Source organism: Martinezella tropici, from assembly GCF_008370325.1.
Classification (GTDB): Bacteria; Pseudomonadota; Alphaproteobacteria; order Rhizobiales; family Rhizobiaceae; genus Rhizobium; species Rhizobium tropici_B.
In genome coordinates this window covers 679412-737082 of the sequence record NZ_VNIP01000006.1, presented here as the reverse complement: position 1 = coordinate 737082, position 57671 = coordinate 679412, and the positions used below count along the sequence as shown (strand labels likewise).

55 protein-coding genes (1 of these 55 cut by a window edge) are annotated in these 57671 nt (G+C 59.6%); 32 read left to right on the top strand and 23 right to left on the bottom strand.

Annotated features, from left to right (window positions below):
- Positions 1–1440: the 5' portion of a DNA helicase RecQ gene (recQ, locus tag FP026_RS11955; protein ID WP_149634824.1), read on the bottom strand. 441 nt of this gene lie to the left of the window's left edge; only the first 1440 of its 1881 coding nucleotides appear in the window; it begins with the start codon at positions 1438–1440; its stop codon lies beyond the left edge, outside the window.
- Positions 1441–1447: 7 nt separating this feature from the next.
- The gene (gene dnaG, locus FP026_RS11950; protein WP_149634823.1) at positions 1448–3436 is read right to left on the bottom strand and encodes a DNA primase; all 1989 of its coding nucleotides are present in this window, start codon (positions 3434–3436) and stop codon (positions 1448–1450) included.
- Positions 3437–4005: 569 nt separating this feature from the next.
- Here dnaG and FP026_RS11945 point away from each other — a divergent pair.
- Entirely contained in the window at positions 4006–4239 is a 234-nt protein-coding gene (locus FP026_RS11945; RefSeq protein ID WP_149634822.1) for a hypothetical protein, read from the top strand.
- Between the two features lie 488 nt (positions 4240–4727).
- Positions 4728–5498, top strand: coding sequence for a hypothetical protein (locus tag FP026_RS11940; protein WP_246665313.1), 771 nt, complete (start codon positions 4728–4730; stop codon positions 5496–5498).
- Here the strand turns inward: FP026_RS11940 and FP026_RS11935 are convergent.
- Complete coding sequence (locus FP026_RS11935; protein ID WP_149634820.1) at positions 5473–5925, bottom strand: GatB/YqeY domain-containing protein; 453 nt, start codon at positions 5923–5925, stop codon at positions 5473–5475. The two genes, FP026_RS11940 and FP026_RS11935, sit on opposite strands and share 26 nt — an antisense overlap.
- A 298-nt stretch (positions 5926–6223) precedes the next feature.
- Here FP026_RS11935 and carA point away from each other — a divergent pair, with 298 nt between their 5' ends.
- Positions 6224–7432: a glutamine-hydrolyzing carbamoyl-phosphate synthase small subunit gene (gene carA, locus FP026_RS11930; protein WP_149634973.1), complete on the top strand. Its 1209-nt coding sequence runs from the start codon at positions 6224–6226 to the stop codon at positions 7430–7432.
- A gap of 219 nt (positions 7433–7651) precedes the next feature.
- On the opposite strand, the gene FP026_RS11925 is transcribed toward carA, so the two are convergent.
- From FP026_RS11925 to FP026_RS11910, 4 genes are all read right to left on the bottom strand, one after another.
- Positions 7652–8224 carry an EVE domain-containing protein gene (locus FP026_RS11925; RefSeq protein WP_149634819.1) on the bottom strand — a complete coding sequence of 191 codons (573 nt, stop codon included), beginning with the start codon at positions 8222–8224 and terminating at the stop codon, positions 7652–7654.
- Positions 8225–8310: 86 nt separating this feature from the next.
- On the bottom strand, positions 8311–9708 hold the full coding sequence (locus FP026_RS11920; RefSeq protein WP_149634818.1) for an MATE family efflux transporter: 1398 nt from the start codon (positions 9706–9708) through the stop codon (positions 8311–8313).
- A 148-nt stretch (positions 9709–9856) separates the two neighbouring features.
- Positions 9857–11113 (bottom strand): TCR/Tet family MFS transporter, encoded by a 1257-nt coding sequence (locus FP026_RS11915; protein ID WP_149634817.1) that lies wholly within the window; start codon positions 11111–11113, stop codon positions 9857–9859.
- 159 nt (positions 11114–11272) lie between these two features.
- Positions 11273–12184, bottom strand: coding sequence for a LysR family transcriptional regulator (locus FP026_RS11910; protein ID WP_149634816.1), 912 nt, complete (start codon positions 12182–12184; stop codon positions 11273–11275).
- Positions 12185–12304: 120 nt separating this feature from the next.
- Between FP026_RS11910 and FP026_RS11905 the strand changes: the two genes are divergently transcribed.
- Positions 12305–13297: an aldo/keto reductase gene (locus FP026_RS11905; protein ID WP_149634815.1), complete on the top strand. Its 993-nt coding sequence runs from the start codon at positions 12305–12307 to the stop codon at positions 13295–13297.
- Positions 13298–13348: 51 nt separating this feature from the next.
- On the opposite strand, the gene ypfJ is transcribed toward FP026_RS11905, so the two are convergent.
- Positions 13349–14266 carry a KPN_02809 family neutral zinc metallopeptidase gene (ypfJ, locus tag FP026_RS11900; protein ID WP_149634814.1) on the bottom strand — a complete coding sequence of 306 codons (918 nt, stop codon included), beginning with the start codon at positions 14264–14266 and terminating at the stop codon, positions 13349–13351.
- A gap of 93 nt (positions 14267–14359) precedes the next feature.
- Complete coding sequence (locus FP026_RS11895; protein WP_149634813.1) at positions 14360–14851, bottom strand: DUF2306 domain-containing protein; 492 nt, start codon at positions 14849–14851, stop codon at positions 14360–14362.
- 86 nt (positions 14852–14937) lie between these two features.
- Between FP026_RS11895 and FP026_RS11890 the strand changes: the two genes are divergently transcribed.
- The 4 genes from FP026_RS11890 to FP026_RS11875 all read left to right on the top strand — a co-directional run bounded on the left by FP026_RS11890 (position 14938) and on the right by FP026_RS11875 (position 21224).
- A complete protein-coding gene (locus FP026_RS11890; RefSeq protein ID WP_149634812.1) occupies positions 14938–15750 on the top strand; it encodes a LytTR family DNA-binding domain-containing protein in 813 nt (270 codons plus the stop codon).
- A 171-nt stretch (positions 15751–15921) separates the two neighbouring features.
- Positions 15922–19407: a carbamoyl-phosphate synthase large subunit gene (gene carB, locus FP026_RS11885; protein WP_149634811.1), complete on the top strand. Its 3486-nt coding sequence runs from the start codon at positions 15922–15924 to the stop codon at positions 19405–19407.
- Positions 19408–19661: 254 nt separating this feature from the next.
- Complete coding sequence (gene greA / locus FP026_RS11880) at positions 19662–20138, top strand: transcription elongation factor GreA (RefSeq protein ID WP_112344089.1); 477 nt, start codon at positions 19662–19664, stop codon at positions 20136–20138.
- Positions 20139–20144: 6 nt separating this feature from the next.
- The gene (locus FP026_RS11875) at positions 20145–21224 is read left to right on the top strand and encodes a glycosyltransferase family 4 protein (protein WP_149634810.1); all 1080 of its coding nucleotides are present in this window, start codon (positions 20145–20147) and stop codon (positions 21222–21224) included.
- An 8-nt stretch (positions 21225–21232) separates the two neighbouring features.
- On the opposite strand, the gene FP026_RS11870 is transcribed toward FP026_RS11875, so the two are convergent.
- From FP026_RS11870 to FP026_RS11860, 3 genes are all read right to left on the bottom strand, one after another.
- On the bottom strand, positions 21233–22147 hold the full coding sequence (locus FP026_RS11870) for a glycosyltransferase family 92 protein (RefSeq protein WP_149634972.1): 915 nt from the start codon (positions 22145–22147) through the stop codon (positions 21233–21235).
- Between the two features lie 62 nt (positions 22148–22209).
- The gene (locus FP026_RS11865; protein WP_149634809.1) at positions 22210–23118 is read right to left on the bottom strand and encodes a glycosyl transferase; all 909 of its coding nucleotides are present in this window, start codon (positions 23116–23118) and stop codon (positions 22210–22212) included.
- 4 nt (positions 23119–23122) lie between these two features.
- On the bottom strand, positions 23123–23590 hold the full coding sequence (locus FP026_RS11860) for an Lrp/AsnC family transcriptional regulator (protein WP_149634808.1): 468 nt from the start codon (positions 23588–23590) through the stop codon (positions 23123–23125).
- A gap of 240 nt (positions 23591–23830) precedes the next feature.
- Between FP026_RS11860 and trxB the strand changes: the two genes are divergently transcribed.
- The 5 genes from trxB to FP026_RS11835 all read left to right on the top strand — a co-directional run bounded on the left by trxB (position 23831) and on the right by FP026_RS11835 (position 28900).
- Positions 23831–24805 carry a thioredoxin-disulfide reductase gene (gene trxB / locus FP026_RS11855; protein WP_149634807.1) on the top strand — a complete coding sequence of 325 codons (975 nt, stop codon included), beginning with the start codon at positions 23831–23833 and terminating at the stop codon, positions 24803–24805.
- 23 nt (positions 24806–24828) lie between these two features.
- Positions 24829–25725 (top strand): LysR family transcriptional regulator VtlR, encoded by an 897-nt coding sequence (locus tag FP026_RS11850; RefSeq protein WP_120664536.1) that lies wholly within the window; start codon positions 24829–24831, stop codon positions 25723–25725.
- Positions 25726–26288: 563 nt separating this feature from the next.
- Entirely contained in the window at positions 26289–26582 is a 294-nt protein-coding gene (locus FP026_RS11845) for an ArsR/SmtB family transcription factor (RefSeq protein WP_149634806.1), read from the top strand.
- Positions 26583–26584: 2 nt separating this feature from the next.
- Entirely contained in the window at positions 26585–27751 is a 1167-nt protein-coding gene (locus FP026_RS11840) for an MFS transporter (protein WP_149634805.1), read from the top strand.
- Positions 27752–27787: 36 nt separating this feature from the next.
- Positions 27788–28900 carry an alkene reductase gene (locus tag FP026_RS11835; RefSeq protein ID WP_149634804.1) on the top strand — a complete coding sequence of 371 codons (1113 nt, stop codon included), beginning with the start codon at positions 27788–27790 and terminating at the stop codon, positions 28898–28900.
- Between the two features lie 90 nt (positions 28901–28990).
- Here the strand turns inward: FP026_RS11835 and FP026_RS11830 are convergent, their stop codons facing one another.
- Entirely contained in the window at positions 28991–29968 is a 978-nt protein-coding gene (locus tag FP026_RS11830) for an SDR family oxidoreductase (protein ID WP_149634803.1), read from the bottom strand.
- 92 nt (positions 29969–30060) lie between these two features.
- Here FP026_RS11830 and FP026_RS11825 point away from each other — a divergent pair, with 92 nt between their 5' ends.
- Both FP026_RS11825 and FP026_RS11820 read left to right on the top strand, forming a co-directional pair.
- The gene (locus tag FP026_RS11825; protein WP_149634802.1) at positions 30061–30975 is read left to right on the top strand and encodes a LysR family transcriptional regulator; all 915 of its coding nucleotides are present in this window, start codon (positions 30061–30063) and stop codon (positions 30973–30975) included.
- A complete protein-coding gene (locus FP026_RS11820) occupies positions 30972–31493 on the top strand; it encodes a GrpB family protein (RefSeq protein WP_432444108.1) in 522 nt (173 codons plus the stop codon). Before FP026_RS11825 ends, FP026_RS11820 begins: the two co-directional genes overlap by 4 nt.
- 87 nt (positions 31494–31580) lie before the next feature.
- Here the strand turns inward: FP026_RS11820 and FP026_RS11815 are convergent, their stop codons facing one another.
- Complete coding sequence (locus FP026_RS11815) at positions 31581–31862, bottom strand: DUF2188 domain-containing protein (protein ID WP_149634801.1); 282 nt, start codon at positions 31860–31862, stop codon at positions 31581–31583.
- Positions 31863–32103: 241 nt separating this feature from the next.
- On the opposite strand from FP026_RS11815, the gene FP026_RS11810 reads away from it, so the two are divergent.
- Entirely contained in the window at positions 32104–33201 is a 1098-nt protein-coding gene (locus tag FP026_RS11810) for a calcium:proton antiporter (RefSeq protein ID WP_149634800.1), read from the top strand.
- Positions 33202–33342: 141 nt separating this feature from the next.
- Here FP026_RS11810 and FP026_RS11805 read toward each other — a convergent pair whose 3' ends face one another.
- Positions 33343–34545 carry a pyridoxal phosphate-dependent aminotransferase gene (locus FP026_RS11805; protein WP_149634799.1) on the bottom strand — a complete coding sequence of 401 codons (1203 nt, stop codon included), beginning with the start codon at positions 34543–34545 and terminating at the stop codon, positions 33343–33345.
- Between the two features lie 547 nt (positions 34546–35092).
- On the opposite strand from FP026_RS11805, the gene FP026_RS11800 reads away from it, so the two are divergent.
- The 4 genes from FP026_RS11800 (at position 35093) to FP026_RS11785 (ending at position 38506) form a co-directional block, all read left to right on the top strand.
- Positions 35093–36223, top strand: a complete 1131-nt coding sequence (locus FP026_RS11800; protein ID WP_246665312.1) for a PQQ-dependent sugar dehydrogenase — start codon at positions 35093–35095, stop codon at positions 36221–36223.
- A 98-nt stretch (positions 36224–36321) separates the two neighbouring features.
- Positions 36322–37212, top strand: a complete 891-nt coding sequence (locus tag FP026_RS11795; protein ID WP_149634797.1) for a DMT family transporter — start codon at positions 36322–36324, stop codon at positions 37210–37212.
- Positions 37213–37709: 497 nt separating this feature from the next.
- A complete protein-coding gene (locus FP026_RS11790; RefSeq protein WP_004116423.1) occupies positions 37710–37925 on the top strand; it encodes a cold-shock protein in 216 nt (71 codons plus the stop codon).
- A 146-nt stretch (positions 37926–38071) separates the two neighbouring features.
- Entirely contained in the window at positions 38072–38506 is a 435-nt protein-coding gene (locus tag FP026_RS11785) for a BA14K family protein (protein ID WP_149634796.1), read from the top strand.
- 51 nt (positions 38507–38557) lie between these two features.
- On the opposite strand, the gene FP026_RS11780 is transcribed toward FP026_RS11785, so the two are convergent.
- Entirely contained in the window at positions 38558–39202 is a 645-nt protein-coding gene (locus FP026_RS11780) for an MBL fold metallo-hydrolase (RefSeq protein WP_149634795.1), read from the bottom strand.
- 248 nt (positions 39203–39450) lie between these two features.
- Between FP026_RS11780 and FP026_RS11775 the strand changes: the two genes are divergently transcribed.
- From FP026_RS11775 to FP026_RS11750, 6 genes are all read left to right on the top strand, one after another.
- Positions 39451–40083, top strand: coding sequence for a DUF1236 domain-containing protein (locus FP026_RS11775; protein WP_149634794.1), 633 nt, complete (start codon positions 39451–39453; stop codon positions 40081–40083).
- A 249-nt stretch (positions 40084–40332) separates the two neighbouring features.
- Entirely contained in the window at positions 40333–40596 is a 264-nt protein-coding gene (locus FP026_RS11770) for a hypothetical protein (protein WP_149634793.1), read from the top strand.
- Between the two features lie 475 nt (positions 40597–41071).
- Positions 41072–41542 carry a MarR family winged helix-turn-helix transcriptional regulator gene (locus FP026_RS11765; protein WP_188112565.1) on the top strand — a complete coding sequence of 157 codons (471 nt, stop codon included), beginning with the start codon at positions 41072–41074 and terminating at the stop codon, positions 41540–41542.
- Positions 41543–41620: 78 nt separating this feature from the next.
- On the top strand, positions 41621–42322 hold the full coding sequence (locus FP026_RS11760) for a response regulator (RefSeq protein ID WP_149634791.1): 702 nt from the start codon (positions 41621–41623) through the stop codon (positions 42320–42322).
- A 22-nt stretch (positions 42323–42344) separates the two neighbouring features.
- A complete protein-coding gene (locus FP026_RS11755; RefSeq protein WP_149634790.1) occupies positions 42345–43727 on the top strand; it encodes an ATP-binding protein in 1383 nt (460 codons plus the stop codon).
- Between the two features lie 12 nt (positions 43728–43739).
- On the top strand, positions 43740–44321 hold the full coding sequence (locus tag FP026_RS11750) for a DUF1349 domain-containing protein (protein WP_149634789.1): 582 nt from the start codon (positions 43740–43742) through the stop codon (positions 44319–44321).
- A gap of 36 nt (positions 44322–44357) precedes the next feature.
- On the opposite strand, the gene FP026_RS11745 is transcribed toward FP026_RS11750, so the two are convergent.
- The 4 genes from FP026_RS11745 to FP026_RS11730 all read right to left on the bottom strand — a co-directional run bounded on the left by FP026_RS11745 (position 44358) and on the right by FP026_RS11730 (position 46788).
- Positions 44358–44699, bottom strand: a complete 342-nt coding sequence (locus tag FP026_RS11745; protein WP_149634788.1) for a tRNA-binding protein — start codon at positions 44697–44699, stop codon at positions 44358–44360.
- Between the two features lie 96 nt (positions 44700–44795).
- Positions 44796–45635 (bottom strand): pyrroline-5-carboxylate reductase, encoded by an 840-nt coding sequence (gene proC, locus FP026_RS11740; RefSeq protein ID WP_149634787.1) that lies wholly within the window; start codon positions 45633–45635, stop codon positions 44796–44798.
- Between the two features lies 1 nt (position 45636).
- On the bottom strand, positions 45637–46137 hold the full coding sequence (locus FP026_RS11735) for a YbjN domain-containing protein (protein WP_112340712.1): 501 nt from the start codon (positions 46135–46137) through the stop codon (positions 45637–45639).
- Positions 46138–46527: 390 nt separating this feature from the next.
- Complete coding sequence (locus FP026_RS11730) at positions 46528–46788, bottom strand: accessory factor UbiK family protein (protein WP_112340711.1); 261 nt, start codon at positions 46786–46788, stop codon at positions 46528–46530.
- Positions 46789–47051: 263 nt separating this feature from the next.
- On the opposite strand from FP026_RS11730, the gene lgt reads away from it, so the two are divergent.
- The 6 genes from lgt (at position 47052) to FP026_RS11700 (ending at position 53156) form a co-directional block, all read left to right on the top strand.
- A complete protein-coding gene (gene lgt, locus FP026_RS11725) occupies positions 47052–47939 on the top strand; it encodes a prolipoprotein diacylglyceryl transferase (RefSeq protein WP_188112564.1) in 888 nt (295 codons plus the stop codon).
- A 76-nt stretch (positions 47940–48015) separates the two neighbouring features.
- Positions 48016–49113, top strand: a complete 1098-nt coding sequence (locus FP026_RS11720; protein WP_149634786.1) for a class I SAM-dependent methyltransferase — start codon at positions 48016–48018, stop codon at positions 49111–49113.
- A gap of 90 nt (positions 49114–49203) precedes the next feature.
- Positions 49204–50031 carry a peptidoglycan editing factor PgeF gene (pgeF, locus tag FP026_RS11715; RefSeq protein WP_149634785.1) on the top strand — a complete coding sequence of 276 codons (828 nt, stop codon included), beginning with the start codon at positions 49204–49206 and terminating at the stop codon, positions 50029–50031.
- A 1-nt stretch (position 50032) separates the two neighbouring features.
- Positions 50033–51184, top strand: a complete 1152-nt coding sequence (locus tag FP026_RS11710; protein WP_149634784.1) for a M24 family metallopeptidase — start codon at positions 50033–50035, stop codon at positions 51182–51184.
- Positions 51185–51239: 55 nt separating this feature from the next.
- The gene (locus FP026_RS11705; protein ID WP_149634783.1) at positions 51240–52118 is read left to right on the top strand and encodes a hypothetical protein; all 879 of its coding nucleotides are present in this window, start codon (positions 51240–51242) and stop codon (positions 52116–52118) included.
- A gap of 105 nt (positions 52119–52223) precedes the next feature.
- Complete coding sequence (locus tag FP026_RS11700; RefSeq protein WP_149634782.1) at positions 52224–53156, top strand: ribose-phosphate pyrophosphokinase; 933 nt, start codon at positions 52224–52226, stop codon at positions 53154–53156.
- A 117-nt stretch (positions 53157–53273) separates the two neighbouring features.
- Here FP026_RS11700 and FP026_RS11695 read toward each other — a convergent pair whose 3' ends face one another.
- The 3 genes from FP026_RS11695 to FP026_RS11685 all read right to left on the bottom strand — a co-directional run bounded on the left by FP026_RS11695 (position 53274) and on the right by FP026_RS11685 (position 57548).
- Positions 53274–54509 carry an MFS transporter gene (locus FP026_RS11695; protein ID WP_149634781.1) on the bottom strand — a complete coding sequence of 412 codons (1236 nt, stop codon included), beginning with the start codon at positions 54507–54509 and terminating at the stop codon, positions 53274–53276.
- A 25-nt stretch (positions 54510–54534) separates the two neighbouring features.
- Positions 54535–55995, bottom strand: coding sequence for a DUF945 domain-containing protein (locus FP026_RS11690; protein ID WP_149634780.1), 1461 nt, complete (start codon positions 55993–55995; stop codon positions 54535–54537).
- A gap of 110 nt (positions 55996–56105) precedes the next feature.
- Positions 56106–57548, bottom strand: a complete 1443-nt coding sequence (locus FP026_RS11685) for a hypothetical protein (protein WP_149634779.1) — start codon at positions 57546–57548, stop codon at positions 56106–56108.
- Positions 57549–57671 lie beyond the last annotated feature (123 nt).

Sequence of the window (57671 nt, the reverse complement as noted above, 5' to 3'; positions counted from 1 at the left end):
GGGAATATCCTTTCCAGCGCCGAAAACGGGCATATCGACATGGCCGAAACGTTCGGTCTTCTCATTGACCGTACCCATCAGCACGTCGATGACATGGCCGGTGCCGAAGCGTTCGCCGGTACGATAGACCGCCGCCAGCGCCTTGATCGCCGTCTCTGTGCCGTCCCAGGTTTCCACCGGCTTGAGGCAGGTATCGCAATTGTCGCAACCTCCGCCATGGGCCTCCCCGAAATGCGCGAGGATGGACTGCCGCCGGCATCCTGCCGTTTCGCAAATGGCAAGAAGCGCATTGAGCTTTGCCCGCTCGACACGCTTGATCTCCTCGGATGCGGCGCCCTCGTCGATCATTCGCCGCCGCTGGATGACATCGGCCATGCCATAGGCCATCCAGACATTCGAGGGCAGGCCATCGCGCCCGGCGCGGCCTGTCTCCTGATAGTACGCCTCGACCGAACCCGGCAGATCGAGATGGGCGACATAGCGCACATTCGGTTTGTCGATGCCCATGCCGAAGGCGACAGTCGCCACCAGGCACAGGTCTTCCTCTTTCAGAAATGCATCCTGGTTGGCGTCGCGAAGCGCTCGGTCCATGCCGGCGTGATAGGGAAGCGCGCGAACGCCCTGCCCGTTCAGCCACGCGGCCGTATCCTCGACCTTGGCGCGCGAGAGGCAATAGACAATGCCGCTGTCGCCGCGATGGCCATCGAGGAAGCGAAGCAATTGCTGGCGTGGCTGATCGCGCTCGACAATCTCGTAGGCAATGTTCGGACGATCGAAGCTGGTGGTGAAGACCTTGGCATCGTCGAGAGCCAGCCGCTCGATAATGTCGTCGCGTGTATGCGGATCGGCCGTTGCCGTCAGCGCGATGCGCGGCACGCCGGGAAAGAGTTCGGCAAGCCTGCCGAGATCACGATATTCCGGCCTGAAATCATGCCCCCATTGCGAGACGCAATGCGCCTCGTCGATCGCAAAAAGCGCGATCCTGGCTTTGCCGAGCATCTGGCAGAAACCTTCCGTCGCGATGCGTTCCGGCGTCACGTAAAGCAGATCGAGCTTGCCCGCGGAAATGGCCCTATAGACTTCGCTCGCCTCCTCGCGCGACAGGGAGGAATTCAAGGCGGCAGCGCGGATGCCGAGCTGCTTCATCGCCTCCACCTGATCCCGCATCAGAGCGATCAAAGGTGAAACGACGATGCCGACACCATCGCGGCAAAGCGCGGGGATCTGGAAACACAGCGATTTACCGGCTCCGGTTGGAAACAGCACGACCGCATCGCCACCGGACACGACATGTTCGACGACCTGCTGCTGCTTGCCGCGAAAGGCGGAATAACCGTAGACGTGCTTCAGGACATCGAGCGGCGCGGGCGCATCGATGCGATCGCCGAACAATACGTCGTCTGCGGAAAATCGCGGCTCTTGTCTTTCAGGCTGTGGCATCTATTCCCTATTTTCCGGCTGCACCTTTGACGCGGCCGGAAAGCACGCCGAAGCCATCGATGATCGCCTCCTGATTTTCCAACCTTATCGCTTCGAGCTGAACTTCCTGCAAGGCGCGCATCAGCTGCTCGATCAGCTCGCCGTCGCCGTCTTCCGTTGCCTCGGCAATCGCGCCCTGCAATTCGATCTTGTGCCAGCGGAGCGCCTTGGAACGCTTGTGAAGCGCAAGCGCCTGGCGGTAGCCTTCGCGCGCGTCTTCCATGGCGGCCTCCTCGGTCGCCGTCCACAGTCGGGCATTGCGGACCTGCTGGTCGAGGCCCTTTAGCAAGGTGCCGAAGCCTTGCTCCTCCAATTGCTCGATCAATCGCTCGCGGACGAACTGCGGCCCGACCATGGCCGCAGCGATCCCGAGAACCGCCGACCACAGGCGCTGCAATTCGCGGCTCTCGTAATCGATCGCGGCAATCTCGTCATACTCGTCCTGCAACAGCGGCGGATGATTGACGATGGTCAAGGCGAGCACGCTTTCGCGAAGACTCGGAATGTCCTGATGTCCCTTGATCATGGCCGAGCGAGCCAGACGATCGGATGCAGTCGTCGGCATTGAGGGAGCGCCGCGCGCCTGCCCGCCGCGACCGCCGAAGGAGCGGCCGTTGCCATCGCGCGAGAAGCTGCGCGCCTGCTGGCCACTGTTCCGTTGGAATTGCGGCTGAAACAACCCATTCAGCCGCTCACGCATGTTCTGCTGATAGTGACGGCGGACATCCTCGTCCGTGATGACGGAGACGATGCGCCGCAGCCGCGCTTCCAGCTCCGCCCGCGCTTCCGGCGTTTCGAACGTGCCGCTGCCGGCTTCCCTCGACCATATCAGATCGGCCAGTGGCTTTGCCTGCGCCAGTACCTTGTCGAAGGGCGCCCGCCCGTCATGTCGGACGAGATCGTCGGGATCCTTGCCATCGGGCAGCAGCGCAAAGCGCACGGTGCGGTTTGGCTTGATATGCGGCAGCGCCAGATCGGCGGCGCGATTGGCGGCGCGAATGCCGGCGCCATCGCCATCGAAGCAAAGGACCGGCTCCGGCGTCATCTTCCAGAGAAGATCGAGCTGGCTTTCCGTCAAGGCTGTTCCCAGTGGCGCAACCGCATTCTCGACGCCGGCCTGATGCAGCGCGATGACATCCATATAGCCTTCGACGGCAATGATGGTGCCGGCGCCATCGGCACCCTGTGCCGCACGGCGGGCGCGCGTGAAATTGTAGAGTACATTGCCCTTGTGAAAGAGCTCGGTCTCGTTGGAGTTCAAGTATTTTGCCGGCGCGTCGGGCGACATGGCGCGGCCGCCAAAGGCAATCACCTTTTCTCTGGAAGAGAGAATCGGAAACATGATGCGGTCGCGAAAACGATCATACGAGACCGGCACGTTCTCGTGCACGACAAGGCCGCAGGCCTCCATTTGTTCCTTCAGCACGCCCTTGCCGGCGAGATGTTCTTTCAGCGCGTTGCGGCTATCGGGCGAATATCCGAGGCGGAAGGTCTCAATGGTCCGGCCACTGAGGCCGCGATCGCGCAGATAGGCCCGCGCCCGTGCGCCATTGGCTGTCTGCAGCTGATCCTGGAAAAACTGGGTCGCCATCTCCATGACGTCGAGCAGCGACGTGCGTTCCTTCTCGCGCTTCGCCTCCATCGGATCGGCGACCGGCATGGGAACACCGGCCATATCGGCAATCTGCTGTACCGCCTCCGGAAAGCTCAAACCCTCCAGCTCGGTGAGAAAACGAAAATGGTCGCCCGTGACACCGCAGCCGAAACAATGATAGCGCCCCTTGCGATCCTCACAGTGGAAGCTCGGCGATTTCTCGCCATGAAAAGGGCAGCATGCCCAATAATCCCCGCGCGGCACATTGGTCTTGCGTCGATCCCACGTCACACGACGACCGATCACGTCCGAAATCAAGACGCGGTCGCGAATCTCGTCGAGAAACGTATTGGAAAATCGCATGGCTACCTCTGGCTTGTCCCATATAAACAGGAATGAGAGGCATTGCCACGCCGCCTGGATATCCACACACGGTATTCACAGGCCTTTACCGGCGATTGCCTTGCTGCCCTCGCGATCACAACTCCGTGAAGTGACGTCCGGTTTTGCCTTATCTCCGGCCGCCCCAAATGCCGCCTTCGACCCGCAGAAGATAACGCAATTGTTTCCTCCGCAGGGGAAAGTCGACCTCTCGGTGAGCAACTGAGTAACTGATTGGTGCACGAAAATATGCGAAAAAGCAAAGACTTGCACAGCCTGAAGTCGATACGCGCAAGCAAAATCCACACTGTGGACAATCAATGGATGCAAAAGAGCTGCAAATAGGCGACACTCTCCGGCGGCGCATTTACGGCATTGTTCGTAAGCCAAACATTATTTTTTTGTAATTTGATTGTTGATGTGCTGCGCAATAGCGTTCTTCCCACAGGGCGAGACAAGCCGGCGAAGTAACTGCTTCGCGACACGACATGCCGAGACGCCCCGACGAACGGGAAGCCAACAGGTACAGGGCTTTCAGTTTAGGAGAGGAAATGCGCATTCTGATCGTACCCTTGGCAGCCGCAGCCGTCTTCGCCACAGCTACCTACAGCTCGGCCACGATGACCGGCGGCGCTCACGACAAGAATGTGCTCTACGCCGGCGCGGGGTATCAGTTGCCGGCGGATATGAAAGTCCCTGCCCTCACGGTAGGCGTAAAGATTCAAATGTCCGGACTGCCATCGCAGGCACTGGCCTTGCCCCAGGAAGTCAGGATCCTCAGATAAGTTCACCAGATACTCAGGTGGGGCACCATCCCTACCCCCGGCGCCGCCCCACCTGAGTGCCTTTGCAAAAGACGTTTGATTTTTGGGCCCCACCCTGCGTCATCAAACGCCTGCAAAGCGCAAGAAGGCAGGAGCTCCCCCAGCTCCTGCCTTCTCTATTTTCTAGCCATCTCCAATTTCACGAAACAAAAGCAATGAACATGCGTTGCGGAAACATTCTGGTTCCGCATGCGTGAGTATCTTGACGCAACAATCTCGATGGATATCTTTCATTATCTGCGCATATGCGATCTTAATGATTATCTACTCAGACATTTTAGAATTTTGCTCAGTTCAACGGAGACGGCTACATGTCTTTATCCGCAAAGGAACTTGCTCAAGACCCTGATTTTTTCACGGAAATCCTCAGCTATACTCGAGAAATTATATCCACTTATGATGAAAATCAGCGTGTATGCTCTGTTTTTGCTTCGCAGCAGCGCTGGTTGATGGCGCTCGCAGGCTTTGGCCTCTATTGCGGCGGCATCGACGGCGAGCCGCCCGGCATACATGCCAGCCGTTTTGCCCGTTATATCGTCGAGCATGAGATCGCCAGCTACAATACTGCGCTCAGTTTCATTCAGGAGATGCTGGCGCTCGGCTTCCTGCGCTATCTGCCCGTCGCTGCCGATCGGCGGGCACGGCCGATGCAGCCCACGGAAGCGGCAGCAAAGCAGCTTGCGAAATGGGTCAGCATTCATCTTTCCGTGCTGGATCGATTGGATGGCGGCAAACGCAACGCTCTGTTTGGCAAACAACCGGAACTCATCCGCCTGCTGCAGCCCGAAATCTCCGCCGGCATCATCGAAAGTGACGACCTGCGCCGTCCGGGAGAAACGTTTAATCTGTTCACCTGGGCAAATTCGGGCGGCATCATCATGGACTACTTGATCTCCCGCGTCGGGATGATCAATCCGACAACGCAGAAAGCGATCATCGGGCGGGTTGCCTTTACCGACCTCTGCAGCCGCTTCCTCATCTCCCGAACCAACGCAAAACGGCTCATGAACAAGGCCATAAAGATGCAAAGCGTCGGATGGACCGGACCTTCGGGGCGGAGCCAGCTCTGGCTGTCCAACTGCTTCATCCAGGAATATTGCAATTATCAGGCGGGAAAATTCGCCATCATAGACGCCGCCTGGCAAAACACCCTCGGCCTGCGGCGGGCCGGCATGCCGAGGGCGAAGCAGAGTTTTACTTTAGCAGTTCCTTCAAGATAGCAGAGGCCTTGGCGAAATCCATCTGACCAGCATAGCGCTCGCGCAGGGCGGCCACGCACTTGCCCATGTCCTTCAGGCCCTGCGCGCCGAGTTCCGCAACGATCGCGACGCAGATCTCGCGCACTTTTTCTTCGGAAAGCTGCTCGGGCATGAAACCCTGGATGACGGCGATTTCCTCTCGCTCCTTGTCGGCCAGCTCCGGACGACCGCCGTCGATATAGATCTTCACCGATTCCTCGCGCTGCTTGATCATCTTGGCGAGCAGCTGCAGGATTTCATCCTCGCTCGCCTGCTCCTTGCCGAGGCCGCGATTGGCGATATCCTTATCCTTGATGGCTGCAAGGATGAGACGAACGGTCGAAAGCCTCGCCGTATCCCTGGCCTTCATGGCGTCCTTCTGGGCGTTGGAAAGGGTTTCGCGGATCATGTCTTTTAACTCCTTGAAGCAGGCCGGCGACGATCGTCCCGGCCACTTATGTCATGTTGTTGTCTCTTAGACCAACAGTGTCGATCAATGCAATTGCGCCCGAGAGCCCGAATTCCTTGATGGGAAAGCAAAAGCGCGCATTGACCGGCTCGCCTTGTTTAGCTATGTCCATCACCTGCACATTAGATCGATAGGAAGATCTCAAGCCGTGACGCGCGTCGCCGGCTGTACCTTGCTACAAACATGGCGGAACGCCGGTCTCTTCAAGACCGCGCTCGACGCCGGAAACGGGATGACTATGACCGCCACAGCCCCATGGACCACTGAAAAGCCGACCGCTCTCCTCGTTCTTGCCGATGGCACCGTGATCGAAGGCAAGGGCATCGGCGCGACCGGCAAGGTCCAGGCCGAAGTCTGCTTCAACACGGCGCTGACGGGTTACGAAGAGATCCTGACCGATCCCTCCTACCTCGGCCAGATCGTCACCTTCACCTTCCCGCATATCGGCAATGTCGGCACGAACGACGAAGATATCGAAGATTTGACACCCGCTGCCCGCCACGGTGCCGTCGGCGTCATCTTCAAGGCCGACATTACCGATCCCTCGAACTATCGCGCCGCCAAGCACCTGGACCAGTGGCTGAAAGCGCGCGGCATCATCGGTCTCTGTGGCATCGACACCCGCGCGCTCACCGCCTGGATCCGCGAGAACGGCATGCCGAACGGCGTGATCGCCCACGATCCGAACGGTGTCTTCGATATCGAACAATTGAAGGCGGACGCCAAGGCCTGGAGCGGCCTTGAAGGTCTCGACCTCGCCAAGGTCGCCTCTTCCGGACAGTCCTCGCAATGGTCGCAGACGCCCTGGGTCTGGAACGAAGGCTACGGCGAACTCGGCGCCGATGACGCCAAATATCACATCGTCTGCCTCGACTACGGCGTCAAGCGCAACATTCTGCGCCTGTTTGCCGGCCTCGATTGCAAGGTCACGGTCTTGCCGGCGACCGCTTCGACGGATGAAGTCCTCGGCCTCAATCCGGATGGCATCTTCCTCTCCAACGGCCCCGGCGATCCGGCGGCAACAGGCGAATATGCCGTTCCGGTCATCAAGGATCTGCTGAAGGCGGAGATCCCGCTCTTCGGCATCTGCCTCGGCCATCAGATGCTCGGTTTGGCGCTCGGTGCCAAGACCGCGAAGATGCATCAAGGCCATCACGGCGCCAACCATCCGGTCAAGGACCATACCACAGGCAAGGTCGAGATCGTCTCCATGAACCACGGCTTCGCAGTCGACTCGAAGTCGCTGCCGGAAGGCATTGAGGAGACTCACGTTTCGCTCTTCGATGGCAGCAATTGCGGCCTGCGCGTCGCGGGGAAGCCGGTCTTCTCCGTGCAGCATCACCCGGAAGCCTCTCCCGGTCCGCAGGACAGCCATTACCTTTTCCGCCGCTTCGTCAATCTGGTGCGCGAAAAGAAGGGCGAACCCGCCTTGGCAGAGCGCGCCTGATAGCGTCGACCGCCTCGAGCATTCCGCTCTTCTTCGAATCGCGAAAACGCTCTATCTCCTCGTTTCCTTATGCATTCCGGACGGAAAACCGCTCCGCACTTTTCCTGGAATTGCTCTAATCACATGAGAAAAGCCCCGGATTGATAATCAATCCGGGGCTTTTCTCTTTGTGCGTCAAGTTGGGAGGTCTTTTCGTCACATCGGCTCGATTTCCTGAACTCACGCCTGCAGACGGCGCTGCTTGACCACTTCAAGCTCGCTCATCAGGATTTCCTCGAGGAACTCGAAATCGGATTGTCCGAATTCAATGAGGCCAAATCTCAGCTTATAGCCCCAATTCTTGTCCTGGGTGAAATCGAGCCAACCCAGCAGAGGGCGAAGCGGCTGTTCGGGCGCGTCCAGCCAGTCCACATCCTTGCGGTAGGCCTTTCCGCAGCCCATCTCGCCAAGGTAAGGCTCGCCCTCACGGACAAAACCGATGGCGGTAAAGCTCTGAAAGCCGTCCCTCTCGCCCATTTTGACGGATGGGGAGTAGTAGACGATGCCGTCACCCGGCTTGATGCGCATCAAGGGAGCTCGCTTGCCGTGGTTCACCTGCATGAAACCATGCTTGCGCCCAATGCGTACGTGCTCGGCACTTGCCACCGCTAGCCAATAGGATTTCTGCCCCGGCTCCGGCCGCCGGCGAGACTCGTTGGCAGATGGGAAAAGACGAACCATCTTGCCCTGATCAAAGGAATCTTCCCGCGGGAAAGGCGCGGCATCGATACGATCGCTTGCGTTGAATGTCATGGTCATCTCCCGTGATTGGTATGAGATGACTATAGACGATCATGCCGTCAATTTTTGTCAGCAGTCTCTCGATCCGAGATCCGCTATCAGTTGGCAGCCTTCTCGGAGCGCACGAGCATGTAGAAGCGCGCGCACAGCATCGCCGCCGCGGAGGCAAGACCGAGCAGGAAGCCGAACCATATGCCGATGCCGCCCAAGCCGAACCGAAACGCCAGCAGCCAGGCGAGGAAGAAGCCGATCGGCCAATAGGCGATCAGCGCCAAAATCATCGGCACGCGCGCGTCCTTCAGCCCGCGCAACAGACCGCTGGCAATCGCCTGCAGCCCATCGACAAGCTGGAACAGGCCGGCCACGACAATCAGCGGCGCCGCATAGGCAAGCACCTTCGGCGCGTCGGCCGACGTGACGTCAAGGAACCAGCTTCCCAGCCAGGATGGCGCGGTCGCGAACAGGATGCTGCCGCAGAGCGCAATGCAGCTCGAAACGATAAGCACCACGATTGCCGCACGCTTCAGGCCGAGATGATCGCCCTGGCCGTGCGCAACACCCACCCGCACGGTCGCCGCCTGGCTGAGACCGAGCGGAATCATGAAGGCGATCGAGGCCCACTGCAAAGCGATACCGTGAGCGGCTAGCTCGATCGTACCGATCTGGCCCATCAGCAGCGATGCAGCGGTGAACAGGCTGACTTCGGCCAAAACCGTGACGCTGATCGGAAAGCCGAGTCGAATGACATCCCATAAAGCGTGCCAGTCGGGCCGCCAGAACCGGACGAAAATCTCATACCGGCGCGTGTCCTCGTGGCTCTGAACATAAGCAACGATGAAGAGGAACCCAGCGGTCTGCACAGCAACGGAAACGATAGCCGCACCATGCAGTCCCATGGCCGGCAAGCCGAAATGACCGAGCACCAGAATGTAGGCCAGCACGGCGTTCATCACCAACATGGCGATGGTGACCTTGAGGATGATGCCGGCACGGCCGATAGCGCTCACCAGCGCACGAATGACGTTATAGAGCAGCCCCGGCAGCAAGGCGAAGTGACCGATATCGATATAGCCGCTGGCCAGTTTCGCAACATCGGGCTTCTGTCCCGCCGCCAGAAGAATTTGCTCGGAATAGAAAAAGGCGGGTTGCACTATTACCCAGTAAGCCGTCACGACCCAAAGACCCATGCGCAGCGCACGGCGTACCGAGGAAACGTCGCCTTTACCGTAGGCCTGCGCCACCAGCGGCACGACGGCGATGGAGAAGCCCGAACCGAAAATCAGAATCGTGAAGAGAAACTGCGCGGACAGCACCATTGCCGCCAGCTGCTCGGCACCGAGCCGACCGACGATCATAACGTCCGTGGTGTTGATGCCGAGCTGCGCCAACTGCGCACCGATCAAAGGAATGCCCAGCGCAAGCGTAGCGCGAACATGCGCCGACCACGAATTATCATTGTCATGCGCGGACGGGCGCGCAGTTACCGGCATATCCATTACGAAAACTCGATTGCTAGGGTCGCGCGAACCGCCCTACCCAAGGGTGCGCAAGCCTGTCGACTTATCGCAATCGGCGTTAAAAAGCCAGCCGACAAACCTATAATGCTAAAGAATTCATCATGGCATCAAAATATCTGATGATTTTTTAGGCCGCTTCACCCGCCTGCGACTGGGCAACCACTTTCGGCTCTGTCTTGCGGACCTTGGTCAAAAGCACGATCAGCGCCGTCGCGACCAGGATTGCGCCCATGATGAAGGGCGCGCCTGCAAAGATCACCGGCGCCGTCGGCGCGGTATAGTATTGGAACAAATAGGGGAACAGCACGGGTCCGACGATGGCGGTGATGCTCGTGAGACTGCCGAGCGCACCTTGCAGTTCGCCCTGCGCGGAGGGTGGCACCTTGCTGGCGGCAATCGATCGCAAGGGCGCATCCGCCACGTTTTCGATGACGGTCAGAACGACGACCGCATACACCATCCATCCCTGCCATGCGAAGGCATAGCCCACCAGGCCGAGGCAGGAGAACATCAGCCCGAGCAGCGCCGTCTTCCACTCACCAAGCACGGGCACCAGCCGCGGCAGCACCAGGCCCATGGCGATCGCGGCACCGATCCCATAAACAGCGAGCGACAAGCCGATCTGTCCTTCGCTCCAGTTATAGCGATAGGAGGTGACGAAAGCCCATACGGCCGGATAGACACCATGCGCCAGCCAGTTCAGGAACATGACGACGCAGACCCAGCCAATGCCGTGATAGCGCCGCATCTGCCTGAGAGCCCCGAACGGATTGGCCCGTGTGATCTCGAAGGGCCGGCGATGCTTTGCATCCAGCGTTTCTGGCAGAAGGAAATAGGCACCCACGAAATTCAGGAACGCCAGCGCCGCAGCGCCATAGAAAGGTACGCGCGGACCGAACTCGCCAAGGAAGCCGCCGATGACCGGGCCGAGCACGAAGCCAACGCCGAAAGCCATGCCGATCAGGCCGAAATTCTTCGCGCGGTTCTTGTCATTGCTGATATCGGCGATATAGGCCGAACAAGTGGAGAAGCTCGCGCCGCTGATGCCGGCGAGGATGCGGCCGACGAACAGCATCCAGTAGGTGCCGGCAATCGCGCAGATGAAATTGTCGATCGCGAATGTCAGCACGGAGGCCAGCAGCAGCGGCCGACGGCCGAAGCGATCGCTCAGATTGCCGATCAAGGGCGAAAACAGGAACTGCATGGCGGCATAGGCGAGCAGCAGCCAGCCGCCTTCCGTCGCCGCCGCACTGACCGACGCACCCGTCAGCTCTTCCAGATATTTCGGCATGACCGGCATGATGATTGCAATGCCGATGACGTCGAGGAAGAGGATAAGGAAGACGAGGAACAGACCTCGACGAGCGAATTTCTGGTCGATCATGGAGATGCCTTCTGGCGGCCCCGCCTCCATGAAAGAGACAGAACGTGAACGAAAAACCGGAGCATTCCCATACATAAAGATTTTGGTAGAAACAATCCGTGAACGCTTCAATCTTATTGATTTATTGACCGCTTTTTTTGATCATCGGCACAAAAGCGACTAACCGTCGCGACCGCGACGCTGCTCGCGGTTCAGAAAGTCGACGAATGCCCGAAGCGGTGCAGGCATGTGCCGGCGGCTCGCATAATAGAGAAACGGACCGGAAAAGACCGTATCCCACTCCTCGAGGATGGGGACCAGTTCTCCGCTGGCAATCTGTGGCGCAAGGAACTCCCGAAAGGTTCTGATGATGCCGAGTCCGGCCGCGGCCGCGCTGCACTCGATGTCGATCGAATTTGTCGCGACGACCATCGGCGGCGCAATGAAGATCGTCTCCCCATTCCGTTCGAACTCCCAGGGCACCACCGAGCCGCTTAGGAAACGATGACGGATGCAGCGATGCTCGAGTATGTCGCGCGGATGCTGTGGCGTGCCGTTTGCAGCCAGATAGGCGGGGGCAGCCGCTGTGACATAATGTTGCTGTCGCGGCCCGATCGGCACGGCGATCATGTCTTTTTCCAGTCTCTCGTCGTAGCGGATGCCGGCATCGTAACCGGCCGCCACCACATCGATGAAACTGTCTTCGGCGACGATTTCGACTGATATCGCCGGATATTCCTTCAGGAAACGGCTGATGATGTCGGGCATGACGACCATGGCGGCGACGGTCGGCACATTCAGCCGCAAGATTCCCCCTACGCTGTCGCGAAAGCTGTTGATATCATCGAGCGCAACGGCGATCTCGCTCATGGCGGGCGTCAGGCGCTCCATCAATCGCTCCCCCGCCTCCGTCGGCGTTACGCTTCGAGTGGTACGGTTGAGCAGGCGCACCGCCAGCCTCTCCTCCAGCCGTCGCACCGCTTCGCTCAGCGACGACGCAGAGACGCTACGTTTTCGTGCCGCTTCGCGAAAGCTGCGCTCGCGGGCAACAGCGGTGAAGGCAACCAGATCGGCCAGCGGCAAATCATCCATTGTGCGAAATTCCAAACAGCCCGTTTCGATTTACCCGGATTATCGCACAGAGAGCAGCGGAGTAAAACACTAATAGAGACCTCTGGAATGAGGACGTGCCTTCGAGCAAGGAGAATAACGATGGAAAAGCGTCAATTGGGAAAAACCGGACCGCAGGTATCGGCGCTCGGTCTCGGCTGCATGGGAATGTCGGGCATGTATGGCCCATCCGACCGGGCCGAGAGCATCGCCACCATCCATGCCGCGCTCGATGCCGGGATCAACCTGCTTGACACGGGCGATTTCTACGGCATGGGCCACAATGAGATGCTGATCGGCGAAGCTATCAAAGGGCGGAGGCGAGATGATTTCCTGCTGAGCGTCAAGTTCGGCGCCTTGCGTGATCCCACCGGCGGCTGGCTCGGCTACGATGCCCGACCGGCGGCAATCAGGAATTTTCTCGCCTATTCGCTGCAGCGTCTCGGCGTCGACCACATCGACATCTATCGCCCTGCCCGCCTCGACCCCAATGTGCCGATCGAAGACCAGATCGGCGCGATGGCAGATCTCATCAAGGCCGGTTACATCAGGCATATCGGCCTGTCGGAAGTCGGTGCAGACACGATCCGCCGTGCCGCCGCCGTTCATCCGATCGTCGACCTGCAGATCGAATATTCGCTGATCTCGCGCGGCATCGAAGACAAGATCCTGCCGACTTGCCTCGAACTCGGTATCGGCATTACCGCATATGGCGTTCTCTCCCGCGGCCTCATCAGCGGTCATTGGCAGAAAGACGGTGCGCAGAAAGGCGATTTCCGCACCTTGAGCCCGCGTTTCCAGACGGGAAACGTGGAAAAGAACCTGGAGCTCGTGGAAGCCCTGCGAGAAATCGCCGAGGCGAAGGGCGTCAGCGTCGCCCAGATTGCGATCGCCTGGGTCGCAGCACGGGGCAAGGAGATTGTGCCGGTCATCGGCGCCCGCCGCCGCGACCGCCTCACGGAAGCCTTGGGAGCACTTTCAGTCGGATTATCGGATATCGATATGGCTGCGATCGAGCGCGTGATCCCTAAGGACGCCGCCGCCGGCGGCCGCTACCCCGAAGCGCAGCTGGCACATCTCGACAGCGAGAAGTGATGAACCGAAGGGCTTGCCCGCTCCCGATATACCGGGAGCGGGCAAGCGAATTCAGACGGGATTGTTCAGCGTATCGCAATCGCTGAGCTTGCCGGAATCAAAGCCCTGCTTGAACCACTTCATACGCTGCGCCGAGGTGCCGTGGTTGAAGCTGTCGGGAACGACATAACCCTGGGTGCGCTTCTGCAGCGTATCGTCGCCGATCTGCTGCGCGGCGTTCAAGGCCTCTTCGAGATCGCCAGCCTGCAATATGCCCTTCTGCTGCGTGAACTTGCCCCAGATGCCGGCAAAGCAATCGGCCTGCAGCTCGATCCGCACCGACATCTTGTTCGCATCCGCTTCGCTCATGTTGCGGCGTGCCTGATTGAATTTCGGCAGGATGCCGAGCAGATCCTGAACATGGTGGCCGACTTCATGCGCGATCACATAGGCTTGCGCGAAATCGCCGGATGCGCCGAACTGGTCCTTCATCTGTTTGAAGAAGGCCATGTCGAGATAGACCTTCTGGTCGCTCGGGCAATAGAAGGGACCGGTGGCCGCCGAAGCCTGACCGCAAGCCGAAGGGAAGCTGCCGGAAAACAGGACAAGCTTTGGATCGGTATAGGTCTGGCCCATCGACTTGAAGATGCCGGTCCAGGTGTCTTCCGTATCGGCAAGAACAGTCGCAACGAATTGCTTCATCTCGTCATTGGCCGGCTGAGCCCCGCCGCTGTTGCTGGAGGTGCTCTGCTGATATCCGGAACCGCCGCCCTCCAGCATGCCGCTCTGCTGCAGCAAGCCGATGACGTCGACGCCCATGGCTCTGAGGATCAGGAAGATAACGATCAGCACAATAATGGTGCGGAAACTCAGGCCGCCGCCGCCGATCCCACCGCCGGGGAACCGGAAGCCGCCGCCACCGCCGCCCATGGGCGATGAGCCGCGTTCGTCCTCGATATTGTCGGATTGCCGACGCCCCTTCCAATCCATAGCACACCTCCTGGCGATGCCTAAAATCAAAGTCCCTTGAGGCATTTATATATCCAGGAAGTGTAACAAAGCCAGTTGGCTATCGACAGAAGATCAGCTTAAACGGCGACGGCGCCATATTTCTTTCGACATCAGCCATAAAAGCGCGAAGCCTATGCCCGCCGCGACCAGGAGCGGGGTAATTTCGTCGCCATCGAAGGCTACCTTGTCCATGATGCGGCCTGGAATGAGCGTAAACGCGCCCGCGCCGACAATACCGCCGAAATAAAGGCCTCTCACGATGCGCTTATGAACCTCGATATTGTGTTTGCGGGCATTGACGATGGCACCCCAGCAACCGAACAGAACGTATGTCGAAATCAGGTGAATGGGGCTGAAGCCGTAAAACATATTGATCTGGTGAATAAAGAAGCTTGATAGCGCCGTGATCACCATCAAGGCCAGCCATATCTTGCCGAGCAGACGGTGCCTCGGCGTCCCCTTCGGCCTGACAAGAAGATAGGTGCCGAGCAAGGCGGCGGGAATGACGGCCGCGACATGGATCTGGATCGCGATCGGGGCATCGAGAAGCGGCTCGAGAGTCATCATCTGTATCCGGTTGAGTTTGCCGAGCCTTTCCGCGATAGTGCTGTTCTCTCAATCGAAATTGCGCGAAAGAACGGAAAATCTTCGTGGATCACACCTTTCTGCAATCCACGCTTCGCGAATTGCGGATCATTCAGCGTTCACCGCGTTTCTGGGCGACCTTTGTCACGATCGTCCTGATCTTTGCTCTCACCGGCCCTTATGGCACCTTTGCCCGACTGATGCCTGGAGCCCGGCTCGGCTATTGGTTTGTTCTTCACGCCATGGCCTGGTCGATCGCGATCGTCTTCTCCGTGGCCACCGAAATCCTCCTGCGCAGGCATGTATCGAACATGTTCGCCCGGATGCTGATTGGATCCATCCTTGCCGCATTGCCGATAGGCTTCGGCATCACGCTTATCGACCTCGCCTTCTTCGGAGATGCGCCCAGCGTGATCGGCAGCCTCGGCAAATCCCTTGGCTCCATACCCCTCTGCGCCCTCTTCTGCATCCTCTCCTATATGACCATGCATCGGCAGTTAGCGATGGCAGCCGCAGGCTCTAACGTTGCGGAAACGAAAGCCTCGTCCGCCCCGATGGCCACAGCCTCCCAACCGCCGATTCTCTCACGCCTGAAACCGGAAAATCGTGGAGCGCTGATCAGGCTCACCGTGCGCGACCACTATACCGAAGTCATGACGACACGCGGTCGTGAGCTCATCCTGCTGCGCTTCGGCGATGCTCTTATGGAAATCGGCAATATCGACGGCGTACGCGTGCATCGATCTCATTGGATCGCGACCGATCATGTCGCTCGCCTGAAACGCGACAACGGCAAGCTTTTCGTCATCGCCCGCGACGGTGTGGAGGTGCCTGTCAGCCGCTCCTATGCCGAAGCTGTCCGGCATCGCTTCGGTTAATGGCGGCAAAGCCTGCAGAATTCATGTCGATTCCGCGATTTATGGGGTTCCGTTTGCAAATACATTTGCCTATAAGCCGCTTCTAGCCTGAAAATATTTGCCCATGCGCCCCGGCCGGTGACCTCCCACCCTGGCCGGTTTTTCGCGCAACGAAAAAACGGATGAGAGCCCATGCCGAAGCGTCAAGATATCAAATCGATCCTCATTATCGGTGCAGGACCGATCGTTATCGGACAGGCTTGCGAATTCGACTATTCGGGCACGCAGGCCTGTAAGGCGCTGAAGGAGGAAGGCTACCGCGTCATCCTCGTCAACTCCAACCCGGCAACGATCATGACCGATCCGGGCCTGGCGGACGCGACCTATGTCGAGCCGATCACGCCTGAGGTCGTCGCCAAGATCATCGCCAAGGAGCGCCCGGACGCGCTGCTGCCGACCATGGGCGGCCAGACGGCACTCAACACCGCCCTTTCGCTGAAGCGCATGGGCGTGCTCGACCGTTACAATGTCGAGATGATCGGCGCCAAGCCCGCCGCGATCGACATGGCCGAAGACCGCGCCCTCTTCCGCGAAGCCATGGCTCGCATCGGGCTGGAAACACCGCGCTCCATGCTGGCAAACGCCACCGACATCAAGGACGCTGACCGCAAGACGCACGAGGCCGAGCGCAGCAAGCTGAAGGCATCGCTCGCAGGTGCCGAGCTCGACAAGGCGCTCGACGAACTTGAAAACCAGTGGAACCTCGGCGAGAGCGACCGCAAGCAGCGTTACATGAGCCATGCCATGGCAATCGCCGCCCAGGCGCTCGACCATGTCGGCCTGCCCGCCATCATCCGTCCCTCCTTCACGCTCGGCGGCACCGGCGGCGGCATCGCCTATAACCGCTCTGAATTCTTCGAGATCGTCGGCGGCGGCCTCGACGCCTCGCCGACCACGGAAGTGCTGATCGAAGAATCGGTCCTCGGCTGGAAGGAATTCGAGATGGAAGTCGTCCGCGACAAGGCGGATAACTGCATTATCATCTGCTCGATCGAAAACATCGACCCGATGGGCGTCCACACCGGCGATTCGATCACCGTCGCTCCGGCGCTGACGCTGACGGACAAGGAATACCAGATCATGCGCAACGCCTCGATCGCGGTCCTGCGCGAGATCGGCGTCGAGACTGGCGGCTCGAACGTGCAGTTCGCCGTCAACCCAAAGGACGGCCGCCTTGTCGTCATCGAAATGAACCCGCGCGTGTCGCGCTCCTCCGCGCTCGCCTCGAAGGCCACGGGCTTCCCGATTGCCAAGATCGCTGCCAAGCTCGCCATCGGCTATACGCTGGACGAGCTCGAGAACGACATTACCGGCGGTGCGACGCCCGCCTCCTTCGAGCCGTCGATCGACTACGTCGTCACCAAGATCCCGCGCTTTGCCTTCGAGAAGTTCCCTGGCGCCTCTCCGGTTCTGACCACGGCGATGAAGTCGGTCGGCGAAGTCATGGCGATCGGCCGCACCTTCGCGGAATCGCTGCAGAAGGCGCTTCGCGGCCTGGAAACCGGCCTGACCGGCCTCGATGAAATTGAAATCCCCGGCACCGAGGAAGGCGAAGGCAGCCGCAACGCCATTCGCGCCGCCATCGGCACGCCGACGCCGGACCGCCTGCGCATGGTCGCTCAGGCGCTGCGCTCCGGATTGAGCATCGAAGAAGTGCATGAAGGCTGCAAGATCGACCCGTGGTTCCTCGAGCAGCTGAAGAACATCGTCGATATGGAGGCTCGCATCCGCGAGCACGGTCTGCCCGAGGATGCCGCCAATCTGCGCATGCTGAAGGCCATGGGCTTCTCCGACGCGCGCCTTGCAACCTTGACCGACAAACGGCCGAAGGAAGTGGCGGAACTGCGCAACCGGTTGAATGTGCGCCCGGTCTTCAAGCGCATCGACACCTGCGCGGCCGAATTCGCCTCGCCGACCGCCTACATGTACTCGACCTATGAAATGCCATTCGTCGGCGCCGCCCGTTCCGAAGCTGAGGTTTCCGATCGCAAGAAGGTCGTCATCCTCGGCGGCGGTCCGAACCGCATCGGCCAGGGTATCGAATTCGACTATTGCTGCTGCCATGCAGCCTTCGCCCTGAAGGATGCAGGCTACGAAGCGATCATGATCAACTGCAACCCGGAAACGGTTTCGACCGACTACGACACCTCCGACCGGCTCTATTTCGAGCCGCTGACGGCGGAAGACGTAATCGAAATCCTCAGGGCGGAGCAGGAAAAGGGCGAAGTGGTCGGCGTCATCGTGCAGTTCGGCGGCCAGACCCCTCTGAAGCTCGCCGAAGCGCTGGAAAAGAATGGCATCCCGATCCTCGGCACGGCTCCGGATGCGATCGACCTTGCCGAAGACCGCGACCGCTTCCAGAAGCTCTTGATGAAGCTTGATCTCAACCAGCCGAACAACGGCATCGCCTACTCGGTCGAGCAGGCTCGCCTCGTTGCCGGCGAAATCGGCTTCCCACTGGTGGTGCGCCCATCCTACGTCTTGGGCGGCCGCGCCATGCAGATCATCCATTCGGAAGGCCAGCTCCAAGGCTATCTGCTTGATACGGTGCCGGAACTGGTGCCGGAAGACATTAAGCAGCGCTATCCCAACGACAAGACCGGCCAGATCAACACGCTGCTCGGCAAGAACCCGCTGCTGTTCGACAGCTATCTCACCAACGCCATCGAAGTCGACGTCGACTGCCTGTCCGACGGCACCGACGTCTACGTCGCCGGCATCATGGAGCATATCGAGGAAGCCGGTATCCATTCCGGCGATTCCGCCTGCTCGCTGCCACCGCGCACGCTGTCACCTGCCATGATCGACGAGCTGGAACGCCAGGCAAAGGCCATGGCCAAGGCCTTGAACGTCGGCGGCCTGATGAACGTCCAGTTCGCCATCAAGGACGACACGGTCTACGTGCTCGAAGTCAATCCGCGCGCCTCGCGTACGGTGCCCTTCGTCGCCAAGACCATCGGCGCGCCGATCGCCAAGATCGCGGCCCGCGTCATGGCCGGCGAAAAGCTGGACGCGACCTTCGCGGCCTACGGCGAAAAGCCCGATCCGCGCAAGCTGAAGCACATCGCCGTCAAGGAAGCGGTCTTCCCCTTCGCCCGCTTCCCTGGTGTCGACATCCTGCTTGGGCCGGAAATGCGCTCCACGGGCGAAGTAATCGGCCTCGACACGGATTTCGCGCTGGCCTTCGCCAAATCGCAGCTCGGCGCCGGCGTCGAACTGCCGCGTGACGGAACGGTCTTCGTCTCGGTTCGCGACGACGATAAGCCCCGCGTGCTGCCCGCTATCCGCATGTTGACTGAATTAGGCTTCAAGGTGCTCGCAACCGGCGGCACCCAGCGTTACCTGGCTGAAAACGGCATCGAAGCCACGAAGATCAACAAGGTGCTGGAAGGCCGTCCACATATCGAGGACGCCATCCGCAACCGCCAGGTCCAGCTCGTCATCAATACGACCGACAGCAACAAGGCGATCTCGGATTCGAAGTCGCTCCGCCGCGCGACGCTGATGCAGAAGGTGCCCTATTACACCACCATGGCCGGCGCCGAAGCCGCTGCCATGGCGATCAAGGCACTGAAGGCCGGAAACCTCGAAGTCCAGCCGCTGCAGAGCTATTTCTGATGGTGTGATTCGGCTGCGACGGGTGTGAAGCAGGATAGCCGGCTCACATTTGTCGCGGCCCCATCAGGCGATCAGGCGGACAAAGAGCCTCAACAGGAGCCTTTCCTTAAGTCTTCGAATTTTCTGGCAATCGTCTGTCGCAATCTGCTATAGATGACAAAATAACGGCTCTGAATGGTTCCGAAGTACCGCTTCGGGACCTGTTTTCTTTTGTGTCTGCAGCAGAGCAACACAGGGAGTGAAGGACAAGAAAAATGGTTGAAAAGGTACCGATGACACAGAACGGGTTCGTCAAGCTGCAGGAAGAGCTGCGCTGGCGTCAGCAGGAAGAGCGCCCGCGGATCATCGAGGCAATTGCGGAAGCACGCGCCCATGGCGATCTCTCCGAAAATGCCGAGTACCATGCGGCCAAGGAGGCCCAGAGCCACAATGAAGGCCGCATCACCGAACTCGAAGACCTGACGGCACGCGCCGAAGTCATCGATCTTACCAAAATGTCCGGCTCGAAGATCAAGTTCGGCGCCAAGGTGAAGCTCATCGACGAGGACACCGAGGAAGAAAAGATCTATCAGATCGTCGGCGATCAGGAAGCCGACGTGAAGGCCGGCCGCATCTCCATCTCTTCCCCGATCGCCCGCGCCTTGATCGGCAAGGAAGTCGGCGACTCGATCGAAGTCAACGCGCCCGGCGGCGCCAAGGGCTACGAAATCCTCTCCGTCACCTGGGGCTGATCGCCCGTGCGCGATCGCGAGTCAGCGCATGCCAGCGATCTCAGCGAGATCGAAATCATCGCAACGAATTTCAAACGCCGGCTTTCCGGCGTGACCTCGACGATCGTGCAGCTGATCCCCAAACAGGTCGAGCTTGGCTATCATATCGCCACGCTCGGCCCGGGCCTGCCGGAAGAGCTGCCCAAGCTCGGCTGGCTTCGACTTCCGGGGCTATGGAGCAGGCCACGCCGTTGCCGCGTGCGCGTCTGGCATGCCCGCCGCAACAACGAAATGCTGGTGGGCTTGCTGCTGCGCTCCGTGCTGCGCATGCCTCTGAAGCTGGTCTTTACTTCGGCCGCCCAGCGCCGCCATACCGGCTATACGCGCTGGCTCATCCGCCGCATGGATGCCGTGATCGCCACCAGCACGCGCTCCGGCAATTTTCTCGAGGTACCGCACACCGTCATTCAGCACGGCGTCGATCTCAACCGCTTTCATCCACCGGAAAGACCCGATGACCGCATGGCGGCAACCGGCCTGCCCGGCACCTATCTGATCGGCTGTTTCGGCCGCGTCCGCCATCAGAAGGGCACCGATCTTTTCGTCAAGGCGATGATCGAGCTGCTGCCGCGCTATCCGGGCTGGACGGCCGTGGTCTGCGGTCGCGTGACGGCCGAGCATCGCGGCTTCGGCGACGAGCTGGAGAAGATGGTGGCCGACGCCGGCCTTTCCGACCGCATCCGCTTCATGGGCGAGGTCGACGACATCAAGCCCTGGTATCGCCGCGCCACTCTCTATGTCGCCCCGTCCCGCAACGAAGGCTTCGGCCTGACGCCGCTGGAAGCCATGGCCTCCCGCACTGCCGTCGTCGCATCCGATGCCGGCGCCTATGCCGAGATGGTCGTCCCGGGTGAGACCGGTGCCGTCGTGCCGGCCGGCGATGGCGAGGCTCTGACCAGAGCGATCGCCTTCTATCTGGCAGATCCGGAGGAAACGCTGCGCCAGGGCGAGAATGCCGTGCGCCATGTGCGTAGCGAATTCGCACTGGAAAAGGAAGCCACCGCCATCGGCGACGTCTACAAGCGGCTACTCGTCGCCAACAAGTGAGCGCTCGATCAGCGACCGAGATCGATTCGGTTGCGCTGGATGAAATCGACCATCGAACGATCGTCCACCATGTCTTCCTCAATGCTTTTGACGACCGACAAGACCTTGTCCCGGTATTTCGTTGCGCTGCTATCGTAGGCCCATCCGCGCGCGAGCTTCTCCATCAGCTCCTGTCGGGATTTCGTATAATAGTGGTTGAGCTGCAGGAAGCGGTTCGAATAGAATTCGGGGGACTTCCGAGCCCGCCGCGTAAAGCGCTTGCCGGCGTCATTGGCCGTCAGATCGCCATAGGCCCGCGTCCGGAACTGATGCACGCTGACTTCGGTCACCTCGCATGGATCGACGATACATTTGAAATTGCTGACATTTTCCTTTGATGTCATCGGATCGGCGCCGCGCATCGTATAATTCAGCGTCAAAGGCCCATCCGGCGGCGTCTCATGGCCGCTGGTCGCAAACATGTGCCATGGCAACGAGACATTCGGAAAATCGCCGACCGCTTCCAGCGCCTGCTCGACGGTCGCCGCATCCTTCGGCAAAAGGAATTCGTCGACATCGATGAATGCCATCCAGCGGTAGTCGCCGCCAAAATTCAGGATGGCGTGCGCAAAGGTGATGACCTGGCCGTTCAGCACGGCCGATGTTGCCCCATCGCGCATCCGCCCGGCCCAGGGGATGATCGTCAGCGCATCTTCATTCAACAAGCTTCGAAGAAATGTGCAGGTCTCGTCCGTGGAGCCGTTGTCATAGATATAGAAATGACGAATACCAACCGCCCGGTGGAAGCGCACCCATTCCTCGATATAGCGCGCCTCGTTCTTGACACAGGCGGCGATGGCGATGCCATGGCGTCCGGCCTTCGCCTCGGGCGGATCGATGGTCAGCTTCTTGGCATCGGACGCTTTGGGTTTCAGCCAGCGCATGAGCTTCATTCCAGCAACCTTATTTTCAATCCACGCATGGGCGTCGTCATCTTCGGCAAGCGTCACACCGTCGATTTCATGGCGAACCGGTCGTTGTAACCGAAATCATATTTCAGCAATGCGGAAATGGGAGAATAGTTGACGAAAGAGACACCGCGCTCGGCGGCGATCTGCCGTGCGAGCACGAGATGCTCGATGATGCGGCCTTCAGCCCGCGCAATGCCCGAAAAAGCCATATCGCCGACGGTCTCATAAAAGCGCGGCTCACCCGCGTTGGAAATATCGATCCCCAGAAAACCGACCTGATGCTGTGCGCAGTAAAGAGCGAATTGCAGGGCGGATACCGCGACCGACCCACCCAGAAAAACGCCGCGATCCGGCGAGAGTGAAAAGCCTGCCGAACCCTCGGCATTCAGCTGCACATATTGCAGCTTCTTGAGGTCGTCGAGCGAACGGCGACGGGCGCCGTAGGGTTTGCGGATATCGTCGATCAGGATGATGGTCTTGTCCGCCAGCCAGCTCTTGTCGATCTCGCAAAGCGCACGCAGCACCGCGACGGAAAACAGACAGAGCGAACCTGGAGCGACCTTCTCGCGCAATAGATCGATGTGTCGCCAGACGAAGCGCTCATCCTCGACCGCAATCGCCAAAGGCTCGGCGATCGGTTCGCCGGTCAGCCCTATAGCGCCGTTCAGAAGAATGGCACTTCTGGCTTCCAGGCCGCTTAGGTCGCAACCACGAATGGATGGACCGGAGCCGACAATATAGATTGCATTGCCACAACGTTCGCGCAGCCGATCCATGCCGGCAAGGCTTGCGACTTTCGCTCCGCGATAATGCACCTCGCTGACGCTTTGGCTGCGCACGATGCTGAGCCCTGGAAACCAGTCCTGCACATGCGCCAGCGAACCGCCCAGGAAAAGGCGCACGCCGGACTTGATCAGCGACCGGTGCCAAGGGCGATCCGCCATCCGCCTAGAGCTCCACCAGGCCGAGCTTCTTGACCTGCCGGATCGTCAGCATGGTGCGCACGGTATCGACATGTTCGTTCGCGGTTAGAACTTCGATGACGAAGTCCTGGAAGCGGGTGAGATTTTCGGCAACGCAGTGGAGAAGAAAATCGCTGTCGCCGGAAACCATCCACGCCTGCCGCACCAGCGGCCAGGCGGCCGTCGCAGTGGCGAAAGCCTTGAGATTGGCCTCCGATTGATGCTTGAGGCCGACCATGCAGAAAGCCACGAGATCGAAGCCTAGTTTCGGGCTGTTCAGCATGGCATGATAGCCTTCGATGACGCCGGCTTCTTCCAGCTTGCGCACCCGCCGCAGGCATGGTGGCGCAGAAATGCCGACACGGTCTGCCAACTCGACATTGGTCATCCGTCCGTCTCGCTGCAGTTCCCGCAGAATCTTGATATCAATGGCATCGAGTTCAGCGCGAAGCACTTTTATTGCCTTTCTTTAATTCCCCTTCGCCAGCTTCTATATAAGGCAGGAAAATACGCAAGAAAGTTTCTCTTGCGTAACCGATTCTTACACTAAATCCATTTGCTCTGTGTGTAATGCAAGGCTGCCCTTGAATAAATGCATAAGGCAATCATAAATGAAGCGGCGGACCGTGAAATCGCCTGCTTTGGAACGTTTGAAGCCGCGGTTTCCCGATCGCTGAAATTGAAAGGACTGACTATGCCTGCCCGTCACACGAAGGTGCTCATCATCGGCTCCGGCCCCGCCGGCTATACCGCCGCGGTTTATGCCGCGCGCGCGATGCTGCAGCCGGTTCTGATTGCCGGTCTGGAACAGGGTGGCCAGTTGATGATCACGACGGATGTCGAGAACTATCCGGGCTTTGCCGATCCGATCCAGGGTCCGTGGCTGATGGAACAGATGCTCTTGCAGGCCCAGCATGTCGGCGCCGAGATCGTCAACGACCTCGTGACCGAAGTCGACACCAGCCAGCGTCCTTTCGTCGCCCGCACCGATAGCGGCCAGGTCTGGACCGCCGATACCCTCATCATCGCCACCGGCGCCAAGGCAAAGTGGCTGGGAATCGAGAGCGAGCAGCATTTCCAGGGCTTCGGCGTTTCCGCTTGCGCCACCTGCGACGGTTTCTTCTACCGCAACAAGGACGTGATCGTGGTCGGCGGCGGCAACAGCGCCGTCGAGGAAGCGCTCTATCTCTCCAATATCGCCAAGTCGGTGACGCTCGTGCATCGCCGCGATTCCTTCCGCGCGGAAAAAATCCTGCAGGAGCGCCTGTTCGCCAAGGCAAACGTCAAGGTTCTCTGGAATACCGAGGTTGCCGAGATCACCGGAACCCCGGCCAAGCCGCCGATGCCGCCGTCCGTCACGGGTGCGCGCCTGCGCGATATCCGCACCGGCGCGATCACCGAAACGCCGATCGACGGCGTCTTCGTCGCCATCGGCCATGCACCGGCGACAGAACTCTTCAAGGGCAAATTGAAGCTCAAGGATAATGGTTATCTCTGGACCGCTCCGGATTCGACCGCGACCAGCGTCGAAGGCATCTATGCCGCCGGTGACGTGACCGACGATACGTTCCGGCAGGCGATCACGGCAGCGGGGATGGGCTGCATGGCGGCGCTTGAGGCGGAACGCTACTTGACCGGGCACATGCCCGTCGCCGTGGCTGCGGAGTGATGCAGCCGATGAGGGGAAACGGCATGCCATTGGATTGGGACAAGCTGCGTATCTTTCACGCGGCTGCCGAAGCGGGTTCGTTCACGCACGCGGCCGACAAGTTGCATTTGTCCCAGTCCGCGATCAGCCGGCAGGTCAGTGCGCTCGAGCAGGACGTCGGCATCAAGCTTTTCCACCGCCATGCGCGCGGCCTGATCCTGACTGAACAAGGCGAGCTGCTTTATCGCACGGCTCACGACGTTCTCTTGAAGCTCGAGACGGTCAAGATGCAATTGACCGAGACGACTGACAAGCCGAGCGGCAAGCTGCGCGTGACGACGACCGTCGGCCTCGGCCAGGGCTGGCTCACCGACAAGATCCAGGAATTCCTGCAGCTTTATCCCGACATGTCGATCCAGCTCATCCTCGACAATGAGGAGCTGGACGTAAACATGCGCCATGCGGATTGCGCCATCCGGCTGCGCCAGCCCCAGCAATCGGATTTGATCCAACGCAAGCTCTTCACCGTCCACATGCACGTCTATGCAGCCCCCTCCTACATCAACCGCTACGGCGAGCCGCAGTCGGTGGAGGCTCTGGACGAGCATCGCATCATCAGCTTCGGCGAGCCGGCACCGAACTACCTGCTCGACGTCAACTGGTTGGAGATCGCCGGCCGGTCGTCCGACAACAAGCGCGTGCCGCATCTGCAGATCAACAGCCAAACGTCGATCAAGCGCGCATGCCTGCTCGGCATCGGCATCGCCGTTCTGCCTGATTATATCGTCGGTCGCGATCCGGGCCTTATCCAGCTCGCAATCAATGCGGACGTACCGTCCTTCGATACATATTTCTGCTACCCGGACGAGATGAAAAACGCGGCTAAGCTCAAGGTTTTTCGTGATTTTATCGTATCGAAGGCTCGTAACTGGAATTTCTAGTGAAGGTAAGTCACTGATAACGAACTCTTTTTATGACTAATATATCAGCCACGCGTATTATGCATAGCTGATATGCACAAAATAGAGTTGAAGCCTGCCCATTTAACTACCATATCGCACATAGCTGATGCACACGGTGGCTTTTCCTCCCAGTTCCACCGCATTGGCTGTTCCCCTCTGGAGGTTTTTGACCTTCATACCTATAGGGCCCTGGTTTACTCCGGCGGCCCTTTTTTTTGCCTTTTTGGTCCTGCCGTTGCAAATGCATAACTGCCATGCACAAAAAAGCATTGCGCACTGCACAAATTAGCATCATAACGCACATAGCTGATGCACATGGTGGCTTTTCCTCCCAGTTCCACCGCATTGGCTGTTCCCCTCTGGAGGTTTTGACCTTCACACCTATAAGGGCCCTGGTTTACTCCGGCGGCCCTCTTTTTTTGCTCAATTTCTAAGCATGCGCGCCAGCGGCCCTGCCAAAAATAATATTCGGCGCAGCTCTTGATATATCGGAATCTGTCGATACATAAATCGGGATTATTCGATATTGCTTGGTAAACACCATGGACAAGAACGAGATATTGAAGGCCTTGGCCAATCCGGCCAGGCTCGAAATCCTCAACCACCTCAAAGATCCGGAGACCCATTTCCCGACCCAGGAGCACCCGCTGGAGCTTGGTGTCTGCGCCAGCCAGTTCGAGCGCTGCGGTCTCTCGCAATCCACCGTCTCGGCCCATCTCGGCACGCTCCAACGCGCCGGCCTGGTGACGACGCGGCGCCTCGGCCAATGGATTTTCTATAAGCGCAACGAAGAAACCATCGCCGAGTTTCTCGAAGCGATGCAGAAGGAACTCTGAACATGCCTCTTGCACTCCTCGTTCTCGCGCTCAGCTCCTTTGCCATCGGCACGACCGAATTCGTCATCATGGGGCTGCTGCCGGAGGTGGCCTCGGATCTTACAGTCACCATTCCGCAAGCCGGTTGGCTGGTCACCGGCTATGCGCTGGCCGTCGCCATCGGTGCGCCGATCATGGCTGTCTCGACAGCCCATTTGCGCCGGCGATCCGCGTTGATCGTGCTGATGGGCTTCTTCATCCTCGGCAACCTCCTCTGCGCCATCGCCCCGAACTATTGGGTCCTGATGGTCGCCCGCATTGTCACCGCCCTTTGCCACGGTGCCTTCTTCGGCATCGGTTCGGTCGTCGCCGCCAGTCTGGTGCCGGAAAACCGCAAGGCCCGCGCCGTCGCTTTGATGTTCACCGGCCTGACGCTCGCCAACGTGCTCGGCGTTCCCCTCGGCACGGCATTCGGCCAGGCTTTCGGCTGGCGTGCGCCGTTCTGGATCGTCACGCTGCTCGGCGTCGCGTCCATCGCCGGCCTCGTCGCCGTGCTGCCTAGGAACGAGGAGGCCCGCGAGGGCAGCCTTGGCCGCGAAATCGCAGCATTGCGTGGCCTCGGCCTCTGGCTGGCGCTGCTGACGACCGTTTTCTTTTCGGCCGCCATGTTCGCCCTTTTCACCTATATCGCTCCGATGCTGCGTGATGTCACCGGTGTCTCGCCCGAGACCGTAACCTGGACGCTGCTCTCGATCGGCGTCGGCCTGACCATCGGCAATCTGATCGGCGGCAAGCTGGCGGACTGGCGCCTTGGCACCACGCTTGCCGGTGTCTTCTTGGCGATCGCGGCAACATCGGCGATCTTCAGCGTTACCATTCATTCCCTCGCCGGCGCCGAGATCACGCTCTTCCTGTGGGCCGCAGCAGCTTTTGCCGCTGTACCGGCACTGCAGATCAATGTCGTCAACTTCGGCAAGGATGCCCCGAACCTCGTATCGACCATCAACATCGGCGCCTTCAACACCGGCAATGCGCTCGGCGCCTGGGTCGGCGGAATGCTCATCGATGACGGCTTTTCGCTTTCGCAAGTGCCGCTCGCTGGTTCAGCCATGGCAATCCTGGGCTTCCTCACCGTCTTGCTGACGTTTGCTGCCATACGTCCCAGGAAAGAGGCACTCGCCTCCTCCTGATCCCCTTCTCCTCCCCCCTCATAGAAAGGACGACCCATGACCAAATTGTTCGAACCGACGAAGCTCGGCGATATCTCCATCGCCAACCGCATCGTCATGGCACCCCTGACGCGCAATCGCTCTCCGAATGCCGTGCCGAACGAGCTGAACGTCAAATATTACGCCCAGCGCGCCACCGCCGGCCTGATCATCACCGAGGCAACGGCAATTACCCATCAAGGTCAAGGCTATGCCAACGTTCCCGGCCTCTACAGCAAGGAAGCGCTCGACGGCTGGAAGAAGGTGACGGATGCGGTGCATGCCAATGGCGGCAAGATCGTCGTGCAGATGTGGCATGTCGGCCGCATCTCCCATACGACCCTGCAGCCGGATGGCGGCAAGCCGGTCTCGTCCACCTCCAGGCGCGCTGAAAATTCGAAGACCTATCTGGTCAACGGCGACGGCACAGGCGGCTTCACAGACGTTTCCGAACCGCGTGCGCTCGAAACCTCGGAAATCCCGGGCATCGTCGAAGATTATCGCAAGGCCGCCCGTGCCGCGATCGATGCCGGTTTCGACGGCGTCGAGATCCACGGCGCGAACGGCTACCTGATCGACCAGTTCCTGCGCGGCAACGTCAACGACCGCACCGACCAGTATGGCGGCTCGATCGAGAACCGTGCCCGATTCCTGTTCGAAGTGGTCGATGCCGTCACCAAGGAAGTCGGTGCGGGCCGCACGGCAATCCGCATTTCGCCGGTCACGCCATCGGGCGATGCCAGCGATCCGGCCCCGCAGCAGCTCTTCACCTATGTCATTGAGGGCCTGGCGAAGTACGGCCTCGCCTACATCCATGTCGTCGAAGGCCAGACCGGCGGCAAGCGCGATTTCCTGCCCTTCGATTACGATGCTCTGCATGCCGCCTATAAGGCCGCGGGCGGCAAGGCTGGCTGGATGGTCAACAATGCCTATACCCGCGAGATGGCGATCGAAGCCGTCGACAGCGGCAAGGCCGATGTCGTTGCCTTCGGCAAGCCGTTCATCTCCAACCCGGATCTTGTTCGGCGCCTGAAGGAAAACGCACCACTCGCCCAATGGGACCAGGCAACACTCTATGGCGGCGGCGCCAAGGGCTATGACGACTATCCCTCGCTTGAAGAAGCTGCTTGAACCAGTTCCTGACAGGTCTTGATATCGATAGAACACCCTCGCAACGCATATTGCGGGGGTTTTTCATTATCTGAGCTTGAAGGGCGGCGCTTATGCCGCTTGCAAGCAACCGATGGACGCCAGGCTTGTCCGGACAGCCTCGTCGATCGGTGTATGCGGCTCTTCGCCGAGCACAGCCAGCAGCTTGTCATTCCTCATCTGCAGCGGCACCTTCCACAGGTAGCTCATTTCACGCAGTTCCCGCATGAATGGCACGAAGGGTGCGGCCAGCGGCACTATTATCCAGGGAAATGCCTTGACCTTCACCGCATGCCCGAGCACACGCCGCACGGCATCGATCATCTGCCTGCCATCGCCATCCCAATGGCCCCGCATGTGATAAACCGCGAAAGCAGGCAGTTCATCCGCCTTCTCGATCAGCCGGATCATCGTCTCGGCGACATCGGGCAGGTAAGCCCATTGATGTCCGAGACCGGCCCTGCCCGGATAGGTGATGGAGCTGACCGGCTTGCCCGGTGTCACCATGGCCTGCGAGAACCAGCTATTGGCACGAGATCCACCAAAGAAATCGCCGGCGCGAACAATGATGACAGGCGCGTCGCCCTGCTCTGCCGCCGCTTTCAGGCGCCGCTCCATTTCAACGCGAATGGCGCCCTTGCGGGTCTTCGGCCGCTGCGCGCTGTCCTCGCTGACATGAGGGAACACATCGGGGCCGAAATTATAGACCGTTCCCGGCAGCACGATCCGCGCACCGACTGCCTTGGCCGCTGCAATTGTATTGTCCAGCATCGGCAGGACGAGCTTGCCCCAATTGCGATAGCCAGGTGGATTGACCCCGTGCAGGATAACATCGGCGCCTTGCGCAGCCTTCAGGACATCTTCGGCCTGCATCGCGTCGCCTTGAACCCAGTCGAAGTCCGGCTGGCGGCGGGATGCCTCGACTGCATTGCGGTTCAGCGCCCGAATGTGCCAGCCGCGTGCGGCGAGCCCCTCGGCAACGGCGCCACCAATGCCGCCGGTGGCGCCAAGTATCAGGGCCGTTTTCCCATGCTTCATCTGATTGTTCATGATCATCTCCATCGGTTTCGATGGGCTGACTATGTGGAAATATTGCGATAAACGAAATTGCGGAAAAATATGCAGATGATATACATAAATGTATGGAATCGTCATCGGAACCAAGCTGGGATTTCTATCGCACCTTCCTTGCCGTGCTGCAGCACGGTTCGCTCTCGGCGGCTGCTCGCGATCTCGGCCTGACACAGCCGACGGTCGGCCGTCATATCGATGCGTTGGAAAAGGCGGTCGGCGCCGAATTGTTCACGCGTTCACAGCAGGGCCTATTGCCGACCGATGCCGCCCTCGCTCTGAAACCCTATGCCGAGACGCTGGCCAGCACGGCTGCCGCCTTGCTGCGGGCTGCCTCCGGTTCGAAAGACAAGGTCAGCGGTACCGTGCGCGTCAGCGCCAGCGAAGTCATCGGAACGGAAGTGTTGCCAGCGATCCTTGCCGAACTGCAGGCAAAATATCCCGACCTCATCATCGAGCTGTCCGCTTCCGACGCAGTGGAAGACGTGCTGCAACGTGAAGCCGATATTGCCGTGCGCATGGTCGCGCCGGCGCAGGAGGCGTTGCTCGCGCGCCATATCGGCACCATCACCCTCGGCCTTTTCGCTCATCGCAGCTATATCGAGCGGCATGGCAAACCCGAATCCCTCGAGGCCCTACGCCGGCACAAGCTGATCGGCTTCGATCGCCAGACTGCCTACATACGAATGATGCAGAAACGCTATCCGATGCTCGACGGGATCTCTTTCAGCTTCCGATCCGACCATAGCATCGCATTGCATAACGCTTTGCGCGCCGGTATCGGCATCGGCTTTTACCAGATCCCCTTGGCAAGACGCGACGCAAACCTGGTGCGCCTGTTGCCCGAGATCGAATTGTCGCTCGACACCTGGATCGTCATGCACGAGAACCTGAAGACATCGCCGCGCTGCCGCGTGACATTTGACGCGCTGGTTGCTGGTTTGCTGGATTATATCAAGGGCAACAACGCGAAGGAGCTGCCTTGACCATGGGAGCGGCGGTGGAACTGGTGCCATATGACCCGAACTGGCCGGGTGACTTCGAGCGCATCCGCGAGGGGCTTCAACGATTGCTGGCACCCTATGCCGTGACGATCGCGCATATCGGCAGCACATCCATTCCCGGCCTCGCGGCAAAACCGCTTATCGATATCGACATCATCCTGCGCGGCTCCGCCGACATCCCTGCCGCGACACGGATTCTTCTGGACCAAGGCTACGAACCGCGCGGCAACCGCTATGACGATGAAGTCTGGGCATTCATGCGGCGCGACGGCAAGCCGCCGGAGCGCGTCTATCTTTGCCCGCCAAACAACCGGACGCATGAACGCAGGATGATCTTTCGGGATTATCTTCGGGGGCACCAGGCGGAAGCGGCCGCCTATGCGAAACTGAAGCTGGAGCTCGCCGAAACCTACCGGCACGATGGTGACCGCTATACCGCCGAGAAGCGTCACTTCGTCGAAGCGATCATCGAAAAGGCAGTCGGCGAACGGCAGGCCTAGAACAAGAGCGCAGCGGTTTTCCGTCCGGAATTGCGGACAAGCGAAGAGACAGGGCGGTTTGGCGAATCTCTGAAGCGCTGAACTGCGCTAGACACCAGGCGCCGTATCGACCGGCGGGAAATGCTTCTGGCCGTCGAGAACCTCCGTTTCCGGACGGTCGCCGCCATCGGCATATTCTTCATGCCACTTGCCGCTTTCGTCCTGCCAGCTGATTTCAGCCGAGTCGCCCCCGACTTGCTGTTCAGCCGCAACGATCCGCGCGGCCTCCACAGCTTCGGAATGCGTCGGAAACGCCTCCGAATAAACATCGCGGAAACGATAGGCCCATCCACCGTCATGCGGCACGATTTCGTAAACGACCTTGACCATTCAAACCCTCCTTCTCATCTGCCAAGACCTCTGAATCCGGACATTGCCGGCAGGATCGCGTGCATCTGAGACGGGTTTCGAGGATGCCGCGGCATTTTGGTTGGGCAGACCTATCCGCGCAGTATTCCATTAAACCGCGCCAACTGCAAATTTCGGCTCCTGCCTGGGCGCTTGATGTGCGAAATCATTGCTTTAGAGTGCAACCGTGAATCGGCGCAAAGGTTAGGGCAAGGTTGAGAAAGTGACCATAGCAAAGTGGTTAAGGCAGGAAAGAGCGCTGTTGATCGCATTGGCAATTGCCGTCATTGCCTATGTCGGCGAGCATTCCGTGCTCGAAATGGGGCAAGCGGCATCGATGATCGCAGCAGGGGCATTGATCGCAACGATTGTGCTGGCCTCCATGCGCGTCGCGCATCATGCCGAAACCCTTGCCGTCAAGGTCGGCGACCCCTATGGCACGATGATCCTCACCCTGTCGGCTGTTGCCGTCGAAGTCATCATCCTCGCCATCATGATGAGCGGGGAAAGCTCGCCGACGCTGGTGCGCGACACGATCTATGCCGCCGTCATGCTCGATATCAACGGCATCCTCGGCCTCGCCGCCCTTCTTGGCGGACTGAAACATGGCGAACAGCCCTACAATGACGATTCCAGCAGGACCTATGGCGTGATGATCCTGACGGCCATGGGAATTTCGATGATCGTGCCGGAATTCATCCCCGATGCGAAATGGCACTACTACTCGGCCTTCACCATCGTTGCGATGATCGCGCTCTATGCGCTGTTCCTGCGCATGCAGGTGGGCCAGCACAGCTATTTCTTCAGCTACAGCTATCCCCGCACCGAAAAGAAGCTCGCGGCGGCGGAAGACGATCACGACGAAGAGTCTACGACCACCTCGGTCGTTACGATCCTGATCGGCGTCGTAGTGATCGGCTTGCTGGCGGAATTCATGTCGGCTTTCATGAATAACGGCCTCAAGGGCACCGGCGCACCGCCCGCCATTGCGGCCATCGTCGTCGCGGCGATTTCGGCGGCTCCGGAAATCCTGACGGCATTGCGCGCAGCCCTGCGCAATCGCATGCAGGCGACGGTCAATATCGCGATGGGCGCCTCTCTATCGACTGTTATCCTGACGGTGCCTGTCATGGAGGCGATTGCGCTCTATACTGGCCAGCCCTTCATCATGGCCATGTCGCCGGGGCAGACCGTCATGGTGATGATCACGCTGATCGCCGCCGCCATCAATCTCAATGATGGCGAAACCAATGCCATCGAGGGCATGACCCATTTCATTCTCTTCGCAACCTTCATCATGCTGACCGCACTCGGACTTTGATTCCGATTTCAATGGCTTGCGCCGATTATCGGATTCATATTGCGAAACGCTTGAATCAATTGATGAACCCGAAACCATCATGCTGAACGCAAAAAGCCCGCCATTTCTGGCGGGCTTTGCACTTGAACGATTATGGGCCGCTTACTTGCAGGCCGCGCAGAAGCGCTGGATGCGGCGGCAAGCTTCCTCGAGCAGCTCTTCCGAGGTCGCGTAGGAGATGCGGAAGTTCGGGCCGAGGCCGAAAGCCGAACCGTGCACGACGGCCACACCTTCCGATTCCAGCAGCTCGGATACGAAGTCCTCATCGGTCTCGATGACTTTGCCGGTCGGAGCCGTCTTGCCGATCAGGCCGGCGCAGGACGGATAGACGTAGAAGGCGCCTTCCGGAACCGGGCAGGAAATGCCCTTCGCCTGGTTCAGCATCGATACGACGAGATCGCGGCGACCTTCGAAGATCTTCTTGTTGCGCGGAATGAAGTCCTGCGTACCATTCAGCGCTTCGACGGCAGCCCACTGGGCGATCGAGGTCGCGCCCGAGGTCTGCTGACCCTGGATCATGTCCATCGCCTTGATGAGCTGCAGCGGACCGGCAGCATAGCCGATACGCCAGCCGGTCATGGCATAGGCTTTCGAGACGCCGTTCATCGTCAGCGTACGGTCATAGAGGCTCGGCTCGACTTCGACCGGCGTGGCGAACTTGAAATCGCCATAGGTCAGGTGCTCGTACATGTCGTCGGTCAGGACCCAGACATGCGGATGCTTGACCAGCACATCCGTCAGCGCCTTCAGTTCGGCATGCGAATAGGCGGCGCCCGACGGGTTGGACGGCGAGTTGAACATGAACCACTTGGTCTTCGGCGTGATCGCCTTTTCGAGATCGGCGGGCTGCAGCTTGAAACTGTTGGCCTGCGTCGTCGCAACGAAAACCGGCGTGCCGCCGCAAAGCGCCACCATTTCCGGATAGGAAACCCAGTAAGGCGTAGGGATGATGACTTCGTCGCCCGGGTTCAGCGTCGCCATGAAGGCGTTGAACAGGATCTGCTTGCCGCCGGTGCCGACGATGGTCTGCTCGGGAGCGTATTCCAGATTGTTCTCGCGCTTGAACTTGGCGGCGATCGCCTTACGCAGTTCCGGGATGCCGGCGACCGGCGTGTACTTCGTCTCGCCACGATTGATCGCGTCGATGGCGGCCGTCTTGATATTATCGGGCGTATCAAAATCCGGCTCACCGGCGCCGAGGCCGATCACGTCGCGTCCTTTTGCTTTCAGCTCGCGCGCTTTCTGAGAAACGGCGATGGTGGCAGAAGGCTTTACACGGGAAAGAGCGTCGGCAAGAAAGGCCATGGTGATCGGTCCTGTTCGGTTGAAAATGGCAGAAAGCCTGCGGACCAGTTTTCTGCGCTAAGCTCTATGTCGAATATGGGCCGACGTTTCAAGCACAAAGGCGTCACAGTGGCTTTATTTCATGGCTTTCAGGGCCGCGCGCCTACGCTTTTCTTATCCGGCTAGAAGCCTGATTGAGAGAGCTCGTACCGCTTTTTGCGCGGGCCGCATCGACAGCGGCCAGGCATCGCCAAGCTGTGCGAACTTGAATCATCACGCGAAGCGCCTGAATCAAACTCTGAAGACGGCGGAAATTTCCAATATGGATCAGATGCTTGCTCAACATTGACTTCTCGCGACGCCAGCCGGATGTGCCTTGCACGGGAAATGCCACCGCCTGCAGACGGGATCGAGAGATCCTAAAAGCCCCTCTCGCCGGAAGAGAGAACACAAAGACGTTATCCGCTCCGCAACCAGCCTTGAACGGCAACCGAACGGTCCCACCTTGCAAAAGCGAACCTATTGGGGAGGTCAGCAAATGCGCGCTGCCAGAATGGGAGTAGGCAGAATGGGATTTTCGACCACCTTGATGGCCTGCGCCCTGCTGACAGCGACGTCGGCGCTTGCCGAACCTGCGGAGACCATCAAGACGCAGAAGATGGACGTCAAGGTCGAAACGATCGCCACAGGGCTCGAACATCCCTGGGCGGTCGAAGTGCTGCCGGATGGCGCCTACCTTGTGACCGAGCGCCCAGGCCGTATGCGCCTTGTCCGCGATGGCAAGATCGCCGCTCCCCTATCAGGCCTGCCCGAGGTCTATGCGCGCGGACAGGGCGGCCTGCTTGATGTCGCGCTCGATCCGAAATTCGCCAGCAACCGCACTCTCTATTTCACCGCCTCGGTGGCGGGCGACGGCGGGAGCGGCACCGCCGTCTTTCGTGCCCGACTGTCACAGGACGAAAAACAGCTGACCGATGTGAAGCGCATTTTCCTGATGAACAAGCTGTCGCGCGGCAATATCCAGTATGGTTCGCGCATCGCGATTGCCCGCGACGGCAGCCTCTTCGTCAGCCTTGGCGATCGAGGTCAGCAGGATCGCGCCCAGGATTTTCAGGACGATGCCGGCTCCATCGTTCACATCGATGTCGACGGCAGCATCCCCGCCGACAATCCGTTCAAGGACGGCAAGCGTGCCCTGCCGGAAATCTGGTCGAAAGGTCATCGCAATCCGCAGGGCATCACTTTCGACAGCCAGACGAACAGGCTCTATACGGCCGAACACGGCGCCAGGGGCGGCGATGAGATCAACACGCCCGAAGCCGGCAAGAACTACGGCTGGCCCGTCATCTCCTACGGCGTCAATTATTCCGGCACGAAAATCGGCGTCGGCACCGCAAAGGCCGGCATGGAGCAACCCCGCTTTTATTGGGACCCTTCGATCGCACCCGGCGCCATCGCCGTCTATCGCGGCAAGATGTTTCCCGAATGGAACGGCGATTTCCTCGTCACGGCCCTGAAGTTCGAGCTGCTGTCACGGCTGAGCCAGGACGGCAAGGGCAAGATCACCGAGCGGGAACGCATGTTCGACGATAAATTCGGCCGCCTGCGCGATATCACGGTCGCCCCCGACGGCGCCCTGTTGATCACCACCGATGAAGAGGATGGCGCGCTCCTGAGGGTTTCAAGGGCTGCAAGCTAGCTCCAAGCGCTGCGCTTCCAACGCCTTTCGCCCTTGCCCGGTGCAAGAGCAGCTGCTAACGGTCGCCTCACTCTTTCTCCCCTTCCCGCAGGATGCAGATGTCTCGCATACAGGCGAATTTGTTGTTGTTGGTTGCCGCCGCGATCTGGGGCGGTGGTTTCGTTGCGCAATCGACAGCCATGAAGGCGATCGGACCCTTCTGGTTCATCGGCTTGCGATTTGCCGTTGCCACCCTGGTCGTCCTGCCTTTCGTTTGGATGGAAAAAAGGAAGGCCGCAAAGCCGCTGACACGCAGCAATTGGCTCACTTTTCTGCTCATCGGTGTCACGCTTTTCGGGGGTGCCGCGACCCAGCAGATCGGGCTTCTGACGACGACGGTGACGAATTCGAGCTTCATAACCGGCCTCTACGTGGTCTTCGTACCATTGATTGCCGTTATTTTCCTGCGCCGGTCGCCCCATTGGATCATCTGGCCGGCAGCGCTGATGGCGCTCTGCGGCATCTACCTTCTGTCGGGCGGCTCCTTCTCACGCCTGACAACAGGCGATTTCCTGACCGTCATTTGCGCGCTCTTCTGGGCGGCGCAAATTACCCTTGCCGGCTCGGCCGTCAATGAAACCGGCCGGCCACTTGGTATTTCCGCAACGCAATTTGCCGTCACCGCCGTTCTCGCCCTGGTCGTCGCGATCGCCGTCGAACCGATCAGCTTCGCCGATATAAGTGCAGCGCTTGGCGAGATCCTGTATGTCGGCATCTTTTCATCCGGCCTGGCTTTCGCGCTGCAGATCATCGGCCAGCGCTATACGACCGCTCCCCAGGCTGCGATCTTCCTTTCTTCGGAAGCATTGTTCGGGGCTTCGCTCGGTGCTTTGCTGCTGGGCGAAACCATGGGTCCGCTCGGCTATGTCGGTTGCGCCCTGATGTTTACCGCGATGCTTGCGGTCGAACTCGTGCCGGAATTGACCCGCCGTCGCCATGCTGCGGCGTAAAAAAGCCCTGAAATGCATGCTTTCGTCGGCTTTCGACAGACTTTGCTGAAATTTTTCCGAACAATCGAAAATGAGCGTTCGCACCGGCCGATTTGGGAAAATTTCATCAAAACTATATCGCGAGCGATGGAAAAACCTTAGAAACTTGTTTCGAAGTGGGAAAAATTGCGAATCGCAATAACACAATCGCATTACACTATTGTGCCTCTTCCGATACGTTAAAAAACTTTTGCTTGCCAATTTGCCATAAACACAGCACTCTCAACGGTGTTCGGGCATTTTTAGAGCATGGGAAGTCCTAATAGAATTGCGCGCCGGAAACGCTAATATTCCGGTCAGCTTGATCGAGAAGCGGGGTGGCAAACATCGCATCGAGATCATGCCGAGTTACGGGGACCTTTTCCTTCAAAATTCGAGAACTGCCTGCAAGCGCCCGCAAGGGTAAGGAAGTAATGCTGCCCGTGTGGATGGTGGGCAGAGAGAAAAGGACCTGAGGCATGGCCGAGACTGGCACTGTAAAGTTTTTTAATACCGATAAGGGCTTCGGTTTCATTAAACCGGACAAGGGTGGCGCGGACATCTTTGTACATATTTCTGCAGTTCAGGCTTCTGGTCTGGCAGGATTGTCGGAAAACCAGAAGGTAAGCTTCGACACGGAACCGGATCGCCGCGGCAAGGGACCGAAGGCCGTCAATCTGCAGATTGCAGGCTGAGACGCCTTAACGGCTATCAATTCGAGTTGAGGCCCGGCAGCGATGCCGGGTTTTGTCATTCAGTCTGTATTCAGTTTGTCCCGTATAGTCTACCCCATGAAAGAGCGGGAATGACAGTCATCCCGCTTCCGTTATAGGATAGGCCAATGACCATACTCGGCAAAACGCTCGTCATGTCCGCCGTCGCCGCGGCACTGACGGTAACTTCCATGAGCGCCGCGTCCGCCGATGAATGGCGTCATCACAATCGCGATGGATGGGCGCTCGGTGCCGCCGGGCTGGCTACCGGCCTGATCGTCGGTTCTGCTATCGCCAGCCAGCCGCGCTATGTCGAGCCGGCACCGGCCTATGTCGACCCGGGCTACGACGCGCCTCCCTCTGGCTACTACTATCGCCCAGCACCGCGCCGCGTCTATGTCGAGCGCGACGTCAGCTATTATGCGCCAGCGCCGGCATACGGTCTGCGTCCCTGGTCGTCCGCATGGATGCGTTATTGCTACGACCGCTATAGAAGTTTCGATGGCCGCACCGGCACCTATGTCGGCTTTGACGGCATGCGCCATTTCTGCGCGGCCGACTGATAGGTGATCGGCTACTGAGGAGCCAAAGCGCTGCTTTCGAGCGGCGCTTTTTCACAATCCGCGCAGGAAGGGATTGGTGCGACGCTCGTCGCCGATCCGGCTGCCTGGCCCGTGACCGCAGATGAAGCCGACCTCATCACCCAGCGGAAAGACCTTGTCGCGGATCGATTCCAGCAACTGCTGGTGATTGCCGCCAGGCAAATCCGTTCTTCCGATCGAACCGTTGAACAGCACGTCGCCGAGATGGGCGAACCCCTGCTTGCGATTGAAATAGATGACATGGCCGGGTGCATGGCCGGGGCAGTGGAAAACCTCGAACTCATGCTCGCCGAAGGAGAGCTTGTCGCCCTCCTTCAGGAAGCGGTCCGGAACGACATTGCGCACGCCGGTAATGTTGAACATCTTGCCCTTGGCCTCGATGTCCTCCAACAGGAAACGATCGTCCTCATGCGGGCCGATCACCTCGATCCCAAGCGCCTCGCGCAGCTCGTCGGCGCCGCCGGCGTGATCGATATGACCATGGGTCAGCCAGATCGCCTTCAAGGTGATGCCGTTCTCACGTACGGTCTGCAGGATGATATCGACATCGCCGCCCGGATCGACCACGACGCCCTCTTTGGTCTCCGGATCGAACAGGATGGTGCAATTCTGTTCGAAGGGAGTCACCGGAATGATACCGGCCTGGAGCATGCCCATGGAGCGCCTCGTCTGTTTGATCGTCCTGCTGCGGATATAGCCGCAAACCTCCGGCAAAACAGCCCCTGCCGGCTTCAAAGCGGTGCGAAAGCCGGTCTTTGGCTTGAGAAATGGCGAATAAATATAAAGAATTCAAACGCTTAAATGTAGGTTCATTCGACGACAACACGATCCAGGCAGGCCAGCCGGAACACTGAAGCACCCGAAGCGTTGAGGATAGGTCTTTAGAGGCCAGAAGGAGAGAACCAATGTCCTTGAAGAGAAACATGCTGCTGGCCGGTGTCATTCTTGCCGCCAGTGCGGGCCTGGCCCAGGCTGAAATGTCCGCAACCACCGCCACCGACATCGAAGTTCGCTCCGGCCCGGGCGCGGAATTCCCGACCGTCGGCGTCGCAACGCGCGGATCCGAGGCGACGCTGGATGGCTGCATCGAAGGCAGCCGCTGGTGCCGTGTCGATGTTAACGGCATGCGAGGCTGGGTCTATGCCCAGTATCTCAGCGTCGAACAGAACGGCGCGTCGGTTGTGGTCCAGGACCATCGTGATGATCTCGGTATTCCCACCATCACCTACGAGCAGACCGATCCCGTAAGGACCGGTAGTGTCCGGACCGCACGGCCTGCTCCGGATGACCAATTGCTCGGCCCCGTCGATCAGGGCAATGTGGTCGCGATCACGCCACCTGAGGAAATCCGAACCTATATCGACGACAATCCGGTCGATGCGGTCCAGCTGAACGGCGACCTGGTCGTCGGCGCCACGGTTCCGCAAAGCGTGGAAGTACATCGCATTCCGGATTATCAGTACAGCTATGTCGAAGTGAACAACCAACCGGTCCTGATCGATCCGGGAACGCGTCGCATCGTCTACGTCTACCGCTGATTCGCCCGCAGGGCCGAACAGGATGGCGAAATTGGCTTGCGACTGACCGGCCGCAAGCCCACATCGCGGATTTCCCCTGAAATTATTGCAGAATTCTCCCGTTTGGGTTGCCCTTCTATTTGCAGCGATCCTTGCTTGATGTAATCCTAATACCCACTGAGGATTATCGCCGCTTCCTGCTGTAGCAATCCGGGACGCGACGAGAGGGGATCCGGGAGTGTCTTCCGGAGCAATGGGAGAAGGGTAGTCATGGAAAGTTTAGGGCCTATCATCACACAATTGATAGCCGGTGCGATCGGTGGCAACGCCGCGAGCGCCGTTTTGAAGCAGGATGGGATAAATCTTGTCGCAAGAACCATCGCCGGCGCCATCGGTGGCCTTGGCGGCGGCCTGATCCTTAATCTGATCGGCAGTGAAGCGCTTACCGGCCTCATCGCGCAAGGCATATCCTCACTGGTCGCCGGCGGCGTGCTTTCCGCCATTGTTGGCGCGGTTCTCGGCCGCAAGTCGTAAATTCATCAAATCGCACAGGCCGGCGGAGCAACTCATCCGGCTTGTGCGGATTTCTCATGCTGGTCCACCGGCACCAGCCTCCGTCCATCCGCGTTTCGGAGTGGGATGACACGGAGTATGTCGGCAAAGCCGGCACTTGCCGGATCCGCGTCGAATGCCGCGCCATTCGATCGTATTTAGGCGGCCTCTTTTCCCGCCATGGTCCGCAACGATTGCCCTCACTGTCACACCAAGGGTTGATTATCGTTTCCACCGCGCTCTATCCACGAGATGCAGCAAGGGAAAATACGAGATATATTGGAATTTTGCGGGGCCGCGCGCGTAATTTTCCGATGCGGCAACGTCGTTTGCACCGTGCAGCAATTGTGCGAAAACAGTCGATGGCGTAAAAATGTGTCAACGAAGCTGACATATTTTTGCGTAAGTTTCCCGGATGCTCCAAAATTGGAAAGGAAGTGCCAGCGTGCCACGACAGATGAGCCAGAACGCGGCAAAGATCGAGCTGCTGGAAACACCGATGCAGAATGCGGGAAGCGTCGATTTCGAGGTGATCGAGCTGCTTTTCTTCGCCTACCGCGATTTCGTTTCGGATCCGGACCAGATTCTCGTCAAGAGCGGCTTCGGGCGCGCTCATCATCGCGTCGTCCATTTCGTTAACCGCGAACCCGGCATGACCGTTGCGGACCTTCTGGAAACGTTGCAGATCACCAAACAGAGTTTGGCACGGGTTCTCAAACAATTGATCGATTCGGGTTATATTCGGCAGGTTGCCGGTCCGGAGGATCGGCGGCAGCGCAAGCTATACCCCACGCGGGCTGGCCGCGATCTGGCTCTGGCGCTGGCCGAGCCGCAATCGCGCCGCATTGAACGGGCATTCGAAGGCGCGTCGGAAGCGACGCGCGAAAGTGTGAAACGTTTCCTGAGGGGAATGCAGACCGAGAAGTGACGGCAATCCAAACCCGCGGGGGCCGGCGCGGAATGCCTCATCTCAATCTAGGGGTAGGACAGGATCGAGACGGATCGAATGACGATAAAAACAGCAATCTCGGATGATGCAGCACATCTTCTGGTCGTGGATGACGACACGCGTATCCGCGCCCTCCTCAACCGTTACCTGATGGAGAAGGGCTTCCGGGTAACGGCTGCCGCCGATGGTGCCGAGGCCCGCCGCAAACTGGAAGGGCTCGATTTCGACCTCATCATCATGGATGTGATGATGCCCGGCGAATCCGGGATCACGCTGACATCGAGCCTGCGCGCCATCAAGAACATTCCGATCATCATGCTGACGGCGCTTGCCGAAGCCGACTCCCGCATAGCGGGCCTCGAGGCCGGCGCGGACGACTATCTGCCGAAACCCTTCGATCCGCGCGAGCTGGTGCTGCGCATCAACAACATACTTCGGCGCAACACCCCCGCCGATTCCCCGAAGATCGAGCTCGTCATGTTCGGCCCCTATACGTTTTCTCTGACGCGCAAGGAACTCAAGAAGGCGGCGGAACTCATCCGCCTGACCGACCGCGAGCAGGAAATCATGCTGCTCTTCGCGAAGCGCGCCGGCGAGACGATCCCGCGTCATGAGCTGATCGGCAGCGATGCCGAAGTGGGCGAGCGGACCATCGACGTGCAGATCAACCGGCTGCGTCGCAAGATTGAAGACGACCCGGCCAACCCTATCTGGCTGCAGACGGTGCGTGGCATAGGCTACCGCCTGAGCATAGACTGAGATCGGCCCGCGGGATCAAGCGATGGTGACTTTCGATTCGATCAGGCGCGACCAGGACCACACGCCCTCCAACGGGCTCCGGTGGCTGACGCGCTGGCTGCGCCGGTATGTTCTCCCAACCGGCCTTTATGCCCGCTCGCTGCTGATCTTCATCCTGCCGATGATCATCTTGCAGGCGGTCGTGACCATCGTCTTCATGGAACGCCACTGGCAGATGGTGACGCAGCGGCTGTCGATGGCGACCACGCGGGACATCGCCGCCATCATCACCATCATCCAGACCTATCCGCAGGATGCCGACTATTCGGCCGTGACCCAGATGGCGCGCCAGAAGCTCGATCTCGCCATTTCGATCGAGCCCGGCGGCGAGCTGCCGCCGCCCGCCGAGAAACCCTTCTTTTCGATCCTCGACGGCATTCTGAGCGATGAGATCCGCGATCAGATCAACCTGCCCTTCTGGATCGATACCGTCGGCAATTCCAGCCTGGTCGAGATCCGCATCAAGCTGCCCGACAAGGTGCTGCGCGTCTTCGCCAAGCGCAGCCAGACCTATGCCTCCAATACTCATATCTTCATTCTGTGGATGGTCGGCACCTCGTTGGTGCTGATCGGCATCGCAGTGCTTTTTCTGCGTGGCCAGATCCGCCCGATCCTGGCGCTGGCCCAGGCCGCGGAAAGCTTCGGCAAGGGACAGCGGCTGGAAAACTATTCCCCCCGCGGCGCCGACGAGATACGTCGCGCCGGCCTCGCCTTCATCCTGATGCGCGAGCGCATCGAACGGCAGATCGAGCAGCGCACGGCCATGCTCTCCGGCGTCAGCCATGACCTGCGAACGGTGCTGACCCGTTTCAAGCTGCAGCTCGCCCTTGTCGGCGACAATCCCGATCTCGTCGGCCTCAGCGAGGATGTCGAGGACATGCAGAGCATGCTCGAGGGCTATATGGCCTTCGCCCGCGGCGAAGCGGAGGAAGATGTCGGCCAGTTCAAACTTAGCGACATCCTGGAAAAGATCCGACAGGACTTCACGCTGCATGGCAAATCCATGAGCTTCTCGATCGATGGCGACGATGAGATCTCCGTCCGGCCCAACGCCTTTACGCGCCTGGCGACCAATCTCGCCACCAACGCCCGCCGTTATGCCAACAGCCTCCGCGTCGAGGCCCGGCACAGCGCCAAATGGCTGACGATCGTCTTCGACGACGACGGACCCGGCATTCCTGTCGAAGCGCGGGACGACGTCTTCAAGCCGTTCTTCCGGCTGGATACCGCGCGCAACCTCGACAAATCAGGCACGGGCCTCGGCCTTGCCATCGCGCGCGATATAGCCCGCAGCCATGGCGGTAACGTCACGCTCGGAGACAGCCCGCTCGGCGGCCTGCGCGCAACGATCCGCATTCCTGCATGAGGGGGACATTTTATGCCGATCGATATTGATGGCATGCACTGGCTGAACACGCCGCCGCTGTGGGAAATGAACCAAGGCCGGCTGTTCGTCCGTTCCGCCAGCAAGACCGATTTCTGGCAGGAAACCTATTACGGCTTCCATCGCGACGACGGCCATTTTCTCGGCATGCCCCGCCGTGGCGATTTCACCGCCGAAGTGACGTTCATCGGACATTATCGAGAGCTTTACGATCAAGCCGGCCTGATGGTCCGCCACGACGCCAGGCATTGGATGAAATGCGGGATCGAATATACCGACGGCGCCAAGCATTTCAGCGTCGTCGTCACCAACGGGAATTCCGACTGGTCCGCTTTCCGGCTCGATCACGACTTCGACGTCATGTCCGCGCGGGTCACGCGCAACGGCGACGCCCTCTTCATCCAGTATCGCACCGACCGGATGAGCGAATGGCGCATGGCAAGACTCACCTGGTTCGATCCGACGCTGGAGGACGTATTGGTCGGTCCGGCCTTCTGCTCGCCGCAGCGCGAAGGCTTCGAGGCGGAATTCCTCGGTTTCAGCCTGACCGATCCTGTGTCAAGGGATATTCACTGAGCCTCTTTTCCCCGCGATCCGAAAGGAAGCGGTCGCTCACATCATCCTTTTGCCATTCGGCACCGGCTGGGTCACTGCGGCAAGAACGATCGCTCCCGCCTCATCCTCGAAGCCGAGGGTCAGCACTTCTGAACGCACCGGTCCGATCTGGCGAGGTGGAAAATTGACCACCGCAAGCACCTGCCGCCCGACGAGGGCTTCCGGCGTATAATGCACGGTGATCTGCGCGGAGGAACGCTTGATGCCGATCTCCGGCCCGAAATCGATCCTGAGCTTGTAGGCGGGCTTGCGTGCTTCCGGAAAGGTCTCCGCTTCGATGATCGTTCCGACACGGATATCCACCCGTTCGAAATCGCCATAGGTGATCTCTTCCGCCATGCCCTGCCCTTTATCGAAAACCTGAAACAGTTCAGCGTTTCGTGGAACTGCTGAACCGTTCCATCTCTTTACCGCTATGCACTTTTCCTGAAATTGCTAGCCGGCCAGTTCCTGCGCCCGCTTGCGTGCCGCTTCCAGGGCCGCATCGAACAATGGCTGCATGCCGTCTTCCGCCATCAGCACACTGAGCGCCGCAGCGGTCGTCCCGCCAGGAGACGTCACGTTCTGGCGCAGGCGCGAAGCGTCGTCGGGAGACTGGTGCAACAGCTCACCAGCCCCCGCGACGGTTTCCCGTGCAAGCCGCATGGCGAGGTCCGCCTGCAGGCCTAGCTTCCGGCCCGCCTCCGCCATGCATTCGACGAGATAGAAAACATAGGCTGGCCCGCTGCCCGAAACCGCAGTCACCGAGTCGATGTCTGCCTCGTCAGGCACCCATTCGACCGGGCCGGACACTTTCAACAGGTTGTGAACCAGCTGCCGCTGGTGATCGCTCACTTCAGCATTCGCGAAAGCGCCGGTCACGCCGCGTCCGACCATGGCGGGCGTATTCGGCATGGCTCGCACCATCGCCGCCGCTCCGAGGTGCTGTTGAAGCGAGGAGAGCGTCTTGCCCGCAGCGATGGAGACGACGACCGTCCCTTCGCCCACAAGCGATTTGAGCGGCGGCAGAACCGCATCCATAAGCTGGGGTTTGACGGCGATGAAAAGAACACCGGCCGTCACGCCGGCGGGAGCTTCGGTGACATGGCTGGCACCCGCATCCGCGATCATTTTCCGCATCGCCTCGGCCGGATTGGGATCGACGATGATGACCGACGACCCCGGCACACCGTTCTTCAGCCATCCCGTCAGCAGGGCGCCACCCATATTTCCCGCGCCGATCAGCATGATCGGCCCGGAGGATACGAATGCACTGGCGGATTGTTGACCTGTCATGTCACGCTTCGCCCACCGTTTCGAAAAGCACGGCTTCCATGGCGCGGTTCGCGTCGAGCCCGGACCATACCACGAATTGGAAAGCCTGATAGTAGGCCTCGCAAGTGTCAAGCGCATTGGAAAGCAGCACTTCCACCTGCCGGTTGGTGGGCTCGGCCCCACCGGACAGCAGCAGCGACTGCCGGAAGATGACGATATCTTCCTGACGCCAAAGATCGAAATGGCCCATCAGCACCTGCCCGTTGATGCAGGACAAGAGCTTGATCACCTCGTTGACACGCGGATCGGGAACCTTGACATCGAATGCGCAGGCTATGTGCAGCGCCTCGAACTCCTCCATCCAGGAAAAAGAGACGTGATAATCGGTCCATCGCCCTTCGACGGTCATGGCGATTTCATCCTCGCCCGACCGCTCGAACGACCAGTCGTTATTGGCAGCAACGAACTCGATCATGTCGACCGGATTCGATTGTCGTTCGACTTCCATTTCCATAAGGCTCATGCAGCACCTTCTTGACCGGAACGATTGCAGTTTTCCCGTGACCCAACACTGAAAGAACGCAAACAGTTTTACTCCGGAAACATATTCGGGATGATGTTGAACGGCTGCCAGACTAACGCTTCCACCATGCCCGGGGCTTACCAAGTCCGTTTCGAATCATCATTTAAAATCAGTGTATAGTGGCGTGCCCGGCATGCCAGCCCCTGATCATCGATTTTGGAAACGGCACTGTGGAAAGCTCTTCCGACGTCTATTCAGAAGGGAGTCATAACCGACTCTGGCGATTGGCTTTTTTGCCTATGTCCACAAGTGGAAAAACAGACGGAAATTTTCAGAGGAAAAAGGTGCGGCAAGCGGGTGCCGCACCGGTCAGCGGGCGGAAGATTGAACTTACTTACCCTTGGAAGCGAGCTTGGCTTCCAGCGCTTCGATTCTCGCGAGCAACGCATCGTTCTCATCGCGCGCCTTGATCGCCATTTCGCGAACGGCCTCGAATTCCTCGCGCTTGACGATATCCATGCTGTTCAGCCAACGCTCCGCATGGGCATTGAAGGCCGTCTCTATCTCGCGGCGCACGCCCTGGGCAGCACCGGCGGCATCGGTCATCAGCTTGGCGAATTCATCCAGGATTCGGTTCGGTCCAGTGCTCATGGCAGTCTCCTTGCGGCCGTCGGCCCTCAACGGTCAGGCATCGATATGGGCCAGATAGTGCTGAGGTAAGATTTCCAAGGGGCCGATGCAAGCAAATTGAGATAGGACGGGACAATGCAGCTCCGGATCACGGACGCGGCAACAAACGACTTGACCGATTCAGTGGCGAACGCCATGTTCCGCGCATATTTGGATACTTAGCATGGTCCTTTTCCGAAATGGCACGGTGCTTTCGGGAACATGCTGCAACGGGCCTGACGATCTTGCTGACATCCGCCAATCTCGCCGCCATCCTGCCTTTTCCGGATATCGATCCGATTGCTATCAACCTTGGCCCCGTCCCGGTCCACTGGTACGGGCTTGCCTATGTGGCGGGCATCCTACTCGGATGGCTCTATGCAAGGTGGCTGGTCGACAGCGGCAGGCTGTGGCTGAACGACACCGCGCCGATGACGCGCCAACACTTGGATGACTTCATCCTCTGGGTGGCCTTCGGCATCGTTCTGGGCGGCCGCATCGGCTATATTCTCTTCTATGATCTCGATCAGGTAATCGCCAATCCGATCCGCGCGGTTCAGATCTGGAAGGGCGGCATGTCTTTCCATGGCGGTTTAATCGGCACGACCATCGCCATGTTTTTGTTTGCCAAACGCAACAAGATTCCGGTTTGGAGCCTGTTCGATATCGTTGCGGCAGCCGCGCCGGTCGGCCTCTTCTTCGGCCGCATCGCCAATTTTATCAACGGCGAGCTTTGGGGCCGGGCCACGGACGTCCCCTGGGCGATGGTCTTCTGCAGCCCGCATGTGATCGCCGCCCATAACGGCGTCTGCCCTGCAGGTCCCGACCCGCGCCACCCGAGCCAGCTTTATGAAGCCGGCATCGAAGGCATCATTCTCTTCCTTGTTCTCTTCTCCCTCACGCGCTGGGCGCTGGCGCTGAAGAAACCGGGCACGGTCAGCGGTATTTTTGTCATCGGCTACGCCTTCTCGCGTATTTTTGTCGAATTCTTCCGTCAGCCTGACGAGCAGCTCGGCTATCTGCTCGGTACGAACTGGCTGACCATGGGCATGGTGCTGTCGCTTCCGATGGTCGCCATCGGCCTTTGGGCTGTGATCCGAGCGCGGAAGGCGGCGATCAAGCAGATGGCATGAGGTGGGGTTCAATATCGCGTGGCCTTTTCAAAAAGGCTCCCTGCTTGTCAGGGCCACGCATTAGCGAAAGCATAGAATGACGACGGCGCTCGGGGAAAAAATCAAAACCATCATCCGAACCAACGGGCCATTGAGCATCACGGATTATTTTTCGCTGTGTCTCGCCGATCCGGTGCATGGTTATTACAGAACGCGCGAACCCTTCGGCCAGTCCGGCGACTTCGTCACGGCACCCGAAATCAGCCAGCTATTCGGCGAGATGATCGGCGTCTTCATGGTGCACGCCTGGCAAAGGCATGGAACGCCGGCCGCGGTGCGCCTTGTCGAAATCGGCCCTGGCCGCGGCACGATGATGTCGGACATGCTGCGCGTCATCGGCAAGCTCGCGCCGCCGCTCTACGATGTCATGACGGTGCATCTCGTCGAGACCAGTGAACGCCTGCAGGGCTTCCAGCGCCAGACCCTGGAAGCCTATGGCGCAAAAATCTCCTGGCACACGGATTTCGCTGAAGTACCCGAAGGTTTCACCCTGCTTGCCGCCAACGAGCTCTTCGATGCCATTCCGATCCGTCAGTTCGTTCGCACCGCCAATGGCTTTCGTGAGCGCACCGTCGGCCTCGACGCCAACGACGAACTGACCTTCACGACGGGCGTCGCCACGCTCGATCCCGCGCTTCTTCCGGAAGGCGGGCTTCCGCCGATCGGCGCCGTGTTCGAGATCGCCCCTGCCCGCCAGGCCGTCATGACGACGATCTGCGACCGGCTGGCGACGCATGGCGGCACGGCGCTCGCCATCGATTACGGTCACATGGCGACGAGCTTCGGCGACACGCTGCAGGCCGTGCGCATGCATGAATACGACCCGCCGCTGGAACATCCCGGCGAGGCGGATCTCACCAGCCATGTCGATTTCCAGCACCTGGCGCAAACGGCGCTCGCCTCCGGCATCCACATCAACGGCTGCTGTCATCAGGGCGATTTCCTGGTCGGGCTCGGTCTGCTGGAGCGCGCGGCCACCCTCGGCCGGGACCAGGATGCGGCAACGCAGGAGAACATCCGCGTCGCCGTAGAGAGGCTCGCAGGCGCCGGCGAAGGCAAGATGGGAGAGCTTTTCAAGGTGCTGGCCGTTTCCAGCCCGGCGATCGACCTCCTGCCCTTTCGCCCTGTCGGCTGAAACCCCACTATCGATCCCACGGATTGACAGTGCGCGTCGGGCTGGGCCAACATCCCCGCCGAGATCGAACTGCTTCGCTGCGGCTGCGTTATGTCAAGCACGACAGGCAAAACCAGATATCAAGGGACGCTCCAGTTGCCGACACCACTTGCTAGCACACTGCTGAGCGCCGCCGAGGCTGCCGGCATTCGCCATGGCTATTTCACTCGCGTCGGCGGCATTTCGGAAGGCCTCTATCGCGGATTGAACGTCGGTCTCGGCTCGAACGACGATCGCGACCACGTACAGGAGAACCGGCGCCGCGTCGCCGGCTGGTTCGGACTTCCGCTCGATCAGCTCGCCACCGTGCATCAGGTCCACTCTCCCGATGTCGTGACGATCGGTGCACAATATGACGGCAGCCGGCCGCAGGCCGATGCTATGGTGACGGCGACGCCGGGTGTCGCGCTTGGCGTGCTCGCGGCCGATTGCGGTCCCATCCTGTTTGCTGATCCGGAAAACCGGGTCATCGGCGCCGCCCACGCCGGCTGGAAGGGCGCGCTGACCGGCGTCCTGGAAAACACCATCGATGCGATGGAAGCACTTGGCGCAAGACGCGAGGCAATCATTGCCTGCCTCGGCCCCTCGATCAGCCAGTCGAGCTATGAGGTCGGCCCCGAATTCGTCGAGCGTTTCCTCGCCCACGATCTCGGCTATGCGAGATACTTCGCCCCTTCGCAGCGAGACGGCCACGCCATGTTCGATCTGCCGTCCTTAACCGTCGATCGCCTGCGCAAGGCCGGCGTCACGGCCGAAAGCCTGAACCTCTGCACCTATCCGGATTCGGAACGCTTCTTCTCCTATCGGCGCACGACGCATGCCGGGGAGCCGGACTACGGGCGACAGATTTCCGCCATCGCCATCGGGGAGGTAGCTTGATATGGCCCTGCATTTCGAACGCAGCGAATACGATGCTCGTCTGGCGCGGCTGCTGGCGAGGATGCAGGAAGAAAAGCTCGATGCCATGCTGCTCTTCGCCCAGGAGAGCATGTACTGGCTGACCGGCTACGACACGTTCGGCTATTGCTTCTTCCAGACATTGGTCGTCAAGGCGGACGGCTCCCTGACCCTTCTCACGCGCTCGGCCGACCTGCGCCAGGCACAGCTCACATCTGTTATCACCGACATTCGCATCTGGGTCGATCGCGTCAACGCCGATCCGACGCTCGATCTCAAGGAGCTTTTGTCTGATCTCGATCTTCTCGGCACCCGCATCGGCATCGAATACGATACCCATGGCATGACCGGCAGCGTCGCCCGCCTGCTCGATCGTCAGCTTGCCAGTTTCGGCCAGATCGCCGACGCCTCCTACATCATAAGCCGCCTGCGCCTGACCAAGAGCCCTGCGGAAATCGCCCATGTCGAACGTGCTGCGGCACTGGCCGACGATGCCCTGGATGCCGCCCTGTCTCTGATAAAGCCCGGCGCGGACGAAGCCGATATCCTCGCCGCCATGCAAGGCGCCGTCTTTTCCGGCGGCGGCGATTATCCCGCCAATGAATTCATCATGGGCTCTGGTGCGGAGGCCCTGCTCTGCCGCTACAAATCCGGCCGCCGCAAGCTGGACGCCAATGATCAGCTGACGCTCGAATGGGCCGGCGTCGACGCCCATTACCATGCCGCCATGATGCGCACGGTCGTCATCGGCAACCCCAGCCATCGCCACCGCGAACTCTACAGCGCCTGCCTGGAAACCCTGCAGGCGATCGAGACGATCCTGATGCCGGGGCACACCTTCGGCGACGTCTTCGACATGCATGCCAAGATCATGGACGAACGCGGCCTTGCCCGGCACCGGCTGAACGCCTGCGGCTATTCGCTCGGTGCCCGTTTCTCGCCCTCCTGGATGGAGCATGAGATGTTCCATATGGGCAATCCGCAGGAGATCCAGGAGAACATGTCGCTTTTCGTGCACATGATCATCATGGATTCCGATAGCGGCACGGCGATGACCCTCGGCCAGACCTATCTGACGACGTCGCAGGCGCCGAAAGCCCTTTCCCGCCACCCTCTCGAATTTCTTAACCGTTAGGGGCGTAAGATAGCGATCCTGGACGGTCAGGCCGTCGGGAGAAAGGATCGCGTCGATGGGATTGGTCAGGATAACGTTGACTGTCGCCGGCATTTGCCTCGCGCTCTCCGCCTGCAATACCACGGACGCACTGACGCCGCCCGAGGCGATCGGCGATGTCGGATCGAGCCCGGTTACGCAGCGCGATGTCGAGCGCATGGCCGCGACACCCCAGCGTCGCCAGACCTATCAAAGCTCTCAGGAAAGCTACGGTTATCAACAGCAGACCTCGCAGCAGGCGTATCAGCCGCAAAACTACGGCGGCAGCGGTACGCTCGACGAGCAGGCATCGGCACTACGATCGAACGGCACCAATCCTTACGCCTCCCGCCCGCTCGACGATTCCCGCGCCGCATCCATCGCTCCGGCCAATAATCAGTTCTCGCAGGCCGACGAACAGCGCGAGGCCGATCGGCGCCTGTCAGAAGATCCGCAACCACCACAACAACAGCAGCAGCAGGAACAGGCTGCGGATGAGCAGCAGCCGCAACAGCAGCAGGCATCATTGCCGCCCGCAGCCGCGGCCGGAGGCAACAGCATCCGCTTCTTGCCGATCATCGGTGCTCCCGTCGATGCCGTCACGCCGCTGTCGCGCCAGCTCGGCGCCGACGCTCGCTCCCTCGGCCTGACGATCAAGAGCTCCAGCGATTCCAGCGCCGCCTATATTCTCAAAGGCTATCTCTCGGCCTTCGAGGACGGCCCGCAGATTTCCGTGACCTATGTGTGGGATGTACTCGATGGGAACGGCAACCGCGTGCACCGCATACAAGGTTCGGAAAGCGCGCCGCTGAAACGCGGCGACCCCTGGTCGGCCGTTCCTGCGACCGTCATGCAGAAGATTGCCACCAAAACCATGTCGGAATTCAATTCCTGGCGCGAATCCAACGGTGGATAGCCACAAGCTTTTCAGAAATATGAAAGCTAACGCGCCTCTCCCTCTTGCATTCGAGAGCAAGGCGGTTAAAAGCGCGGCTATCAGGTTGGTAACAGGCGGACCACAATGAAGGTTTTCGCAGGCAATTCGAACCGGCATCTTGCCGAAGCGATCTGCAATTATCTCAACGTTCCCTTAGGCAAGGCCAGTGTCCGGCGCTTCGCGGACCAGGAAATCTTCGTCGAAATCCAGGAGAACGTGCGCGGCGAGGACGTATTCGTCGTCCAGCCAACCGCATTCCCGGCCAACGACCATCTCATGGAACTGTTGATCATGATCGACGCCATGCGGCGCTCTTCGGCGCGACGCATCACGGCGGTTCTTCCCTATTTCGGCTATGCTCGCCAGGATCGCCGCGCCTCCGGGCGCACGCCGATCTCGGCCAAGCTGGTGGCCAATCTGATCACAGAGGCCGGCGCCGACCGCGTTCTCACGCTCGACCTGCACGCGGGCCAGATCCAGGGCTTCTTCGATATACCGACGGACAATCTCTATGCGCTGCCGATCCTGACGCGCGACATCAAGGCGAATTACGATATCGGCAACGTCATGGTCGTCTCCCCTGATGTCGGCGGTGTCGTGCGCGCCCGTGCGCTCGCCAAGCGTCTCGACTGTCTGCTGGCGATCGTGGACAAGCGCCGTGATCGCCCGGGTGAGTCCGAAGTGATGAACATCATCGGCGAAGTAGCCGGCAAGGATTGCATCCTGATCGACGATATCGTCGATTCCGGCGGCACGCTCTGCAACGCGGCCGACGCGCTGCTCGCGCGCGGTGCGGCAAGCGTCACCGCCTATATCACGCATGGGGTGCTCTCGGGCGGCGCCGTCACGCGCGTGGCAAACTCGCAACTGAAGGAACTGGTGATCACCGATTCCATTCAGCCGACGACCGCCGTGCAATCAGCGCCCAACATCCGCGTCATCACGACGGCAAGCCTCATCGGCGAAGCCATCAACCGCACCAGCCAGGAAGAATCGGTTTCGAGCCTGTTCGACTAAAGCACTTCCAGGAAAAGTGCGCAGCGTTTTTCCGTCCGAAATGCGTTTGGAAACAAGAAGATAGAGCGTTTTCGCGATTCGAAGAAAAGCGGAAATGCTCTAGGCTCGAACGATATTTCAGACGGCCTTCGCTCCCGCCGGATGCGCCTGCTTCCATGCCAGCAGACCGATTCCGATCAGGCCGGAAACGAAGACGGCCGCACCCGATCCCATGATCGAAGGTCCGATGCCGAACCAGGAAAACAGGCTCGGCGACATCAGGTAGGCCAAAAGCAGGCCCGTGAAGATCGCGCACATCAGCAGGCGATAGACCTGCGCCAGCCTGTGCGGCTCGCTGCGCGTTTGCATCAGATGCAGCATGGCAAGATTCTCAAACGGACCGTTGATCGCCGCAAAGCAGGCGACGATCATCAGCCATATACGGTCATGCATCAGCGGCAGCAGGAAGACCCCCGATCCGAAGATGAGCTTTGCCGCGATGATCCAGATTACCGGCCGGCGTGGCTTGACGCTGCTCAGGATCAGATTGGTCGTCAGGTTGCCGACGCCATAAGCGGTCATCATCAGGCTGTAATCGGTCAGCGGATCGGCGCTGGTTTCGCGCAAATGCAGGATCATGCCGAGCAGGATTCCCATGGCCCAGGCAACATTTCCCATCAGATTGGTGAGCAGGCCATAGAGGATTGCCGCATGGCCGCGAGCCGCCCGCCATCCGCCGAGGACACCATCCACGACAGCTGCCATTCCAGAAAACTCGCGCCGGCGCTGTGCTGCCGGTAGCCTTGCTACCGCCAGCCAGACCGCAAGCGCCGAAAGCACGAAGGTCGCTGCCGTCACGGTGAAGAATTGAGATTTCGGCAGAAACCCGTTCACCAGCGCGATCAGGCTCGGACCGAGAATGCGCGCCATGCGGCGGGTGGCGTCGAACAGGCCGTTGGTCGCGTGCCGGACGTCCGGATCGACCGCAATCGTCGGCAGCGTTGCCTGCAGCGACGGATCGAATGCGGATGTGAGCAAGGCAATGCACCCGGCGAGCACCACCAGCAGCGGCAAGCTCATCAAATGCAGAAGCCCGGCAAGCGACAACATCAGCAGCAGGGCCGCCCGCACGAGATCGCTCGCGATCATCGTGGTGCTGTGACGCCAGCGATCCGTCACGATGCCGCCGAAAAGACTGCCGATCAGCAGCGCGCCGGATTGCAGCGCGGACACATATCCCGCATCGCTGCCGACGAAATCGGCCGCGATCCAGACGACCGCGACCATGTAAAATTCGGAGCCTGTCGCCGCCAGCACCTGACCGGCCCATAGAAGAGAGATCGAGCGCTGGCTGAGTGGCTTCAGGACAAACATGATCGCATTCTGATTTGGGAGTGACTTACTTCACGACCTGACCGTTGACCGACACGTGACCATCATCGGAAAGATCGATATCCCAGCGCGAGCGTCCATCGGCGTCCGTTTTGGCAAAACCCTTGGCCATCATCAGGCCCAAAGAGACCTGAGAAAGGTCGGCCTTGGTCTTTGCTGCCTCCTGGATGGCGGCGATCGTCTTGTCGAGATCGCGAGCAAGAACCGTCATCTTCATGGCGACGCGATCCTTCTCGGCCAGCCAGCCGCGCAAGCTGCCGGAAGCCTCGACATCATAGAGGCCGGAAACGGCGCTGATCTTCGGGAAGTTGATGGTCATCGTCCCATCAGGGAACATGGCCTTCTGCAGCTTCTCGTCTATGGCCTTATCGCTGTCCGGCTGCTTGAAATTGGTGTCCTTCAGGACATTCATCATGGCGGTAAAGTTCAGGTTCGGCACCTGCACCTGGATATCGGCCGTATCGGGAATGAAGGCGACATAGTCTTCGGGCATCATACCCGTTTCCAAGGTGAGCTTTTCTGCACTCAATCCGAAATCGGCGTTCATGGCATCGGCAGGCCCGGCGATCTTGAAGGAGTAGCCCATCTTCTGCAGCCCGCCATTACCGAGCGGCGTCGTAAGCGCGATGTCCTTTATGGCAACGGACTCATCGAAGGAACCGACGATCGGCATGGCATTCATAACCAAGGCCTTGAGCGCCTCGCTGTCCTTGTCCGAAAGCGTCTTCTCTTCCTTGTGCTCGGAGACGAACTGCAGCAACGAGTTCACCGCCTTCAAGGGCAGTTTCGTCGCACCCATGTTGAAATCGATCGCCGCGATCTTGACTTCGCCCAGCGTCTCGTCGTCCGACGAGATCTTGTTGTAGAGCGACTGCAGACTACCGTCCATCTTGATATCGAGCCTGCCCGGCTCACCGCTATCGGCCGACGACAGCGTATAGGTGATGCTGTCGGCGGTAGCGTCGTTCTTCTGGACGCTATTGTTTTCATCGGTCGTCTTGGTGGCGACGGTAATGCCTTGCCCCTTCATATCCATCGAACGCAGATAATGAAGCGCGGGATCGAAAACGCCCTTGACGGTGGATGAGGCCAATGCGTAGCGAAACTCGCTGTCGAGACCCTTGCCAGGCTCGGAACGGGCCGTCACGTCCATGGCATTGTTGCCTTCGATATTCCAAAGCCCGCTGTCGAGCGGCGTCGCCAGCATCATCAAAGGCTTGAGGCCGCTGATGTTGAAGCCGCTCACATTCAGCTTGTCGAGCAGCTTCTGCAGATCATAAGTGACCTCATAGTGCGTACCGATCGGCTTGACGGAGATTGCACCGCTCTTGGCGATATCGTCAGGCAGGAAATAGGTCAGGTTGCCATAGAGATCCTTCGCACCCTGTTCGCTGACCTCAGCCGCCTGCACACCGCCAATAACGCCGGCAGCGACGACAGTCGCTGCAGCAATCGCTTTGAAACGCATAATTCACCCCCAAATATGATGGAAAAGAAATGTGAAAATCCGAAAAGGACCGATCGGCCTTTCGAATGAAACTCTATTGCCGCCCCGATACATGGCCCGCTCCCTAGACATCAAGGCTTCTTCATCACCTGACCATTGACCGTCACCGTCCTGTCTTCATCCATCGCGATGTCCCAGCGCAGGCGACCGTCGGGATCGGTCTTGGCAAAACCCTTGGCGGCAAGCAAGCCAAAAGAAACTTTATTCAGGCGCGGTTCCGCCTTGGCGGCATCCTGGATGGCGGCAATCGTCTTGTCGAAATCGCGCGCCAGGATCGTCGCCTGTAGTGAATAGCCGGCATGCGGCTTGGTCGAGCCCTTCAGCGCGCCGGAAATCTCGACATCATAGACGCCTGAAGTGGCGCTGATCTTCGGAAACTCCAGCGTTCCATAGCCACTCGGGAACATCGTCCGCTTCAACGCCTCACCGGAAACCGGCGCCGCATGCGGGCCGATGGCGTCGAGGCCGGTATCGATAAGACCCGCGAAGTTGATGTTGGGCACGCCGAGCTGCACGTCGAGCGTTGACGGAAGGAATGCCGAATAAGTCACCGGAACGAGATCCGCATCCGGCGTGAACTGCTCGGCCCGCAGCTCCAGATTGACGTTGGAGGCCTTGGTCAGGCCGTCCATCTTGAAGCTGTAGTCGATGCGCTTCACGCCGACCTTACCCTTGTCGGTCGCCACCAGGACACTGTTGAGGGTGACGGTCTTGTTGAGCGATCCGAAAACCGGCAGGGCGCGGTGCACCAGCTGCTCGAACTTCTCGCTGCCGCTTTCGGAAAGCTGCTTGGCCTTGACGTGCTGAACGAAGAAGTGGATGAGCGCGCGCAGGTCCTTCGCCGGCAGGCTGGTGGCGGTGAAGTGCGTATCGACGCTGTCCGCACTGAAGGTGATCGGCGAACCATCCGGCCGCATGGTGACCCGCTCGTTCAGGTGCTGCAGCGTCCCCTGCAATTGCAGGTCGACCTTGCCGGCTTCGCTGCTGTCGGTGACAGTATGAGCAAAGGAGAGGCTGTCGATGGTGGCGTCAAGCTTGCGCCCGCTCCTGGGGCCGGTGCCGACGCTGGAAAATTTCACACCGCTGCTCTTGATGCCCATTGACCGCATCATCTCGATCGCCGGATCGAAAATGCCGTCGAAGGAGTTGGAAGCAATGGAATAGGCAAGGTCGGAAGTCGGCGAATGCAGGGCGACATCGAGGCTGTTGTCGCCCGTCAGGTGCCATCTCTCCTGTTCGACAGGCTGCGCGAAGAGGGAGAGCGGCTTGAAGCCCGTGACCGAAAAGGCGCGGGAATTGATCTTGTCGAAGAACTTCGCGAGATCATAGACGATCTCGTATTGGTCGCCCACCGGCTTGACGGTCACGAAATCGCTGCGGGCAAGGTCCTGCGAGAGCGATTGGGTGAGGATGTTGCGAAGTTCCTTGGCGCCCTGCTCATTGACCTCGGCCGCCTGCGGCGCGCCGGCAAGACCTATGGAAAAAACGGCGGCGGCAATAACCCTAGAGCGCATGCCCGACCTCACTTTCTGACCCTGATCGATTGGATTCGACTGTTGATGGGGCCGACGGTATATGTCAAGGCGTTGATAGACATGGTATCCCAGGCTTGTCTCGGCCGTTGCAATGCCACCACA

Bases quoted from the DNA above. Each gene is read 5' to 3' on its own strand.
- FP026_RS11765 (WP_188112565.1), top strand. From the start codon at position 41,072: ATGAGCCAGAACGCGGCAAAGATCGAGCTGCTGGAAACACCGATGCAG.
- dnaG (WP_149634823.1), bottom strand. From the start codon at position 3,436: ATGCGATTTTCCAATACGTTTCTCGACGAGATTCGCGACCGCGTCTTG.
- pgeF (WP_149634785.1), top strand. From the start codon at position 49,204: ATGTCAAGCACGACAGGCAAAACCAGATATCAAGGGACGCTCCAGTTG.
- proC (WP_149634787.1), bottom strand. From the start codon at position 45,635: ATGACAGGTCAACAATCCGCCAGTGCATTCGTATCCTCCGGGCCGATC.
- FP026_RS11840 (WP_149634805.1), top strand. From the start codon at position 26,585: ATGCCTCTTGCACTCCTCGTTCTCGCGCTCAGCTCCTTTGCCATCGGC.
- FP026_RS11830 (WP_149634803.1), bottom strand. From the start codon at position 29,968: ATGAACAATCAGATGAAGCATGGGAAAACGGCCCTGATACTTGGCGCC.
- FP026_RS11800 (WP_246665312.1), top strand. From the start codon at position 35,093: ATGGGATTTTCGACCACCTTGATGGCCTGCGCCCTGCTGACAGCGACG.
- FP026_RS11865 (WP_149634809.1), bottom strand. From the start codon at position 23,118: ATGGCGGATCGCCCTTGGCACCGGTCGCTGATCAAGTCCGGCGTGCGC.
- FP026_RS11925 (WP_149634819.1), bottom strand. From the start codon at position 8,224: ATGACATTCAACGCAAGCGATCGTATCGATGCCGCGCCTTTCCCGCGG.
- FP026_RS11710 (WP_149634784.1), top strand. From the start codon at position 50,033: ATGGCCCTGCATTTCGAACGCAGCGAATACGATGCTCGTCTGGCGCGG.
- FP026_RS11745 (WP_149634788.1), bottom strand. From the start codon at position 44,699: ATGGCGGAAGAGATCACCTATGGCGATTTCGAACGGGTGGATATCCGT.
- FP026_RS11720 (WP_149634786.1), top strand. From the start codon at position 48,016: ATGACGACGGCGCTCGGGGAAAAAATCAAAACCATCATCCGAACCAAC.
- FP026_RS11775 (WP_149634794.1), top strand. From the start codon at position 39,451: ATGTCCTTGAAGAGAAACATGCTGCTGGCCGGTGTCATTCTTGCCGCC.
- FP026_RS11795 (WP_149634797.1), top strand. From the start codon at position 36,322: ATGTCTCGCATACAGGCGAATTTGTTGTTGTTGGTTGCCGCCGCGATC.
- FP026_RS11780 (WP_149634795.1), bottom strand. From the start codon at position 39,202: ATGGGCATGCTCCAGGCCGGTATCATTCCGGTGACTCCCTTCGAACAG.
- ypfJ (WP_149634814.1), bottom strand. From the start codon at position 14,266: ATGGATTGGAAGGGGCGTCGGCAATCCGACAATATCGAGGACGAACGC.
- FP026_RS11940 (WP_246665313.1), top strand. From the start codon at position 4,728: ATGGCGCTCGCAGGCTTTGGCCTCTATTGCGGCGGCATCGACGGCGAG.
- FP026_RS11850 (WP_120664536.1), top strand. From the start codon at position 24,829: ATGCCATTGGATTGGGACAAGCTGCGTATCTTTCACGCGGCTGCCGAA.
- FP026_RS11695 (WP_149634781.1), bottom strand. From the start codon at position 54,509: ATGTTTGTCCTGAAGCCACTCAGCCAGCGCTCGATCTCTCTTCTATGG.
- FP026_RS11735 (WP_112340712.1), bottom strand. From the start codon at position 46,137: ATGAGCCTTATGGAAATGGAAGTCGAACGACAATCGAATCCGGTCGAC.
- FP026_RS11835 (WP_149634804.1), top strand. From the start codon at position 27,788: ATGACCAAATTGTTCGAACCGACGAAGCTCGGCGATATCTCCATCGCC.
- FP026_RS11910 (WP_149634816.1), bottom strand. From the start codon at position 12,184: ATGGATGATTTGCCGCTGGCCGATCTGGTTGCCTTCACCGCTGTTGCC.
- FP026_RS11870 (WP_149634972.1), bottom strand. From the start codon at position 22,147: ATGCGCTGGCTGAAACCCAAAGCGTCCGATGCCAAGAAGCTGACCATC.
- FP026_RS11705 (WP_149634783.1), top strand. From the start codon at position 51,240: ATGGGATTGGTCAGGATAACGTTGACTGTCGCCGGCATTTGCCTCGCG.
- FP026_RS11815 (WP_149634801.1), bottom strand. From the start codon at position 31,862: ATGGTCAAGGTCGTTTACGAAATCGTGCCGCATGACGGTGGATGGGCC.
- FP026_RS11750 (WP_149634789.1), top strand. From the start codon at position 43,740: ATGCCGATCGATATTGATGGCATGCACTGGCTGAACACGCCGCCGCTG.
- FP026_RS11785 (WP_149634796.1), top strand. From the start codon at position 38,072: ATGACCATACTCGGCAAAACGCTCGTCATGTCCGCCGTCGCCGCGGCA.
- FP026_RS11895 (WP_149634813.1), bottom strand. From the start codon at position 14,851: ATGACTCTCGAGCCGCTTCTCGATGCCCCGATCGCGATCCAGATCCAT.
- FP026_RS11905 (WP_149634815.1), top strand. From the start codon at position 12,305: ATGGAAAAGCGTCAATTGGGAAAAACCGGACCGCAGGTATCGGCGCTC.
- FP026_RS11845 (WP_149634806.1), top strand. From the start codon at position 26,289: ATGGACAAGAACGAGATATTGAAGGCCTTGGCCAATCCGGCCAGGCTC.
- FP026_RS11760 (WP_149634791.1), top strand. From the start codon at position 41,621: ATGACGATAAAAACAGCAATCTCGGATGATGCAGCACATCTTCTGGTC.
- FP026_RS11685 (WP_149634779.1), bottom strand. From the start codon at position 57,548: ATGCGCTCTAGGGTTATTGCCGCCGCCGTTTTTTCCATAGGTCTTGCC.
- FP026_RS11770 (WP_149634793.1), top strand. From the start codon at position 40,333: ATGGAAAGTTTAGGGCCTATCATCACACAATTGATAGCCGGTGCGATC.
- trxB (WP_149634807.1), top strand. From the start codon at position 23,831: ATGCCTGCCCGTCACACGAAGGTGCTCATCATCGGCTCCGGCCCCGCC.
- FP026_RS11920 (WP_149634818.1), bottom strand. From the start codon at position 9,708: ATGGATATGCCGGTAACTGCGCGCCCGTCCGCGCATGACAATGATAAT.
- carB (WP_149634811.1), top strand. From the start codon at position 15,922: ATGCCGAAGCGTCAAGATATCAAATCGATCCTCATTATCGGTGCAGGA.
- FP026_RS11915 (WP_149634817.1), bottom strand. From the start codon at position 11,113: ATGATCGACCAGAAATTCGCTCGTCGAGGTCTGTTCCTCGTCTTCCTT.
- FP026_RS11700 (WP_149634782.1), top strand. From the start codon at position 52,224: ATGAAGGTTTTCGCAGGCAATTCGAACCGGCATCTTGCCGAAGCGATC.
- FP026_RS11790 (WP_004116423.1), top strand. From the start codon at position 37,710: ATGGCCGAGACTGGCACTGTAAAGTTTTTTAATACCGATAAGGGCTTC.
- FP026_RS11730 (WP_112340711.1), bottom strand. From the start codon at position 46,788: ATGAGCACTGGACCGAACCGAATCCTGGATGAATTCGCCAAGCTGATG.
- FP026_RS11935 (WP_149634820.1), bottom strand. From the start codon at position 5,925: ATGATCCGCGAAACCCTTTCCAACGCCCAGAAGGACGCCATGAAGGCC.
- FP026_RS11755 (WP_149634790.1), top strand. From the start codon at position 42,345: ATGGTGACTTTCGATTCGATCAGGCGCGACCAGGACCACACGCCCTCC.
- carA (WP_149634973.1), top strand. From the start codon at position 6,224: ATGACCGCCACAGCCCCATGGACCACTGAAAAGCCGACCGCTCTCCTC.
- FP026_RS11945 (WP_149634822.1), top strand. From the start codon at position 4,006: ATGCGCATTCTGATCGTACCCTTGGCAGCCGCAGCCGTCTTCGCCACA.
- FP026_RS11690 (WP_149634780.1), bottom strand. From the start codon at position 55,995: ATGCGTTTCAAAGCGATTGCTGCAGCGACTGTCGTCGCTGCCGGCGTT.
- FP026_RS11805 (WP_149634799.1), bottom strand. From the start codon at position 34,545: ATGGCCTTTCTTGCCGACGCTCTTTCCCGTGTAAAGCCTTCTGCCACC.
- FP026_RS11825 (WP_149634802.1), top strand. From the start codon at position 30,061: ATGGAATCGTCATCGGAACCAAGCTGGGATTTCTATCGCACCTTCCTT.
- greA (WP_112344089.1), top strand. From the start codon at position 19,662: ATGGTTGAAAAGGTACCGATGACACAGAACGGGTTCGTCAAGCTGCAG.